This window comes from Nocardia sp. JMUB6875, from assembly GCF_041154655.1.
Lineage (GTDB): Bacteria > Actinomycetota > Actinomycetes > Mycobacteriales > Mycobacteriaceae > Nocardia.
Genome location: NZ_BAAFGR010000019.1, coordinates 1 through 57,671 on the forward strand (window position 1 = coordinate 1; position 57,671 = coordinate 57,671).

41 protein-coding genes and 1 pseudogene (1 of these 42 running past the window's edge) are annotated in these 57,671 nt (G+C 64.1%); 23 read left to right on the top strand and 19 right to left on the bottom strand.

The annotated features are described in order from the left end of the window. Window positions 1–153 precede the first annotated feature (153 nt). Window positions 154–2,007 (bottom strand): nicotinate-nucleotide--dimethylbenzimidazole phosphoribosyltransferase, encoded by a 1,854-nt coding sequence (cobT, locus tag ACAM49_RS07435; protein WP_369634703.1) that lies wholly within the window; start codon window positions 2,005–2,007, stop codon window positions 154–156. A 75-nt stretch (window positions 2,008–2,082) separates the two neighbouring features. Beyond that, window positions 2,083–3,048 (bottom strand): helix-turn-helix domain-containing protein, encoded by a 966-nt coding sequence (locus tag ACAM49_RS07440; RefSeq protein ID WP_369634704.1) that lies wholly within the window; start codon window positions 3,046–3,048, stop codon window positions 2,083–2,085. Between the two features lie 86 nt (window positions 3,049–3,134). Here ACAM49_RS07440 and ACAM49_RS07445 point away from each other — a divergent pair, with 86 nt between their 5' ends. Together ACAM49_RS07445 and ACAM49_RS07450 are read left to right on the top strand one after the other, a co-directional pair. Then, complete coding sequence (locus ACAM49_RS07445) at window positions 3,135–3,257, top strand: hypothetical protein (RefSeq protein WP_369634705.1); 123 nt, start codon at window positions 3,135–3,137, stop codon at window positions 3,255–3,257. Beyond that, a complete protein-coding gene (locus tag ACAM49_RS07450; RefSeq protein ID WP_369634706.1) occupies window positions 3,254–3,484 on the top strand; it encodes a hypothetical protein in 231 nt (76 codons plus the stop codon). The genes ACAM49_RS07445 and ACAM49_RS07450 overlap by 4 nt, the downstream gene beginning before the upstream one ends. Before the next feature lie 77 nt (window positions 3,485–3,561). Here ACAM49_RS07450 and ACAM49_RS07455 read toward each other — a convergent pair whose 3' ends face one another. After that, window positions 3,562–4,209 carry a DUF3043 domain-containing protein gene (locus tag ACAM49_RS07455; RefSeq protein ID WP_369634707.1) on the bottom strand — a complete coding sequence of 216 codons (648 nt, stop codon included), beginning with the start codon at window positions 4,207–4,209 and terminating at the stop codon, window positions 3,562–3,564. Between the two features lie 218 nt (window positions 4,210–4,427). On the opposite strand from ACAM49_RS07455, the gene ACAM49_RS07460 reads away from it, so the two are divergent. The 3 genes from ACAM49_RS07460 (at window position 4,428) to ACAM49_RS07470 (ending at window position 6,916) form a co-directional block, all read left to right on the top strand. After that, the gene (locus ACAM49_RS07460; RefSeq protein WP_040815950.1) at window positions 4,428–4,778 is read left to right on the top strand and encodes an iron-sulfur cluster assembly accessory protein; all 351 of its coding nucleotides are present in this window, start codon (window positions 4,428–4,430) and stop codon (window positions 4,776–4,778) included. Window positions 4,779–5,023: 245 nt separating this feature from the next. After that, entirely contained in the window at window positions 5,024–5,995 is a 972-nt protein-coding gene (locus tag ACAM49_RS07465; protein ID WP_369634708.1) for a carbohydrate kinase family protein, read from the top strand. Between the two features lie 204 nt (window positions 5,996–6,199). Beyond that, entirely contained in the window at window positions 6,200–6,916 is a 717-nt protein-coding gene (locus ACAM49_RS07470; RefSeq protein ID WP_369634709.1) for an MBL fold metallo-hydrolase, read from the top strand. 173 nt (window positions 6,917–7,089) lie between these two features. Here the strand turns inward: ACAM49_RS07470 and ACAM49_RS07475 are convergent, their stop codons facing one another. Next, window positions 7,090–8,190 (bottom strand): branched-chain amino acid aminotransferase, encoded by a 1,101-nt coding sequence (locus ACAM49_RS07475; protein ID WP_369634710.1) that lies wholly within the window; start codon window positions 8,188–8,190, stop codon window positions 7,090–7,092. A 113-nt stretch (window positions 8,191–8,303) separates the two neighbouring features. Here ACAM49_RS07475 and ACAM49_RS07480 point away from each other — a divergent pair, with 113 nt between their 5' ends. Further along, window positions 8,304–9,140, top strand: coding sequence for a hypothetical protein (locus tag ACAM49_RS07480; protein ID WP_369634711.1), 837 nt, complete (start codon window positions 8,304–8,306; stop codon window positions 9,138–9,140). A 107-nt stretch (window positions 9,141–9,247) separates the two neighbouring features. Here ACAM49_RS07480 and gcvT read toward each other — a convergent pair whose 3' ends face one another. Next, window positions 9,248–10,348: a glycine cleavage system aminomethyltransferase GcvT gene (gcvT, locus tag ACAM49_RS07485; RefSeq protein WP_369634712.1), complete on the bottom strand. Its 1,101-nt coding sequence runs from the start codon at window positions 10,346–10,348 to the stop codon at window positions 9,248–9,250. Window positions 10,349–10,549: 201 nt separating this feature from the next. Between gcvT and ACAM49_RS07490 the strand changes: the two genes are divergently transcribed. Continuing rightward, the gene (locus tag ACAM49_RS07490; protein WP_369634713.1) at window positions 10,550–10,807 is read left to right on the top strand and encodes a hypothetical protein; all 258 of its coding nucleotides are present in this window, start codon (window positions 10,550–10,552) and stop codon (window positions 10,805–10,807) included. Continuing rightward, window positions 10,801–11,100, top strand: coding sequence for a hypothetical protein (locus tag ACAM49_RS07495; protein ID WP_369634714.1), 300 nt, complete (start codon window positions 10,801–10,803; stop codon window positions 11,098–11,100). The genes ACAM49_RS07490 and ACAM49_RS07495 overlap by 7 nt, the downstream gene beginning before the upstream one ends. Before the next feature lie 45 nt (window positions 11,101–11,145). On the opposite strand, the gene ACAM49_RS07500 is transcribed toward ACAM49_RS07495, so the two are convergent. Together ACAM49_RS07500 and ACAM49_RS07505 are read right to left on the bottom strand one after the other, a co-directional pair. Then, window positions 11,146–12,135, bottom strand: a complete 990-nt coding sequence (locus ACAM49_RS07500) for an exonuclease domain-containing protein (protein ID WP_369634715.1) — start codon at window positions 12,133–12,135, stop codon at window positions 11,146–11,148. Window positions 12,136–12,137: 2 nt separating this feature from the next. Beyond that, window positions 12,138–12,566, bottom strand: a complete 429-nt coding sequence (locus tag ACAM49_RS07505; RefSeq protein WP_369634716.1) for a hypothetical protein — start codon at window positions 12,564–12,566, stop codon at window positions 12,138–12,140. A gap of 428 nt (window positions 12,567–12,994) precedes the next feature. Here ACAM49_RS07505 and ACAM49_RS07510 point away from each other — a divergent pair, with 428 nt between their 5' ends. From ACAM49_RS07510 to ACAM49_RS07530, 5 genes are all read left to right on the top strand, one after another. After that, window positions 12,995–13,303, top strand: coding sequence for a DUF3311 domain-containing protein (locus tag ACAM49_RS07510; protein ID WP_369634717.1), 309 nt, complete (start codon window positions 12,995–12,997; stop codon window positions 13,301–13,303). Beyond that, entirely contained in the window at window positions 13,300–14,772 is a 1,473-nt protein-coding gene (locus tag ACAM49_RS07515) for a sodium:solute symporter (protein ID WP_040815968.1), read from the top strand. Before ACAM49_RS07510 ends, ACAM49_RS07515 begins: the two co-directional genes overlap by 4 nt. Before the next feature lie 122 nt (window positions 14,773–14,894). Next, window positions 14,895–15,206: a hypothetical protein gene (locus ACAM49_RS07520; protein WP_051180049.1), complete on the top strand. Its 312-nt coding sequence runs from the start codon at window positions 14,895–14,897 to the stop codon at window positions 15,204–15,206. After that, entirely contained in the window at window positions 15,206–17,740 is a 2,535-nt protein-coding gene (locus tag ACAM49_RS07525; RefSeq protein WP_369634718.1) for a hypothetical protein, read from the top strand. The genes ACAM49_RS07520 and ACAM49_RS07525 overlap by 1 nt, the downstream gene beginning before the upstream one ends. A 2-nt stretch (window positions 17,741–17,742) precedes the next feature. After that, window positions 17,743–18,429: a hypothetical protein gene (locus ACAM49_RS07530; RefSeq protein WP_369634719.1), complete on the top strand. Its 687-nt coding sequence runs from the start codon at window positions 17,743–17,745 to the stop codon at window positions 18,427–18,429. A gap of 589 nt (window positions 18,430–19,018) precedes the next feature. Here ACAM49_RS07530 and ACAM49_RS07535 read toward each other — a convergent pair. Continuing rightward, a complete protein-coding gene (locus ACAM49_RS07535) occupies window positions 19,019–22,570 on the bottom strand; it encodes an AAA domain-containing protein (protein WP_369634720.1) in 3,552 nt (1,183 codons plus the stop codon). A gap of 426 nt (window positions 22,571–22,996) precedes the next feature. Between ACAM49_RS07535 and ACAM49_RS07540 the strand changes: the two genes are divergently transcribed. From ACAM49_RS07540 to ACAM49_RS07550, 3 genes and pseudogenes are all read left to right on the top strand, one after another. Continuing rightward, a complete protein-coding gene (locus ACAM49_RS07540; protein WP_369634721.1) occupies window positions 22,997–23,257 on the top strand; it encodes a hypothetical protein in 261 nt (86 codons plus the stop codon). A 226-nt stretch (window positions 23,258–23,483) separates the two neighbouring features. Continuing rightward, window positions 23,484–23,600: pseudogene (locus ACAM49_RS07545) on the top strand (DivIVA domain-containing protein); the annotation flags it as partial. 430 nt (window positions 23,601–24,030) lie between these two features. After that, the gene (locus ACAM49_RS07550; RefSeq protein ID WP_369634722.1) at window positions 24,031–24,363 is read left to right on the top strand and encodes a hypothetical protein; all 333 of its coding nucleotides are present in this window, start codon (window positions 24,031–24,033) and stop codon (window positions 24,361–24,363) included. Window positions 24,364–24,413: 50 nt separating this feature from the next. Here ACAM49_RS07550 and ACAM49_RS07555 read toward each other — a convergent pair whose 3' ends face one another. The 3 genes from ACAM49_RS07555 to ACAM49_RS07565 form a co-directional block, all read right to left on the bottom strand. Continuing rightward, complete coding sequence (locus tag ACAM49_RS07555) at window positions 24,414–24,740, bottom strand: hypothetical protein (protein WP_369634723.1); 327 nt, start codon at window positions 24,738–24,740, stop codon at window positions 24,414–24,416. 145 nt (window positions 24,741–24,885) lie between these two features. Further along, entirely contained in the window at window positions 24,886–25,092 is a 207-nt protein-coding gene (locus ACAM49_RS07560; protein WP_369634724.1) for a DUF397 domain-containing protein, read from the bottom strand. Then, the gene (locus ACAM49_RS07565) at window positions 25,089–25,994 is read right to left on the bottom strand and encodes a helix-turn-helix domain-containing protein (protein WP_369634725.1); all 906 of its coding nucleotides are present in this window, start codon (window positions 25,992–25,994) and stop codon (window positions 25,089–25,091) included. The genes ACAM49_RS07560 and ACAM49_RS07565 overlap by 4 nt, the downstream gene beginning before the upstream one ends. 676 nt (window positions 25,995–26,670) lie before the next feature. On the opposite strand from ACAM49_RS07565, the gene ACAM49_RS07570 reads away from it, so the two are divergent. Next, window positions 26,671–27,252, top strand: a complete 582-nt coding sequence (locus tag ACAM49_RS07570; protein ID WP_369634726.1) for a hypothetical protein — start codon at window positions 26,671–26,673, stop codon at window positions 27,250–27,252. Between the two features lie 334 nt (window positions 27,253–27,586). Here the strand turns inward: ACAM49_RS07570 and ACAM49_RS07575 are convergent, their stop codons facing one another. From ACAM49_RS07575 to ACAM49_RS07610, 8 genes are all read right to left on the bottom strand, one after another. Continuing rightward, window positions 27,587–29,131, bottom strand: a complete 1,545-nt coding sequence (locus ACAM49_RS07575) for a CBS domain-containing protein (protein ID WP_369634727.1) — start codon at window positions 29,129–29,131, stop codon at window positions 27,587–27,589. A 143-nt stretch (window positions 29,132–29,274) separates the two neighbouring features. After that, complete coding sequence (locus ACAM49_RS07580; protein ID WP_369634728.1) at window positions 29,275–30,192, bottom strand: serine/threonine-protein kinase; 918 nt, start codon at window positions 30,190–30,192, stop codon at window positions 29,275–29,277. Then, entirely contained in the window at window positions 30,189–32,315 is a 2,127-nt protein-coding gene (locus ACAM49_RS07585) for a UvrD-helicase domain-containing protein (protein WP_369634729.1), read from the bottom strand. Before ACAM49_RS07585 ends, ACAM49_RS07580 begins: the two co-directional genes overlap by 4 nt. Then, on the bottom strand, window positions 32,312–38,734 hold the full coding sequence (locus ACAM49_RS07590) for a DEAD/DEAH box helicase (RefSeq protein ID WP_369634730.1): 6,423 nt from the start codon (window positions 38,732–38,734) through the stop codon (window positions 32,312–32,314). Before ACAM49_RS07590 ends, ACAM49_RS07585 begins: the two co-directional genes overlap by 4 nt. Next, window positions 38,731–43,851 (bottom strand): hypothetical protein, encoded by a 5,121-nt coding sequence (locus tag ACAM49_RS07595; protein WP_369634731.1) that lies wholly within the window; start codon window positions 43,849–43,851, stop codon window positions 38,731–38,733. Before ACAM49_RS07595 ends, ACAM49_RS07590 begins: the two co-directional genes overlap by 4 nt. After that, window positions 43,848–46,469, bottom strand: a complete 2,622-nt coding sequence (locus tag ACAM49_RS07600; protein ID WP_369634732.1) for a DEAD/DEAH box helicase — start codon at window positions 46,467–46,469, stop codon at window positions 43,848–43,850. The genes ACAM49_RS07595 and ACAM49_RS07600 overlap by 4 nt, the downstream gene beginning before the upstream one ends. A 171-nt stretch (window positions 46,470–46,640) precedes the next feature. Beyond that, a complete protein-coding gene (locus tag ACAM49_RS07605) occupies window positions 46,641–47,651 on the bottom strand; it encodes a serine/threonine-protein kinase (protein ID WP_369634733.1) in 1,011 nt (336 codons plus the stop codon). After that, on the bottom strand, window positions 47,639–49,633 hold the full coding sequence (locus ACAM49_RS07610) for an N-6 DNA methylase (RefSeq protein WP_369634734.1): 1,995 nt from the start codon (window positions 49,631–49,633) through the stop codon (window positions 47,639–47,641). Before ACAM49_RS07610 ends, ACAM49_RS07605 begins: the two co-directional genes overlap by 13 nt. Window positions 49,634–49,937: 304 nt before the next feature. Here ACAM49_RS07610 and ACAM49_RS07615 point away from each other — a divergent pair, with 304 nt between their 5' ends. The 6 genes from ACAM49_RS07615 to ACAM49_RS07640 all read left to right on the top strand — a co-directional run. After that, complete coding sequence (locus ACAM49_RS07615; RefSeq protein ID WP_369634735.1) at window positions 49,938–50,375, top strand: hypothetical protein; 438 nt, start codon at window positions 49,938–49,940, stop codon at window positions 50,373–50,375. A gap of 78 nt (window positions 50,376–50,453) precedes the next feature. After that, window positions 50,454–51,137: a DUF4352 domain-containing protein gene (locus ACAM49_RS07620; RefSeq protein WP_369634736.1), complete on the top strand. Its 684-nt coding sequence runs from the start codon at window positions 50,454–50,456 to the stop codon at window positions 51,135–51,137. A gap of 95 nt (window positions 51,138–51,232) precedes the next feature. Beyond that, entirely contained in the window at window positions 51,233–52,498 is a 1,266-nt protein-coding gene (locus ACAM49_RS07625) for a DNA sulfur modification protein DndB (RefSeq protein ID WP_369634737.1), read from the top strand. A 93-nt stretch (window positions 52,499–52,591) separates the two neighbouring features. Further along, window positions 52,592–54,235 (top strand): DUF6119 family protein, encoded by a 1,644-nt coding sequence (locus ACAM49_RS07630; protein WP_369634738.1) that lies wholly within the window; start codon window positions 52,592–52,594, stop codon window positions 54,233–54,235. 95 nt (window positions 54,236–54,330) lie between these two features. Beyond that, the gene (locus ACAM49_RS07635; protein ID WP_369634739.1) at window positions 54,331–55,965 is read left to right on the top strand and encodes an AAA family ATPase; all 1,635 of its coding nucleotides are present in this window, start codon (window positions 54,331–54,333) and stop codon (window positions 55,963–55,965) included. 160 nt (window positions 55,966–56,125) lie between these two features. Next, window positions 56,126–57,671, top strand: partial view of a UvrD-helicase domain-containing protein gene (locus tag ACAM49_RS07640; protein ID WP_369634740.1) — the 5' portion only. The gene runs 554 nt beyond the window's last position; only the first 1,546 of its 2,100 coding nucleotides appear in the window; its start codon is at window positions 56,126–56,128; its stop codon lies off the right edge, out of view.

The following is a 57,671-nucleotide window of genomic DNA, read 5'->3' on the forward strand; positions in this document are numbered from 1 at the left end:
CACCTCATCCGGACCCCGCACCGGCAACACGGTCAACCACGAGACCGCCAACCGTATCCCGTTCACGCCACCACCCGGCCGCGCCGGACCCGAACGAAGCTGCCCGCCGCCGCATCTCGCTGGGCGAGGCGCGGCGGCACGGAGCTGGCTGTGCTAGGCACCGGCCGATTCGGCGGGGGCGTCGGCGGTGCTGACGCCCGCTTCGGCGAAGGTGGCCATTTCGGCGAGGGTGGCGACGGCCGCGCGGAGCAGCGGCAGGGCCGCGAGCGCGCCGGAGCCCTCGCCCAGGCGCATGCCCATGTCGACGAGCGGCTCGAGGTCGAGGCGCTGCAGGGCGATGGCGTGGGAGGGCTCGCTGGAGCGGTGGCCCGAGACCCACCAGGCGCGGGCGCCGGGGGCGAGCTGATCGGCGACCAGGGCGGCGGCGGTGACCACGACGCCGTCGAGGATGACCGGGGTGCGGCGGGCCGCGGCGCGGGCCAGGAAGCCCGCCATGGCGGCGAAGTCCGCGCCGGAAGCGGTGCGCAGCAAGGCAACCGGGTCCTTGACGACCGGGCGCGCCCGCCACATGGCGTCGCGGATGGCGGCGGTCTTGCGGATCCAACCGGCATCGTCGACACCGGTGCCGCGGCCCACGGCGATCACCGGTTCGGTGTCGGTGATGGACGCGATCAGCACGGTGGCGGGCGTGGTGTTGCCGATGCCCATGTCACCGGCGATGAGAAGGTCCGCGCCGGAATCGATTTCCTCGTCGGCGATGGCCGCCCCGGCCGCCAGCGCCGCCTGAACCTCGGCCTCGCTCATGGCGTCCTCGCGGTCGATGGACCCGCTGGACCGCCGCACCTTGTGCCGCGAGATCTCCGGCGCGGTATCCCCTTCCACCGCAATGTCTTCCACCCGCACACTGGCATCGGCCAACCGCGCCAGCACATTCACCGCAGCCCCACCATTGCGGAAATTGGCAACCATCTGCCCGGTCACCTCACTGGGATACGCCGACACCCCGTGCCGAGCCACCCCGTGATCCCCCGCGAACACCACAACCCGAGCCCGCTCGAACTGCTTGGGCGGACAAACCCCCTGACAAGCCGCCACCCAATTAGCCAGCTTCTCCAACCGCCCCAACGCCCCACCGGGCTTGGTCAACTGCAACTGCCGCTCCTCAGCAGCCGCCCGCACCCCAGCATCCGGCCCGGGCACCGGCCCGAACGAAATCCGCACCGGCTTGGTGAGCCGCGGTGACTCACTCACGGCCGACTCGGCTTCCAGCGCAGCGGCCGTCATCGCCCCGGCGGCGGTCATGCCCAGCCCGGCGGCGGCGTCCACTACGGCCGCCGAGGCCGGAACCGGCTGCACCGCAGCCTGATCCGTCGCGGCGTCGACCGGAGCGGCCGAAGTCGCCACCGCGGCCGCGGAACTCGTGGCCGCATCGGTAAGCGCGGCGGCCGAGGCGGCGGCGCGGTCGGGCTTGATCTGGAGGGCGTGCCCGGCGACGACGAGGAAGACCTCGTCGCAGACGTCGGCGAGGCGCTGGTTCAGGGTGCCGATCTCGTCACGGAAGAGGCGGCCGGACGCGGTGCCGGGGATGACGCCCAGTCCGACCTCGGGGCTGACGATTATCAGCCGCTCGCGGTAGTGGTCGACAGCCGTGACGAGGGTGTCCATCTCCGGGCTCAATGTCCCGCGCGGCGACTCCCACGCCCCGCGAGCATCGAGCCGCGCGGTCAGCCACGTACCGAGGTCATCGACCAGGGTGACGGGCGCTGCCTCACGCAGCGCAGCGACCAGATCCCCCTCCACGATCGTCCAGCTAGCGGGCCGCCGGGCCCGGTGCGCCGCAATGCGTTCGGCGAAGTCGGCGTCGGCGGGATCGGCCACCGCGGTCGCCACGTACCGCACCGCCTCCGACCCGGCCAGCTGTTCCGCGAAGGCCGACTTCCCGGACCGGGCGCCACCGAGCACCAGGGTCCGCAACGGCCGATCGGTTGTCTGAGCACTGTGCGACACGTCAGCACGGTATCAATTGCCCCATTACTCCGGCGGAGTCGGCACGGGCATTCCCGTCCCCAGCGAAGCGCCGCCTCAGGACGCGCGCACGCCGAAGCGGCGGCGGTATTCGACCGGGGCGATGCCGACGACGCGCTGGAAGTGGTGGCGTAGGAGTGCGCCGGAGCCGAAGCCGCAACGGTGGGCGAGGGATTCGAGGTCCAGGTCGGTGTCTTCGAGGAGTTGTTTGGCGAGCAGGACGCGCTGGCCGGTCAGCCATTTCACCGGTGTCGTGCCGGTCTCGGCGGCGAAGCGGCGCGCGAAGGTGCGGGTGGACATCGAGGTGCGCGCGGCCAGCGCCTCGACGGTGTGCGGCAGTTCGAGGTTCTCGCCCATCCAGTGCAAGGTCTCGCTGAGGCTGTCGGAGTCGCAGTCCACGACGGGCCGTTCGATGAACTGCCGCTGCCCGCCGTCGCGCTGCGGCGGCACCACCATGCGCCGCGCGATGGCATTGGCGACGCTGCTGCCGAGTTCGCGCCGCACCAGATGCAGCGCGGCGTCGATGCCCGCGGCCGTGCCGGCGCTGGTGATGAGGTTGCCCTCGTCCACGAACAGCACGTCCGGATCCACGGTGGCCTGCGGGAACTTCTCCGCCAGCAGGTCGACATATCGCCAGTGCGTGGTGCATTTGCGCCCGTCGAGCAGTCCGGCCGCACCGGCGAGGAACGCGCCCGAGCACACCGTCAACACCGTGGCCCCGCGCTCGGCGGCATCGCGCACCGCGTCGATCATGCGCTGGTCGAAGGGATTGTCGGCGTAGATCGGAAACGCCGGAATGGCAACCAGATCCGCGTCGCGCAGCTCCTCGAGCCCGTATTCGGGCGTCACGTGAATGCCCGGTGAGCTGGAGATGAGCGGTTTCCCGGGCTCGATCCCGCAGACCCGGAAGTCGAAGGCGGGCAGCCCGTCGGCGGTCCGGTCGAGACCGAAAACCTCACAGACGACGCCGAATTCGAACATGGCGAGGTGGTCGTTGAGGACCACGGCGACCTTCGAGAGCATGTTCCGATCCCATCTGGCCGAATATTTGCGAACTATGTCAGAACTGCCACTGTTGACGGTATGTTCTCTATAGAAAACTTACTGCCATGCAAGCACTGTCCGCAATCGTCGCAGCCGGAACCGTCATGACGGCGCTCGGCACCATGACCTTCGGCCTCATGGCCGGAGACACCACCGATCCCACCGATGAGGGCGAGGCCCACGCATGACCACCATCACCTCCGGGCACGGCCACTTCCAGACCGCGACCGGCACCTCCGAAGCAGTCACCATGTTCCGTCGATTCGTCGCCCTGCTCGCCGCGGCCGGCCGGGCGGTTCCGTTCCACCGTGAAAACAGCTGGGGATTCGCCGGATCCAGCGATGTCCTCGATCGCGACCGCGACCGCGTGGCACTCGAGATCCGCGCCATGTCCACCTACCGCGAACACGGCTGACGGGCGGCCCGAACCCGCAGTGGTTCGAATCCGCCCGTCAGGGCACAGCTTCCGGCCGTCTTGGACGGCCCGTGGTTCTAGACCGCGTCGCCCGCGTTCACCCGCGGCTTCGGCGCACGCATCCGGCGCACCTGCGAGGCGCGCACGAAGGCGTACCAGCCCAGCGAGAACGAGGAATCGGTGGTGTCCGGGAAGCGCTCCCGGACCCGCTTGTTCACGATGCGCCCGAGCACGATGCCCTCGATGATCATGAACAGCATCATCACCAGCATGGCCAGCGTCACGATCGCCTGCAGCGCGGGCGAGAGGATCATGCTGAGAATCAGCACCAGCGCCAGCGGCATGAACAGCCCGAGCAGATTGCGGCGCGCGTCCACGATGTCCCGGACATACCCCTTGACCTTGCCCTTGTCGCGCGGCAGCAGGTACTGCTCCTCACCGGCGAGCATGCGGGCGCGGCGATCCTGCGCGGCGGCGCGGCGCTCGGCCGAATCCGACTTGCGCTCCGCCTTGGTCCCGCGCAGCTCCTTGCGGCGCGCCCGAGCCTCCTTGGCGGTCTTCGGGGCGGGCGCGACCGGGCCGCGCTTGCGACCCTCGGCCTCGCGTCGCTTGGGGGTGGGACGACCCTTACCGAGGGTGACGGTCTTTTCCGCCACCGCGGCATCGGTTTCGACGCTGGAGCTGTCGGAGGTGGGAGTGGGCTCGCCACGGCGCAGGAACTTCACGCCGACCAGGCTATTCGATGGCACGTTTCCCGGAAAATCCCGGTCCGCCCGTTTGTTGTGTCGCACACCTCGCCGGCAATCTGTCAGCGACTGCGCAACCTGGCCGTTCCGGCGAATAAGTGCCGCGTAGGATGGGGAATAGTCGCCCGCCGACTGGTGTTGACAGGCATCGAGCCGTGCGCCTTCACGGGTTGAAAACAGGTCCCTTAGGAGAGTTCATGACTGTTGAGAACGAGACCACCACTCACGGTGCGACTCTGACCGAAGCCGCCGCCCTCAAGGCCAAGGCGCTGCTGGATCAGGAAGGCCGCGACGATCTGGCGCTGCGCATCGCCGTCCAGCCCGGTGGCTGCGCGGGCCTGCGCTACCAGCTCTTCTTCGACGACCGCACCCTCGACGGCGACCTGGTCGTGGAGTTCAACGGCGTCAAGCTCGCGGTCGACCGCATGAGCGCCCCCTACATCCAGGGCGCCTCGATCGACTTCGTCGACACCATCGAGAAGCAGGGTTTCACCATCGACAACCCCAACGCCACCGGCTCCTGCGCCTGCGGCGACAGCTTCAACTGAGCTAGCCCGCACAGCGCGGAACATCCGCTGACCGGATGTTCCGCGCTGCTGTGTGTCCGGACCCGACCCCGCGGAGAGTTTTCGGAACTGAACCGCCAAAAGCGCCCGCGAGTGGGGTTAATGCGTCTCGGACAGTGTTATTTTCTTAAATGCGAGCCCTTTTCGGTTCGCCTCCCCCATCCACCGGCCCCCGCGTTGGCGTCCCGCATGCAGGTGTGCGCAGCGCTCGTCACTGAAGGAATCTCGTGACCATCGCCGTGTCCGCGTCCATCGCGACCGACCACCTCATGCGTTTTCCGGGCAAGTTCTCCGATGTGCTGCTGGCCGACCAGCTCCACCACGTGTCGCTCAGCTTCCTCGTCGACGACCTCGTGATCCGCAAGGGCGGCGTCGCGGGCAACATCAGCTACGCGATGGGCCTGCTCGGCCAGACCCCCCTGCTCGTCGGCGCGGTCGGCCAGGACTGGGGCGACTACCGGAAGTGGTTGGAGGACAACGGCGTCGACTGCTCGGCCGTGCGCGTCTCCGCCGACCTGCACACCGCGCGCTTCGTCTGCACCACCGACGAGACCATGGCGCAGATCGCCTCCTTCTACCCCGGCGCCATGGCCGAGGCCCGCGACATCGACATCACCCAGCTCGGCCGCGAGCTGGAGCTGGTCCTGATCGGCGCCGATGACCCCGAAGCCATGCTCCGCCACACCGACCAGTGCCGCACCGCGGGCATCCCCTTCGCCGCCGACCCCTCCCAGCAGCTGGCCTTCATCGACGGCGAAACCGCGCTGCGCCTCATCGACGGCGCCGACTACCTGTTCTCCAACGAATACGAGTGGGGCATCCTCCTCCAGAAGACCGGCCTGTCCGAGGCGGAAATCGGTGAGCGCGTAGGCATCCGCGTCACCACCCTCGGCTCCAAGGGCGCCAAGATCGTCGACCGCGACGGCACCGAACTCCACGTCGACGTGGTCCCCGACATCGCCAAGGTCGACCCCACCGGCGTAGGCGACGCCTTCCGCGCCGGCTTCCTCACCGGCCAGTCCGCCGGCCTGTCGTTGGAGCGCTCCGCCCAGCTCGGCTCCCTGATCGCCGTCCTCGTCCTGGAAACCGTTGGCCCCCAAGACTGGACCCTCGACCACGACGTAGCCATGAAGCGTCTCCGCGACGCCTACGGCCCCGAGGTAGCCGCCGAAATCGAGCCCATCCTCACCAACCGCTGACCCTCAGCGAGCCCAACCCGAATCGGCCTGCCGCTCATTCGAGCGGCGGGCCGATTCGCTCTTACGGCCTGGCAATAACCACTGGCCAGGGAGCGTTTTCGGACATTTGATTCGGATGCGGATGCTTGGTTTCGTCGGGTGGGGTTCGGTTTTCGTTGCCGGTCGGGTGTAGGGAGATACATCGCGCGCAATACGCTGTGGGGCATGGCCTCCGACGACCGTTTGTACTTTCGCCAGCTGCTCTCCGGCCGTGACTGGGCCGTGGGCGATCCGATCGCGACGCAGATGCGTAACTTCGCCTACCTGATCGGGGATCGGGACAGTGGGGAATGCGTGGTCGTGGATCCGGCCTATGAGGCGGGGCAGTTGGTCGAGATCGCCGAGGGCGATGGGATGCGGTTGACCGGGGTGCTGGCTACGCATCACCATCCCGATCATGTGGGCGGGTCGATGATGGGGTTCACGCTGCGGGGCGTGAAAGAGCTGCTCGAGAAGACCGATGTGGCGGTGCACGTCAACAACGAGGAGTTGCCGTGGGTCGCGAATGTCACCGGGATCGCGCCCAGTGAGCTGACCGGGCATGCGCATGGGGACAAGGTGGCGGTCGGCGGGTTCGAGATCGAGCTGCTGCACACGCCGGGGCACACGCCGGGTAGTCAGTGCTTCCTGTTCGAGGATCGGCTGATCGCGGGCGACACGCTGTTCGTCGACGGCTGCGGCCGCACCGACTTCCCCGGCGGCGACTCCGACGCGATGTTCCGCAGCCTGCGCTACCTCTCGGACTTGAAGTCGAACCCGACCGTCTTCCCCGGCCACTGGTACTCGGAAGAGCCCAGCGCCAGCCTCTCCCACATCCGCGACCACAACTACGTCATGCGCCCCCAAACGCTGGAGCAGTGGCACATGTTCATGCCGAGCTGACAGCGGCCACTCCGTTGAGTGGCACACCAGCGAGGGGATTTGCCCGTTTCCCCCACCCTGGTGTGCCACTCAGCGATTCGGAGCGCGGCCGAGGCTACGGCGGCGACGTGGCAGCCCCGACAGCAAGACGCCCGCCCCGAATCCGTTCGGTGCGGGCGTTTTTGGTGCATTGGTCAGACCATTGTGCGGAGCCAGCCGTGGTTGTCGGCGAAGGTGCCGCGCTGGATGCCCGTGAGGGTGTCGCGCAGGGCCATGGTGACCTCGCCGGGTTCGCCATTGCCGATGGTGAATTCGCCCTCGGCGGAGCGGACCGAGCCGACCGGGATGACGACGGCCGCGGTGCCGCAGCCGAAAACCTCGGTGATCTCACCGGTTTCGACGCCCTTGCGCCATTCGGCGACCGAGATCTTGCGCTCCTCGACCTTGTAGCCGGAGTCGGCGGCCAGGGTGATGAGCGAGTCGCGGGTGATGCCCGGGAGCAGGGAGCCGGAGAGCTCCGGCGTCACCAGGCGGGCGTCGGAGCCGCTGCCGAAGACGAAGAACAGGTTGTTGGTGCCCATCTCCTCGACGTAGCGGTGCTCGCAGGCGTCGAGCCAGACCACCTGGTCGCAGCCCTTCTCGGCGGCCTGCTGCTGAGCCAGCAGCGAGGCGGCGTAGTTGCCCGCGACCTTGGCCTCGCCGGTACCGCCGGGCGCCGCGCGCACGTATTCGGTGGACAGCCACACCTTGACCGGCTTCAGCCCGCGCGGGAAGTACGCGCCGGCCGGACCGCCGAGCAGCAGGTACTTGTAGCTGGCGGCGGGCTTAACACCCAGGCCGACCTCGGTGGAGAACATGAACGGGCGCAGGTAGAGCGCGTCTTCACCGCCCGCCGCGGGCACCCAGTCGGCGTCGACCTCGAGCAGCTGGCGGATGGATTCGATGAACAGCTCGTCGGGCAGCTGCGCCATCGCCATGCGCGCCGCCGAGCGGCGGAAACGCGCGGCGTTCGCGTCCACGCGGAAGGTGGCGATGCTGCCGTCGGCCTGACGGTAGGCCTTCAGGCCCTCGAAGATGGCCTGACCGTAGTGGAACACCATGGTGGCCGGGTCCATGGCCAGCGGCCCGTAGGGTTCGACGCGGCCGTTGGTCCACTGCCCGTCCACGTAATCCAGCGACACCATGTGGTCGGTGAAGAAACGCCCGAATCCGGGCTCCGCGAGAATCTCCTGCCGCCGCTGCGCCGATAGCGGCGCGGGATGCGGGACACGGGTGAACTGCGCGGCAAGTGTCATGACCTGGAGTCTAATTCGCCGCCCTCGACACGCCGGTGCGGGATACCCTTCTCGCCCGGCGAGTGCTGCTCGGTAACCGGCCGCGGTCTACGGGCCTGGATAGGGTGGACGGCGTGTACCCGGAGTATCCGACGTCCAAGCCGCCCCGTTCCTCCCGGCCGCTGGTGATCGCGCTGATCGCGGTGAGCGTGCTCGGACTGGTCGCCATTCTGGTGGTCGCGGCGCTGGCACCGGCGCACACGGTGACCGGAACCGCGCTTCCCGCAGACCAATACGGGTTCCAGGACACAGCGACCCGGACCAAGCCGCTCCCGACGACCACAACCTCCGCGCCGAAGCCGGCCATCGCGGCGGTGACGCCGGGCTGGCAGAGCGCGTACTCGATCTCCCGCAACGCCGTGTACGACGTCCCGCAGGACTGGACGGTCCCGACCCCCACGACCGTCGTCGGCTTCGAGAGCGGCAGTAACCGCGTGGTCATGAGCGGCGCGGCCGAACTCCAGCCCAAGGCCTGCGACGGCCACCATTCCCGAGCCATCGCGGGCGTGACGGGTTCGAAGCTCGGCGATCTCTCCGTCGCGGCCACCGACGTCGCCAAGAACTGGGCGACGGTCGTCGCGATGAACGACGACCGCCCCAACTACACCTACACGGTCAGCGGCGCCGAAACCCTCACCGTCCAAGGCAAACCCGCCGCCCACGTCACCGCAACCCTCACCAACCCCGGCGACGCCGACTGCTCCCACCCGGCTTCAGGTGTCGTCCACGCCCTCGCGATAGCGGGCAACAAGGGCCAGTCCGTCGTCATGGTCATCTACGCCGACCAGGCCGTCGACGGCGCGGCCACCGACGACACCCTCCGCCAGATCCTCACCACCCTCCGCCCCGCGGGCCTCAAACTCGACGACTGCAAGCAGGACAACGACGTCGTCGGCACCTGGTGCGGCTGAGTCTGCCCGACGACGAACGCCGCCGACGGGGTCGCCCCGTCGGCGGCGTTCAGGTTCATAGCGGATTCCGGTCAGGCCCGGCTTCCCGTTAGGCCATCTAATTCCGGTTAGGCCGTGCGGGTTTCGACGAAGGGCGGGCGGATGACCTCGCAGCGGAGGCGACGGCCGCGCACGTCGACCTCGACCTGGTCGCCGGGCTCGATGCCCGCGGCGGTGTCGAGGAGCGCCAGGGCGATGCCGACCTTGAGGCTGGGCGAGAAAGTGCCGGAGGTGGTTTCGCCGACCCGGTCGTCACCGCGCATCACGGTCTGGCCCTGACGCAGGACGCCCTTGTCGATCGCCTTGAGCCCCAGCAGGATACGGCGCGGACCGGCGGCCTTCTCGGCTTCGAGGGCTGACTTGCCCCAGAACTCAGGCTTCTTCCAGCCGACGGCCCATCCGGTGCGCGCCTGCAGCGGCGAAATGTCCAGGGACAGTTCGTGTCCGTGCAGCGGGTAGCCCATCTCGGTGCGGAGGGTGTCGCGCGCGCCAAGCCCGGCGGGCTGGCCATCGGCCGCCTGCACCTCGGCGACCAGCGCGCGGAACACAGCCTCGGCATCCTCCCAGCGAGGCAGTAATTCGTAGCCGTGCTCACCGGTGTATCCGGTGCGGCACACGCGAACCGGCCGCCCGTCCCACTCGGCATCCTCGTAAGCCATGTATTCCATGTCGGTCGGCAGGCCGAGCTTGGCCAGCACCTCCGCCGACCGCGGCCCCTGCACAGCGAAGACCGCGTAGCCGCGGTGCTCGTCGGTGATGGTGATGCCCTCGGGCGCGACCTTCTGCAGCTCCGCCACCACGGTCGCGGTGTTCGCGGCATTCGGCACGAGGAAGATCTCGTCATCGCTGACGTAGTAGGCGATGAGGTCATCGATCACGCCACCCTCCGGCGTGCAGCACAGCGTGTACTGCGCCTTGCCGGGGCGAATCCGGTTCAGATCATTGGTGAGCGCCGAGTTCACAAAGGCGGCCGCCCCCGGCCCCTTGACGGTCGCCTTCCCTAGGTGGCTGACGTCGAACAGCCCCACAGTGGTGCGCACCGCCGTGTGCTCACCGACGGTCCCCGCATACGAAACCGGCATCTCCCACCCCCCGAACGGTGCGAAGCTGGCTCCCAGCTCGACATGAACAGCGTGGATAGGTCCCTGCAGCAGTTTCTCGTCGGTCACCCGAAGCAGCTTATCGGTCCGCCGCCATTCGGTTGACTCCGGAACCGGATCCGCTCCCGCGATCCGCGTGAGCGGCTCCGCGCGCTTCACCATGACTCCGGTAGCGTCTGCTCAAAGTTTGCGGCACTCGCGGGGAGAAGTGATCCGTTGTCTGAACCACCATCGACAAGCGAACCTCTCTGGGTCGCCGCGACCTGGAGCGTGGCAGCACTGCTGGTACTTCAAGCGCTGCTCTTCGTCACGAGCGTCGCTGTCATCGACCTCGATCGCCCCGATTTTCCCCTGCGCGCATTTCTGATCACCACTGCGGTCAGCGCGGTGACCGCGGCTTTGCTGTATCCCCGGTCCAGCGGTCTCCGGCACGCGGTCGCGAAGGCCGCACTGGTGACCACCGGAGCATGGTGCGCCGCAACGGTTTTCGACATGTTGCTCTACAGCGAGGCGGGAATCGTATGGTGACTCCACCCGTCGACGACACCGAGCGCCGCGGCGGCTGGTTCGGCGAGATGTCGTTCCTCTTCGCGGGCGTCGGCGGATTCGTCAACGTGACAACGTTGTTCACGATGGCCTTCGGATACTTCCTGCTGTTGCTCTGGTACCTAGCGGAGCTCGTGCTGATCGCCATTCTGTGGGCCATCGGCGGCCGAGCCCGTCAGGCCGGTACGGGATTGGCCGTCACCTTCGTCAGCGTTCTGGCGATTGCGCTCGCTCTGATGGCAGCAACGTGGTTCAGGGACCATCTGCTCCGATAGCACGGTCGATCCTCTTACCGAGCAGGCCGGGACCTCGCAATATGTTCAGAGGCTGTGAGCCTGGGCGGTCGCCTCGATTGGGCCGAGACAAGCGAGGAATCCGGCTTCGTCCATCACCTCGATTCGCTGCCCGCGTGCCCGCAGCTCGACCACGCGGCGGGCCTTCGATGTTGTGAATTTGGCGGGATCGGCGCCCTGGAAGCCGTCGCCGATGACCAGGCCGGTGGTTCGCCGGGTGACGTTCCGGGCCGGGGTCGCGCCGTGGGCGGCTATCGCGTTCCAGGCATCCTGGCGTTTCATGGCCGTGAGATCGCCTGTGAACACGATGATTTCGCCGTGCAGCGGGTGCGTGGGGTCGGTGCCGGTCACGGTGGGGATGATCAATTCCTCGTGTCCGAACCAGGATCGGCGCGGCCGCTCCCTTGGCTCGGGCTGGGCGCGAGCCATTCCGGATGCGGCGCGGACCGGTTCCGTCCGCAGTGGCCGATCGACCACCAGGCGTTCGAGTGCCGCCAGTGAATCGACACCGGACCGTTCGGCCAGGGCGATCACGATGTCGGCGGCCGCCGCGGCATCGGCGGCCGCGTCGTGGTGGTTGGTGAAGTCGATTCCTAGGGCGGCCGCGACGTGCGGCAGACGGTAGCTGTCGAGATTCAGGTGGCGGCGGGCCAGGGACAGGCTGCAACTGAAATCCCATGCGGGTGCTTGGATTCCGCTGCGGGCGCAGGCTTCCCGGATCGCGCCGCTGTCGAACCCGGCGTTGTGGGCGATGAGCGGCAAATCGCCGACCGTCGCGACCACCTCCGGAAAGCGTTCGGCGAAGCAGGGTTGGTCGGCGACCATCGCTGCCGAGATCCCGTGCACGCGAATGTTGTGCCAGTTGAAGAAGTCCAGCCCCGCAGGCGGGCGGCACAGCCACGATGCAGTCTCCTCGCGCCTCCCGTCGCGCACGACGGTGACGCCGACCGCGCAGATACTGCCCCTGGCGGAATTGGCGGTCTCGACATCGATTGCGGCGAACGACAGTCCCGCCATGCTCACCGCACCGCAAGCGGCAACGGCCGCGCGACGGGACCACCGAGCTCGACCAGGAAGCCTCGAGCCAGCCGCAGGGATTCGAAGGCCGCCCAGGCATCGGCCAGATCCGCGAGCCCCCGGGCGAGGGTGAGCACCGGGCGGATGTGATCGTCGACCACATCGACCTGCGAATCGGTCAGCGACACCTCGGTCGGCGACACAACCACCGGCCACCGTGGGCGAATGAACTTCCCACCGGCGGCATCCTGCTCATCGAACTTCCGATCCGCGGATTCGACCGCGCCACGCACTGTTTCGACCGTGGCCTCGAGTTCGACGACCCCCTTCGCCTCGACCAGGACCTCATCGGTCGACGCACCTTCGACCTCATCGGTTCGCGAGACCTGGACCTCGCCCGAGGACGAGACCTGGACGCCGTCGGTCGGCACGACAGGGAATCGCCCTGTGAGACTCTCAATCTCCATGCCTCGCGACCGCTCCAGTACCCAAGCGCCCGATAGCCGCGACTCCCCCAGCGCCACCCCCACATTCACGTGCCAGATAACCAGCCGATCCCCGGCCGAGCCGAGCACCGCAACGGAATGAAGACCGGACGAGGCAGCCATAACGCTCCACAGTCGAGGCGAACAGATACCCGGCCACGTTAGAGCATCCCACCGACAAACTCCCCGCGAACCCCACCCCAATTCCCAACGCGCCCAAACAATTCCAACCGCCGGGTTTGCCCGATCCTTCACCACGCTCTTTGATCCACCCCACCGCCTGCCGGATCCACCCCACCGCGCGCCGGACCAACGATCTTGCTCGCGCCCGTGGAATAGTTCGCAAAGACAGCGACCGCCCACCCGGAGGATCCATGTCCAACTCGGAATCGACGGCCCCGGTCGCCGCGCCGCTACATCGGCGCGGCCCAGCCCTGCTGCTCCTCGCGATCCCCGGCATCCTCTTCTGCCTCGCTCCGTTCGTCGCGAACCGCATCGAACCGCGCATCCTCGGCATCCCATTCCTGATCGCGTACCTCATCGCTGCGACGGTTCTGACCGGACCATTGATCTGGCTCGCGGCTCATTTCGATCCCGCATATCGTTCCGGCGCTGTGGAATTCGTCCCCGCCGATGATTCCCCTGGCGGAGCATCCGTGGATCTCCCCGAGGACCTTCGATGACGGGCCGTGCGACGGTCGCCGTCAGCCTCTTCGCGATCGCCATGGTTGCTACCGTCGCGATCGGCATACTCTCGGCACGTGGCCGGGCCCGATCCATGTCCGAGTGGTCGATCACCGAACGCGGACTGGGCACGCTGTTCGTCTTGGTGTTGATGGCGGGCGAGAGCTACACGAGCTTCTCGTTTCTCGGCGCGGCCGGTTGGTCCTACCGCTACGGCGTTCCGATCTTCTATCTGATCGCGTACCTCAGCACCGGATTGGCCGTCGCTTATCTGGTGGCGCCCGCGCTCTGGACCTATTGCGCGCGACACCATCTGGTGTCGATCGCGGATATCGCCGAACACCGTTTCCGCTCAAGGCCTTTGGGCATAGCCGTCGCCCTGATCTGCACGATCTTCCTGGTTCCCTATGTGCAGCTGCAGATCCAGGGCATGGGCGTGGTCGTCAACGCCATGTCCTATGGCGCCATCAACCTGAAAACCGCCGCGGTCATCTCATTCCTCGTCGCCGAGACCTTCATCCTGACCTCCGGCCTCCGCGGCTCAGCCTGGGTAAGCGTCCTCAAGGACAGCCTCGCCGTCCTCTCGATAGCCATCCTCGCCATCTACCTCCCCTGGCACTACTTCCACGGCCCCGCCGAACTCCTGAACCGCCTCGTCACCGAAAAGCCGCAATGGCTGACCTTCCCCGGCGCAGGCGGCGGCACCTTCGGCGCCTCCTGGTTCATCTCCACGATCATCCTGAACGCCATCACCATCTGTGTCTTCCCCACCACAGTCGCCGGCTACCTCTCCGCCAAATCCCCAAACGCCCTCCGCCGCAACTCAATCCTCCTCCCCTGGTACCAGGTCCTCCTCCTGGTCCCCATCCTCATCGGCGCCGCCGCCCTCTTCGCCGCCCCAACCCTCCACAACCCTGACCTAGCCCTCTTTACCCTCGTAACCGACTCCCTCCCGCCCCCGGTCGTAGCCCTGATCGGAATCGCAGGAGCCCTGTCAGCGATCGTCCCCATGAGCGTCTTCCTGGTTGCCATCGGCACACTCTGTGGCCGAACCATCCTCGGCGGCGGCCTCCGCGGGGGCGGCGCCTCCGATTCCCGCCAACGCCAAGCCTCCCAGCTCATCGGCCTCCTCGTCGGCGCAATCGCCCTAGCCGGAGCCCTCCTCTACCCCAAACTCCTGGTCAACCTCTCCGTCCTCTCCTACGAGGGCATTGCCCAACTGGTTCCGGCGGTCCTCCTCGGCCTGTACTGGCGACGTCTGACCGCGCTCGGCGTGGGTGCCGGGCTCCTGACCGGCGGAGCGGCGGTCCTCCTTCTCCACGCCACCGGCAACGACCCGCTTTTCGGAGTCAATGGCGGCATCTTCGCGCTGGCGGCAAACCTGATCGTCGCAGGCGCAATCTCCACGGCACGTCCCAGTGCCGACCATTCGCCCACAGCGATCATTTCTTCAATAGAGCAGGTGTAAGCACCACCCAAGCCCTCTCTCAAGCCCTCCTATCTGACAAGATGCAGATCTCGGGCAATTCCTGAACCCAACTAGGCTCATGACCAGAAGGTTGCTGGAGACCCAAAGGGGAGGGTGAACACATGTTCCAGGCCGATATCGACCAACTGAAGACACTCGCCACCACAGTGACCTCTGTCGGCGATGAGATCGACAACCTGGACGTGCGCACCACCGCCGACACGATCGGCGACGCACTTCCCGGGATTCCCATCGGCGCGGCATGCTCGCAGGCTGGCGGATACACAGAAGGCGCATGGCTGCGCATCGCGGAACGCATGCGCAAGCTGGCCAGCATCGTGAACCAGTGCGCTGACGACATCAAGGTCACCGACACCGAGTTCAAGAACCGGCTCGAGCAGATGCACTTCTTCCATACCGGAGAGGGCGTCTGATGCCGAGCCGAAAGGAAGTCGAGGGCTGGAAGCCCGAGAAGCTCAGTCAATGGGCTGGCGAGCTCGACGCCAAGACCACCAGTTACGAGGACCAGCTGGATCGCAGCCTGACCCAGTTCCAGGGGACCGACTGGCAGGGCAAGGCCTATCTCGCCGCCTACGACCGATTCGCCGAAGAACGCGCCGAGGGCCGCAAACTCTCCCAGGAAATCCGTGACATCTCCGCCGCGCTGCGCACGGCGGACAGCCGGCTCTCGGACGAACGCCGCATCCTGCTCGGACGGGTGTCCGACGCCGAGCACGACGGCGAATGTCCTGTCGGGCTCACCGTCGATGACGGCTGGAAGGTGCACGCCAATCCATACACCGCCAGCGACTACACCGATCAGGACAAGAAGAAGATCAAGGAGCGGATCGACCATCATCAAGGCCTGATCGACACCGCGAAGTCGGCCTTGATGACAGCGGTCGGCGAGGTGATCGCGGGAATCACCAACGCCGCGAACGAAGTCCAGATCCGCGGTGATCAACTCGGCAAGGGAATCGATACACCGGCGTTGACCTCGGTCGACCCGGCCGAGCTCGGACGCAAGGACGGGGCAGACGTCGCCGATGGGAAGCTCGCCGACGACAAGATCGTGCAGCTCGCGGATCGACTAGCCGGAATGGGCCTTCCCTCTGACCAATTGGAGGTCCTGGCCAAGGGCGGGCAGATCACCGTCCCGCAGTCGACGATGGACTGCCTATCGGGCTTCTACGACAAAGCCGGTCGCGACGGCCTATGGAAGCTCTCGGAATCGTTGCAGGCCAACGGATCCCCGCAAGCCCTGCAACTGCGGCAGGAGCTCGTCAACAACATGATGACCCTGTCCAACGAGAACGTCGTCACGCGTGGCCCCGACGGACAGGTGGCCGACCGCGGCGGCTGGAACAAGCTCAACTCCGAAGTCCGCGAAATGATCGGCACCCGACCGAATTTCGCCGGCGCACCGAACTCCAACACACGTGACCTCCCCGACGACTACCGCGCGGTCCTTTTCGGTAAAGGCCCCATCGACGACCGCCACGCCCTGTTCGACTACACCGAGGACATGGCCAAGTTCGGCCGCTTCCTCAATAGCGGCGACCCGAGCTACATCCCAGGCCAACGCATGGGTGTCGAGCTGGAACGCCAAGCCGCACACCAGGCGTGGATCGCCGACCACGGCGGCTACGCGCCGTACGGTGACGTCAATCTGGAAGAGTCGGACTGGGTCAGGAACGCCAACCGCAGCGCCCAGGACTTTCTGAGTGTCGGAGCCCGCAATCACGAAGCCTCCTACGCCATGATCACCGGCCACGGCAGCGACGAACTGTTCGGCAAAGGCGTTCCGGGCCAGAGCTTCTCACAGTACGACCCCCAAATGGCGACAACGCTGCTCCAGCACAAATGGGCTGACGGCGGCACGGCCGCCGGCCAGATGATCGACTGGATCGGTTCCGATTCCCACGATGTCGGCCCTGACGGCAAGCCCACCCTGCAAGCACTGCACGCGCGTGAATCGCTCACACGACTACCCGGGATTCTCGCACCGCTGGAAGACCCTGCCCATCACGGCGACCAACCACCAGTGAACCGTAGCGGCGGCGGTCTCGACCCGGAGAAGTTCGGAAAGACTGCCCAGAGTTTCACCGCGAACCCCGAACTATCCCGTGCTCTGGCGAATGTAATGGGCTCGAATATCGACGCTTACGTCGACGCGACGAACATCCCGAAGACTGCCTACCTGCCTGAGGTCGGCGAAGCCCAACTCCAGGTGACCGACGCCAACCGTCTGCTGTTCCTGGCGAGCCAATCAGATCAGGGCCGGTTGACGTTGGAAGTCGCCAGGCAAAGCTACGAATCCCACATCCTGAATGAGGCTTTCGCTCAGCACGACATGCCTCCCGGCGAATACGCAAAGTCCTCGCTGCAACAACTGGCAAGCCTGGACGGCCGGTTCACCAATGCCGAACAAAATGCGCTGACTTACCAGGACACCAACAACATTCACGAATACAACAGCAAGATGCAGGAGATATACGAAAAGAAGAAGGCCGCTGCCGAGATCGTGGCCAAGCTGGGACAGAGCTCACTGGAGTTCACCCCAGGTGGCGACGTCAGCTCGAAGGTCTCCGACGTGCTGGCCGATAAGGTCACGGAAAGCTTGATCAGCAAGTTCGTCCCCGAGCCCCAGAAGATGGAAGTCCAATATCCGGATGCCACGGAGATCAACGATGCGGGTATCCGGCATTTTCGGCACGAACTGCTCGATGCCAGCCACGACTCAGGACGACTACCTCCTGCGTTGGTCGATCCCGATACAGGACGCCCCCTCGACGTTGGCCAATCGTTGACCCAACCCCAGCGCGATGCTGTGCAGGCGTATCTCGACTCAGAGGGATTCGCGCAATTCCTGACCGATTACAACCAGACCCATGGGATCGAGGTCCTCCAGGGCATTGGCCGAAGCGGTACCAGCCTGTCCGTCATCCTGTACGGCAAGGAGAAGTGAGCTTGAAGAAGACCGTTACGACACTGGCGTGCGCAGCTCTGGCCTTGCTTTCCGTCGCATCATGTTCGAGCACAACATCTTCCGACGATCGGTCCGAGAGGACGACAACAGCCGCCTCCGCGTTTCCGTATCCCCCTCTCATGTTCCGACACGACAATGCGGTCCCTTTGACGGGTAAGGAATCGGCTGCGGCGGACCTTGCTCTCGAAACGAAGGTCCTGAAGTCCGAGATGCAGGTACATCCGGACGACTCCCTGATTTCCCAGATCGACTCCAGGGTCAGTCACGATCAAAGATGGACATCGGACGGTATTCGACCTCGCCAAGAAACCGGCCAGGTAATCTACCGAACCGTCGCAGTCAGCGATCAACCCGACAATCGGTGGGTCGTCACCTACTGCATGTACAACACCCCTGGTGCGTATTCCGCGGCCAGCGACGGCGATCTGGAATTGAGCGATCCCAACCTGCACTACGTGCCTTACCGCTCGATAGTCGCCCTCACCGATGAACCATCCGCAACCGGCGAGAAATCTCAAACCCCCCGCCTCCTGGTAGTCGGCAACGCCGACGCAGATTTCGTCCAACACCCCGACCAGTCCGATGATCTCGCACGCCAGACTTGCGAGCCCTTCATGCCCAACCCCTTCATCCAGCAACCCCCTGCGCCTCTACCCGCAGGCAAGTAAACCCTCCACGCGACCGAATGAACAGCACTCCGGATCGCGAACGGCGCCGCTCAGGCTGTCTCCAGCGTCCTCGCGATACTGGACGCCGAAAATCGAACCAACGAAATTCTGCTCTGGCGCAACAGATTTCTCGATATCGCCGACCTGCTCGCAAGCCCCGACCTAACCGATACGCTGGTGGTCTCTATTGCTCGCCGGCATCCATAGCCGCAAGTCGAGTTCGTCGCGCCGTCACCCCTGGACGCGTTCAACGCAGTGTGGGAGTTACAGTTGTTGACCGGCCGCGACGTGCCCGGGACGCCGGTCGCCCGGGTGATCAGCTGGATGGGCGGCCACAACCAGAACGCTGTAGATCTGAATATCATCCGGTGTCCGATCCTTGGTGGCGAGAGATCTGTTCTTCGGTGAGCGGGGTGGAGCAGCCGTTGATCATGATGGCGGTGTAGCGATCCACAGCGGAACTTCATGCCAGTCGTCACCACCCGCTACCAGGATTCACGATGAAATCTGCTGTCGCCCTGATTGTTTCAGGACCATCCGTTACGTCACCTCGGTCGCGGGCGAACACGCCTACAGCTGCCATGTTCCCTCAGCCGTCGTATCGCCGCCAGTCGACGGTGTGAGCTCCCTGGGTCGACCAGTTTGACGAGTCTTTAACCGTCAACATGCCGGTGCCGTCGGGGGTGCCGTGTCTGGCGAGGACGGAGAAGTTGCGGTGGCGCGACCAGGTGGAGTAGTCGCCCACGATCACCAGTCGCCGTCGGGCCCTGGTTATGGCGACGTTCAACAGGTTCGGGGTCTGTGCGGCCCAGTCGCGGGATCCGGACTGATTGACCGCGGTGCCCGGCACGAGGATGACGATGTCGGCTTCCTTGCCCTGCGTGGTGTGCACGGTTCCGAGCAGGGCGGGCACACGGGGATTCAGCAGGGTGCGCAGTCCGGCGACGACGTCTCGGAAGGGGCTGACGATGAAGACGGCTCGCGCGACCCGCCGCTTCAATTCGTCGGCCTTGTCTCGGTCGGTCCGCGCCCACGGCGGCGGCTCGTCGTCTGGTGTCAGGGCGGAGAGCTCTTCCTCCATACGCTTTTTGACCCGGTCACGGATCAAGTTGAGAGTGGCCAGCACATACTGGCCGTCTGTGGGATTCCATTTGTTGCCGGAATCCGGTGCGGGAACATCCAGCCAGGTGTGGGCCGCCAGCAACTCCTCACCCTGGGGTGCCGCCGTGCCGTACACCATCAGATTGTCATAGGCGATCTCGTTGCTGACTTCGAACATGAGTCGGTCGCAGCGGCGATGCACCCGAAGCGGCGCACCAACCCAGAGTTGGCCGCGCCCTTCGAGATCGGGCAGCCAGGTCCCGAACCTGTTGAGCCGGTCGGCGGTCGACTGGACCGACGAGCCCTGCGGCGTCCACTGCGCATCGACGCCGAACTGACCGCATAGCCGACGCTGGCCCGACCACGGCAGCACGATGACCGGTTCCAGCTGTCGAGGGTCCCCGACGATCACGGCCCGCTGGGTCCGCCACAGCGCGCCGACTGCCTCGTGGGGTGCGGCCTGACCGGCCTCGTCGATGAACAGCCAGCCCAATGATTCCCGGCCGAGTTGCCCCAACATCCGTCCCAGGGACGCGAAGGTCGTGGAGATCACCGGCACCACGAAGAACAACAGCTGCCAGGCGGCGAGCACGGCCTCGTCGATCAGATCGGGGGCACGGCCGCGCACGATGTCCATGACGCCGAACAGGCTCTCCCGCACCAGCATCGGCTCGGAGGTCAGCACCGCGAAGTGCAGGTCGAGTGCGGCCACGAAGACCTCGGAGCGGGCGGTCGCGAACTCCTCGTCCATCCAAGGCGCGGAGCGCTCGCGGATCTCCATGGCTGCTCGATCATCGACGGCAGCTTCCCATTCCGGGCCGGGAACGGAGTCGGGCCACTTGCGCCGCGCCCCGGCGAGCAGGCGCTGTTCCCGCTCGAGTGCGCGACGACGCTCTTCGATGCCCTGGTCGGCGCGCTCCACAGCGGTACGTGCCGCGGCGATTTCGCGTCGGCACTCGGCGAGCCGCTCAGCGCACTCGGATTCCGCCTGGGCGGCATCGTCCGCCGCGCGCTGACACCGACCGACCTCGGCTACCCACGCCGCGCGGGCCCGTTCGGCGGCAACGAGGTCGGCGTCCGCGCATTCGCACTGCAGCAGAAACGGCAACCGTTCGCTCTCCCAGACCGCACCGGAACCCCACGACAGCAGACGTTTGAGGAGACCGGGACGGCCCCGATCATGTTCACGCAGAGCGGTTTCCGCGTCCTCCACCCGGCCCGCCGCCTGATCGACCACAAGGTCAGCACGACCGAGTTCGATGCGCGCCGCGCCCAGCGTCTGCACGGCTCCTGCCCGCACCGCGCGGGCCCGCTCCAGTTCCGCGGTAATCGAATCACTGTGTCGGCGAACACGTTTGAGATACTCCTCGGCGTCGAGCGCCTGCCCGCGCAGCCGGTTGAGTTCGGCGTCGGGTCCCGCGCTGCGCTCGAGGATGTCGGCGACCAACTGGCGCACGGCGGCGAGTTGACGCACCCGCGCCTTCGCCTCGTCGAATCGGGCGACCGCCTGCTCCCAGGTGAGCGCGCCCTCGATTTCCCGGCCCGCCGCGAGCGCGTCGCCGAATGATTTCAGCAGGTGCATGAGACCCCCGGAGTCGGGGTTGTTCGAGCCCCACCAGAACCTTTCGACGAAATCGCCCCGAAATTTGAGCCGCCCCAGCCGCGCGGCGATTGCCGCCCACGCGGGCGCGCCGGTGAGCTGGGTGGCCAGCTCGGCGAGGTATTTCGCGTCGGGGAAGGTTTCCCGGTCGATCGAGCCCAGGTCGGGGACTTCCAGGGTGATGTTCTCGACCGCGCCGTTGTTGGACGAGGCCACCACCATTTCGTACCCGCACAGCTCGGCGATGAGCGGACGGACGGTACGGGGATGCGATACTCCCCCAGTCTCGGCGGTACGCCAGACGTACGCCTCCGCGGTGAACACCTGCGCCGGCTCGTCGAGCCGGGCGAGCACCTCGGCGCGTTCGACGACGATCGCCGCGATCAGATCCCGCAGCAGGGTGGTTTTACCGGTGCCGGGCGGGCCGTTGACCGCGAACATCCCGCGCGACTGCGGATCTCGCAGCTGGTTGAGGATGGTGTTGACCGCGAATTGCTGGCTCAACGCCAGGGGCCGGGTGGGCTCAGCCGGCCAGCGCCCAGCCGGCATGGCGTGGGGTGCGAGGGACCGCAGCACTGTGTGCGGGGCAGTCCGCACATCCGTGCGTCCGGCGGTGACGCTCGCGCTGTCACGCAGGTACTCCGTCAGGGCGGCTCCGACGTCGTCCGCTTCAGCCGCGTCGGCGATCCGCGCGAGGTCGTCGACATGGAAGCTGTTGAGGATGTCCCCGCCACCGGATTCGTCGGCGAGGCGCGAGTTGACCTGGAAGCTCTCGATGCGAATAGCGTTGGGCAACAGCACCTCCGCGATGCCGAGAGTTTCCGCCACCCATCGGGTGAGCGCCACCAGGTCGTCCAGGTCGAGCACTTTGACGCCGAGTAGCGGTGGCTCTTCGTCCGCGTCGTCGCCCCCCTCATCCTCGTCTGTTTCGTCCTGCTCGTCGACCAGCAGATCGGTGACGGCGTCCTCGGCGCGGTCGGCGAGCTGCTCCCCCACCGTGGAGAACACCTGCGCGGCAACCGAACCCGCGAGATCCCCGACCGGCCCGGTGAGCGCCGCCACCGCCGACTGCACCGCCACCCGGGCCGTGACGCCGGCGATGGCTCCCAGCGCCGACCGCGCGCCGTCCGTCGACGCCGTGGTGATCGGCAGCAGACCGTCACCGATGCCGAAGGCGACAGCGAGGATCTCGTCCTGGGCGGCGTCGAAACCCTCCAGCCACTGCTCGTGATTAGGTCCCGGCTCCAGGGTGCGCCCGAGCGCCCACGCACACGACGACAGCGTCACCGAGTCCCGGATCAGGAATCCGGCCTGGTTCACCCGGAAGCTGAGAACGGCACTGTGGCCGCTGGTGCGAGTGTCGGTGTCGGTGTCGATGTCGTCGTCGGGTGCGCGCAGCAGCGCGCCGAGCACCTCACGGACTTTGGTCAGTTCGAACACTCCGGCATACACGGTGTGCTGCCATGCACAGTTTGCAGCCAATGCTTTGTGTGGCTCGTACCCGGGTTGCCATGGCAGCAGACGGCCACGCGTGGCCGCGAACATGCCCTTGCTCGGTTCGACGGGATCGACCTTGGGGGGACTGAAGTATTCGACGGCCCGCCAATACCGCAGGACACCAGCCCGCCGGTTCCGCTCCGCCTTGGCGCTACGCCGCCCACCCATGCACCTGCCCCCAACCACCTGTCACCCGAACACGTCACCCGGCACGCGGTTCTACCGATCCGACGGTACGTGATCTTCGGGTGCCGTCACAGTGGTTCGCCGGGAATCGCTCTGCCGCCCCGCGCGATTCGCCGCGTCGAAGGATCGCGCGGTCGCGGCGACCGATTCACCGACCGATTGAGGCGCTCGGTCGCGGCTCGGATGACGCGTCCGCTGTCGGTGCGACGCGCGGCTGCCGATCACGAGCTTTGGTACGCGTGGTCAAACTTCACCCTCACGGCCAACACCGGGCATGTGCGCGAAGTCGATCTGCTGGTGATCGCCCCAACGGAATCGCTGGAGTGCATCACCCCGGAGGTCCTCATCATCGGAACCGAGTACCACCAGCCCAACCTCTTCGTCTTCGAGGAGATCAACTGGTACCTGACCCGTCAGTTCGGCTACGGCAAAGGTCCGAAGTAGACCAACCCGGCTGCGAAAAGTACAACAGCAACACCCATAACTGCGTTTCCGGTGCGAAAAGTATAATAAGAGCATCGCTCACAGATGAGTGCGGTGGACTCCGGCAGCATCGTCAGCTGGCTACGGCAGGGCCGAACCCGGGCGTGCCGGTCGGCAACCTGGATAGCATCACGGCATGGTCGATGGTGAGCACGAGGAGAACTTCGAGCCGAGTCGAGGAATGAGCTACAACAAGGACGAAGTGGACGCCTTCGTCGACTTGGTGGAACAAGAGATGTCGCGGGTGATCGAGGAGAACTCCGATCTGAAGACAGTCGTCGCCGACCAAGCAGCGGTGATCGCCCAACTCCGCGATCAACTGGGCAAAGCGTAACCGCCACTGGGGAAGCCACGGCAGAGGGTCTAGATGAGTCAGGCTGGCGGTGACGCGCGGCAGAAGGCCGCGACCGCCCACCCGGGACAATGACCGAGATATTCGCAGGAAATGACGCCTGCGCAATTGCGCCGGTTTGAGGCCGGTGTTGTCATTCGGTCCAAGCAGTCGACGCCGATGCTCTTGCTATTGCTCGGTGGAGTTGCCGAATACGGCATTTCGGCATGGATCGCATGGAAACGCGGCTTCGGCGATGTGCTACTGCCGTCGTAGAAAGACAGTTCAGTGGAGCGACCGTGGCGCTGGTCCTCGCCATCGTCGCCGCGGTGATGTTCTTCTTCCTTGCCGTCATCTACACGCGATGGACCGTCGCGCTGTATCCGGACGAGATCCGCCGGGAATGAGCGCCCCGACCATGGGCATCCACAAGGAGATCGCCATCCGTTGGGACGACATCGCAGCGATTTCCCCGGAGACCACCCGAACCTCCGCGGTTGGCCATCCGCTGATCGCGATCCACCTACGGCTCCCTCATCCCGGCATCCAGCACCTGCACCTGCCCCTGCAATGGGATACCCCCGACTGGATCGCTATCCCAGCCTATTTGCTTGCCGCCGAACCGAATACGCTTCAGGCGATCCTACGATTCCTAAAGGAACACCCGGACCAGCGCAGCCTCCTAGACCGCCCCGACTCGCCGACCTGGTTCACACCGCCCAGTCAGACCGTATAGCAAGCTCGCTGACCTCGAACCTGATCTGGTCGAGGCCTGCCGAACAGTGCCTACGGCTTGCCAGCCGAGAGTTTCCGGCTCTCCCGAACGGCAACGCGACCGTTGGCCTGATACTCAACCCGTTCGAAGGTGTCAAACCCCAACTCGCTCAGTGCCTTCAGCGCCGTGTGCGAGTTGTAGTTGTTGACCGAATCCGCAGATCCTGGGATGCCGGTAGCCAAGGTAATCAGCTGAATCGGAGGCCACAGCGCGTCGTTAACCAGCACCGCGTAGGTCTGAATCTTCTCGGGCGTTCGACCGCGGGTCGCGAGGAAAACCTGGTCCTCGGTGAGCCGCACCGAGTTGCCATTGATCGTGATATTGGTGGAGCGGGCCATGACGGGCAATCCTGCCAGAGGACGGCACCGGCCGCCATCGTAGGCAGTGAAATCCTTTGCCCAGCAGCATGATCGGAGCGGGAAGCGACCCACTCAGAATCCAGCACTTGACTGAGGGCATCGGATGGGACGACCGAACCAGCGGCTACGGCTGGTCGAAGCTACCGGCTTTCACTGCGCTCGTGAAGCAGTCCCACGCTGCTCCGTTGAAGCACAGGATCGGACTGGACTCCCCCAGCTTCGAGTCCCGTACGGCCACCTGCCCGGCACGTAGATGCGCAGCCTCAACACACGCCTCGCCGCCCTGACTTCTGCTGCTCTTGAACCACCGCGCTCCGATCAGATCACTCACGCCTCATACTCCTTCGCAGCCACCCTCAGCAGATGCTTACTATCCGCCTCGCTCAACGCTACTCGGCCGATCTTGCGATAGGCGTCTTGGTAACGGGAGACATCGGTTTCGCTGTCGAAGTACAACCGTGTCCCGTACGACTCGACATAGATCGTGGTGGGCTCCACCGGCTCAGCAGTCGCGGGATCAATCGGGAACTCCAGCATCACAAAGGGTCCGACGTGGCCACCCACCGGAAACCCAGCGTTGAATGGGATTACCCTCACCCGGACGTTCGGAGGCGTGTCCGCCAGGCGGCGAAGCTGTGCCGCCATGATTCTGCGCGAGCCCGCGACCCTCCTCAGCACAGCCTCGTCCAGGAGTAGATCGACCTCGATCGGTGACAGTCGGCGAGTGATCGCAGCTTGTCGCTGCATCCGCACCTGGCCCCGTTGTTCCAGTTCCGCGCCACTGTCCGAACTGAAGAAAACCCGGTCCAGTGCCCGTGCGTAATCCGCAGTCTGGATGATGCCCGGAACCGTATCGGGCTGGTACATGGTGATTCGCTCCGCCGCAGCCTCTAGAGACATGTACGTCTCGAAGTTAGCCGGGATCAGGTCCTCGTACCTGGTCCACCAGTACGAATCATCCGGTGGGCGAGTCTTCCGATCTGCCTGCAGCGCCAGAGCCTTCATCTGCAACGTCTGCTCCTCCGCCACACCGTACAACCTGCACAATGCCTCGATATCAAGCTGCCGAATCCGCGGATTCTCCCCCTTCTCCAACCGCTGCAACGTCCCCGCACCCCGCTCGATCAACCTCGCCGCATCGGCCAGCGAAAGCCCCACCGCCTGCCGCAACTCCCGCAGCTGCCTCCCCAACTGCCGCCGCGGAATCGTCGTCGGATTCTTGCGCATCAGCATCGCTCCAAAATCTTTGGATGGCACGCACGCCCGATCATGGGTGACTGCTTGCTGAACTACGGATTCATTGTGCGCGCCCGATGGAATCCGGACTGGCCAAACGGACGAATTCCTTTGGCTCATCCAAATTTCACCACGCACCCGAACTCTGCAGCCTCTACTGGCAGACATCGGAAGCAAGCACCGATCACCAATGGTCCGTACTCGTCTTAGGAGGCCCGTAATGCCCTGGGACGCATGGGCAATGCTGTCCATCATCACCATCTGCACCACCGTCATCCTCTGGTCCTGTTGGGGCTTCTACTCCGATAGCCACTCGAAAACCCGCACCTCCCTCCGCCTCTCACTCACCGGAGGCGGCCACCTCGACATCCCCCGTCCGAGCGACGCCTCACCTGGAAGACATCGAACCCACCCACCGAAGGCTGCCGCACAATGACCCCCGCCGAGGTAGCCGTCCTGACGGCCCTCCATCTCGACAAAACACTCACCGCAGTGCAGATCCAACAGTCATCCACCCTGACCACCTGGCGAACCCGAAACGCCCTCGCTCAACTCGAGTCCCGCGGCCTGATCATCCCCAGCTACCACCCGGGCCGCTGGCGGATCAGCACCCGCGGCCGAATCACACTGCTGACGAAAGGAAGCCGATTCGCGTAACCACCCTCCGTCGCAGATGCCCAAGGCCGACGGCGACATCACCCCCGGCCACCAGACGCTGCCCTATATCGGTCACCGAATCGGTAAAGCTACTGTGCACCAGCCTATTTCGCGCTACGTCTTAATCGTTGACCGATGGGCTGATGTATCAGGACCAGGCTGGCGACCTCCGGATGATTACGCTCCGCGTTCACCGGCCACTGTGCCAGCCGAGGAGATGGTCTGGACGCTCGTTGATCCAGGCTATCCTGCTACCGCCATCCACCATACGACTCCAGAATGCGATGTTCTCGCAGTCGACCTGGCACTGGCCCGTAAATGCGATGGCAATCGCAACATCGTTCAGCGCAAGTACAAGAACATCCGCGCTCGTGCAACGCCTCTCGCGTGTCCCGTTTGCGATCGACTCCGAACCGACGAGTCATTACTGCGAAACTGCCAGGTAAGCACGCACGAAGGCATCAGGCACGGCAGCGTGCTGCGTTGGCGGGAGACATCGGACAAACGATGGTTCGCAATCGTTCGGTACCGCGATGCGTACGGCGATCTGATCGTGGGCGTCCTGCCCAGCGAAAGACTCGAACCCGATCCCGAATGAGCGTTTCGCCGAGCACCCGAACTTCTTGCAGCATCCGGTGTTCGACCTCGTGGTGACGGTGAGTTATGGCGGCACCGAACAAAACGCAACCCACATACGCGGCTTCGGCTGGCGGGTTCGACGGAGCGATCGATTAGGAAGCTCTCTCGGCCTGGATCGAATCTATGTGCAGCCCAAGCGATACAACCAGGACACCAGCGTGCAACGCCCGGCCGTCGAGGCATTCTTCGGCGCTTCACGGTGTCCAGATCGGCAGCCTGAGGCTCTCCGAAATGTCCTCACAAAGCGCCAGCTCAGCATGAGTACTGTTGGGAAGCAGACTTTCTGCCCGACGTTAGAGGTTCGGCTCGGCTGTCCGCAGCAGCTCGAGCAGCCCGTTGACCGCGGCGAACTTCTCGTCGGACAGAGGGTCAGACGCGAAGTGCATTAGCTCGTTTCGGATCTTGCGTACAGTCTCAAGCAAGGCAAGAAACTGTCCCTGGTCGAGCTTCCAGCCGATTCTCGCCCAGCGGCCAGGGTCGGCGAGAATGTGCTTGTAGCATCCGAAGGTCAGATCGGCGGGTCCAGTGGCTCGGTTTCGGAGATTGCCTGGAAGTGCAGGTCTGAGCTCCTCGAATTCGAAAATGTTTATCGCACAGCGCAATCGGTTCTCTGCTTCTTCAATCAGGACGAAAGGACGGGCGAGCGTACCAAACTGTGCGGTAAGATCGGCCGCGGTGAGGATACCGGTGACACGAACTCGATCCGCGTCGCGTACGAAGACAAAGCCGTTGTCATAGATCACCGCGATCTGGTCTAGCAGCAGCGCATCGTGATCGACCACCGGCGCACGAACTAGCGCGTTCTGCAACGACGGATTCTCGAATGCCATGTGTGCTCGCCCGATCGATTCCCAGGTCACTGCGCCGTGATAGGTGCCGTCGGCGTCGATCACAGCCAGCTGAGAGAACTTTCGCTGTACCATCATTGTCTTGGCATAGGTGAGATCGACGTCCGAGGAGACCGACACAAGCCGAGCGGGCAGGCCGCCCAGTCGCAGTGACATCGGTTCGAGTTCACTGACGTCTTCCACCGCGGTCGTGCCATAGCCCAAGGTTGACTCGGTGTCAGGTTCCGTTCCGAGCGGTACAAGCGCGACAACCGCGCTCAGGTCGCCCTCGGTGAACGGAGGCTGCGTTGTCAGCCCCTTGCTCGCGAGATCGGACTTGATCGTGGAAATGACGGCAGCAGTACGACGTTCGGCTCCCCAGTGCTCGAGAAGATTTCGGATCGTGAGGGTCCTCGGTGTGCCGGGGTCGCGGGCGGCGGCATCGCCCAACAGTTCGGACGCACTGGTTACTTCGGCATCACCGGTGAACCCGGGGTCGACACCGTGCTCGGCCAGATGTGCAATACGACCGGCAGCGTCGTGTCGAACCAAACCGCACACCGTCAGCAACGAGCCGAGACTTGCACGAAGGTCAGGCCGGATCGAATCCCACGCGATATCGTTCCGAATCCAGTCGACCTTCCGTACATGGCGCAGCTCCGCAGGCTCCTCGGCGCGATATTCGTACGGCCCGCTTACACGCCCGATCGCCACCTGCCCTGGCAAGGTTTTCAGTGGCATGACGATGTAGTCGCCGTGCTTGATATCCGTATCGAACTTCCAGAGCTGCCCGGCCCAGTTGCCGATAACCGCCCGGCCGACCTCAGGATAGGCCAGCTGGAGAGCCGCAATCAGCTCGGGCCATGTCGAGTAGGCCTTCAGATCGCCCATTTCCTCCCAGCCCACGATTGCCAGACCATCGGCCAGAGCCTGGGCTTCGCGTTCTCCATGGCTACCGCCGCGGATCAGCCAAGCACGCGGTTCACGTCCCTGATGGGCGCCGTCAGTCATGGGCAGCACTTCCCTTCCCCCTACATGCCTGCCTAGATGCATTCGCATGCGCCAGTACAGATTACGCGGCGGTGTGCAGTGGAGGGACCTGTTTCGATCTTGTTGGGCGGCGTTCTGCACCATCCAGAACCACAGTCGTGCCCTCAGCCCGGTGGTATGACACGACCGGACCTGCTCGTGGTTGCTCTCGCGTCACTCCTCTGCGATGCGGCGTCCACGTACATCTGAGCGGGGTCGCCGGAAATATCGCGGCCAATCCAGCCCGGAATCGGCTGGCGATCACCGATCCATGGCCTCATAAGGCTGTGCACTGTTCGCGCATCGGACAGGCGACGGGCAGGATCAGGATCCAGCAGCTGGAAGGTCAACTCCTTCAGCTCGGCAGGCATGTCACGCCCACACGGCGGCGACACAGTCCGATCCACGCCGGTTTCGAATGCTCGCGTACCGGTTAGGAGTTCGTAGAGAAGGCAGCCGACCGAGTACAGGTCGCTGGCACGTCCGGCCGATCCTCCTTCCAGCAGTTCAGGAGCCATGTAGCCGAGTGATGCTGGGATATCACCCCACGCAGTAATGACCGAGTAGTCCCCGGCACGCAATGAGGTGGCCGCGCCGAAATCGATGAGTTTGACCAGGCCGTTCGGGCTGAGGACGAGGTTTCCCGGTTTGACGTCCCGATGGATCAGATCCACGTCGTGAGCCGCGGCCAGCACCGCGCAGACCTGGGCTGTGATGCACGTGGCCCAGTTCACCGGCAGCCCTCCGCGCTCGTCGACGAGCATGCCGATAGTGTCACCGGACACGAGCTCCATCACCAAGAAGAGCTCGCCATCCGCGCCGAAGTCATACACCGCCGGCACGCCAGGATGGCTCAGTCGAGCCGTAATTCTCGCCTCCCGGTTGAACCGCCGCCGCGTTTCGATGTCGGTCGCGAATTCCGACGCCACCAATTTGATGGCTACTTTCCGGTTGAGGCGCAGATCCTTACCACTCCACACCTCACCCATGCCACCGCGCCCGATCGCGGAGGTGATCTGGTACCGGTCGGCGAGCGTCCTCATGGCAAGAACCGGCTCTTCTTCCCATGCCAGCTGATCAGGATGCTGTCTCGGGCACGGGTCGCGGCGACGAACAGCAACGACCGGGCCCGTTTGATCTCCGCACGATAGCGTGCAGGGTCGGTCTGCTTCAGTTCCACCACGCGACTACCAGGCAGGGCACCGTCTGCGACTCCGGCGAGGATCATCCGCTTATATTCCAAGCCTTTGAAGCGGTACATGGTGCCGATATGAACCGGAGCGGGGTTCTCCCCGGGTCCGTCCGGCCCGATCACGCTGGAGTCAATCTCGGCTTTGTTCAAGCGTTTCGCCACGGCCTCGGCCATCCACCGTTCCGGTACCGCAATCGCGACAGACTCGTGCGGCCAGGCCGCAATCTGCTCGGCGATCCCGTCCAATTCGGCTTCCCAAGTCGGATAGGCCTGGAACGTGGGCTGTGGCCCACGCAGTACCGAGCGATAGCCGGTGAGATCGTCGTTGCCATCGTCCAGGTCATCCCACTCCTCCTCGCCGAGCAGAGCCGCTGCCATGCCGAGGATTTCGTGGGTGGTGCGGTAGCTCAGAGTCAGTCGTGCCGACCTGCCTCGAATATTGATGCCGAGCTGGCCGAGTGACGCGTACTGGCCGTAGATGCGCTGATGAGTGTCACCAGCTATGAACATGTCGTTCGGCCCCTCGGCGACCATGGCGCGCAGCATCCGCCAGTGCGTCGGACTGAGGTCCTGCGCTTCGTCCACAACGATGTGCTGGTAGCGATGCCTCAGCTCACTACCGCCTTGTGGCGCAGTGCTATTCGCGTGCGCAATATTCTCGGCGCGCTCGGTCTCCAACAGGGCCGCCCGCTCGGCGACCTGCCGCAGCGTCCACATGTTTTGTTCGTCCAGCCGCTTCACGTACCGTTCAACCAGCCGCCAGATCGCAGCCCGTGTTTCGCGGCCGATACGCTGACCACGGCCCGCCCGGCGCGCCTTGAAGTACTCCGCGCGCGTGGCCAGACCCTGTCCGAGGATGACCTGGGTCCACTCGTCGTGAAGGAAGTGCGGATCCCATTGCCGCTCATCCTGTTCCGCGAGAAGGTGCTCCCATTCCTCGACAGCTTTGGCGTCGTTGATCCACCGTCGCCCAGCACCGCCATTGCCCTCGGTGGCGACCTTCACCGCGAGTTTGTCGATATTGAAGATATCGACTCGATCCAACACCTCCGGCCCGGATAGATCGAGCAGGCGCTGCCTCAGATCAGCGGCAAGGTTAGTGTTGAAGGTCGTGAGCAGAACGTCCTTGCCGGTGCCGGGGCCCAGCTGCTCCACCAGTTTGCTGACGCGGTGGAGAGCGACAATCGTCTTGCCTGTGCCCGGCCCGCCGCTGACCCGAGCGGGCCCGCTGTAATTGCGTTCAACGATCTTGCGCTGAGTGGGGTGCAGGAATACCTTCCAGCGCCCGAAGTCGCCCTCTTCCAAAATCGCTTGCAGCGCACCATCTTCGGTGGTGACAGTCGCGGGGCGATCGAGCGCCGCCTGATAGTCATCCGCATCAACATCCTCCGCGGCTGCTACGGGCGCGGTGATCTGCTCCATCACCTCCTCGGGAGTCTTGCCGGCGGACAACTCCAACAAGACTTCCGAGGTGAGCTGCGGGGCGTATGACATCAGCCCGTGCAACTCGTCCTCATTGGTGATCTTCGCGACCAGCGCCAGCAGCGGTTCCGCGACACCCAGATCCAGCAGCGTCTGGTCGGAGTACTGCACGAAAAGCGGCGCGGGCCCGGCGGGTTCCTCGGGCACCGCGGCTTCCGCCGTCACCAGGTCGACGAATTCGATGCCGCCGCTGACCGGGTTGATCTGGTAGGCGTACCGATCAAGGTTGTCGTACACCTCCTGACGCGGCTTGATCGCGACGATCACATAGTCCTGATTGCCCGCGTGCAACATGAGCGCTCGATAGTCCAGGTTCACTCGCGCCGAGTACAGGCGTGAGTTGCCTTTCAGCTGTTTGAGTTGCAGGCCAGGCGATTCCGGGTTTTCCCGGAACTTGTGCTGGAAGTCGTAGATCGCGCCTTTGACGGCCCGCGGGAGCTTCAGCACTTCGTCGTAAGCCTTGTCGAGCATGCGCAGTGTCGCGTCACTCATGGTTGTCCTCCGATCCGTGCGGCGAGCTCGTTCGCCGTCCAGGCCGCCGCGGGCCGAGCCTGCCAGCTCTCGTCCGCATATGCGGCATCGCGCTTGCGCGCCTCGTCATCGTCTCCGGCCAGCACTACCGCCACTTTCGCCGCGGGCCAACCCAATTCCGCCTGCCAGGCGTGTTCGCCGAGCTCGTAACCGACCTCGGGCGCGGTGACACCGAGTACGGCCAGCTCATGAGCCAGCTCGGCGAGTCCGGGTTCGTCGGGGTCGAGCAGGTCCAGCACCTCGAGCCACTGCGGCGACACGGTGTGGTCGTCGGACTTCGGTATCGGCTCCGGCTTGGGTTCACGCCGTGCCGGCGGGGGCAGGCTGTCGTCGTTCAGGTCCTCGTCCAACGGCAACAGGCTCAACATGGTGAGGAAGCCGCCGCCACCCGCAGCGGCGAGCTCAGTGGCGTCGAACTCGTCCACTGCCGACAGGGTCAGCTGGGCGCTGTCACCGGCGCCGAAATCGAGGAACTGCAACAGATTTCCCCAGTACAACCAGTTCGCCCAGCGCTTCTTGTGTGCGTCTTGATCGGTTTCGATCGCTTCGTCGCGATCGTCGATGATCGTGAACGCACTCCACGCCGCACCATCGCGTTGGTCGAGAACGATCGACAGTTGTGGGGCGGCGATTGTGGCGATCGGACCGTTCTCGGGGGCAGGCAACGGGTCACCGCGCAGTGCCGCCGTGACCCGCTTCGCGACACCGCTGGCATCCGACGTACTCGGGCGGACCTTCGCGGTCTTAGTCGCACCGGCCACCACAGCTTCGGCTCTGGCCCGCCACACCTTCTGATCCGGGTCGGCCAGGTAGGCGAGCAGGGTGTACACCGGGTTGGTCCACATGGTCCGCACCAACTCATCGGAGTCACGGCCGGTGCCCTGATAGATTTTGCGCGCGGCCCCCTGCGCATTGCCCTGATACGGCTCGACTAGGGGTTCCTTCGAGGTGTTCGGGCCGAAACCGCGCAGCTCCCAAGCGTCAATGTCGTTCCAGGTGAGCTGGAAGACCAGACCGCGGTGTGCCCGCAGGCTCGCACGTTTACGGGCGTCATCGGCCAACCTGTTGTGGTTAGGCGAGGCGTGGAACTCGTAACCGTCCAGATAGACGGAGATCTCCTGCGGCTGATCACTAACCAAACGGAACACTACATCGGGCCGCGTGCCTCGAATAGTGTTCTGCAACAGCATCTTCCAATGTCGCACCTGCCCGTCGGGGCCTTCGATGCGCAGGTCTGCCGTCCGTTTGCCAGCGACAATTTCACCCCGGGCCAGGACAGCCTCGACATCGGGACGTCTCCACCACTTGTCGAGCCCATCGAGGAATCGGGCCTCCAATTCGCTCTCGACCTGGTCCCACAGCGAAATCTGGTCGGTACCGGTCACTTCCGTGACGGACCAGTCCTCGAGCAGTTCGTCCAGCATCTCCAGGGCATCGAGGCGGCTGACCATGCCGTACCAGTCGGGCTTGTCGTTGGGGATGTGCGAAAGCAGGCAACGGTGACAAGCCGCCTTGGGAGGATTGTCGTCCTTGCATGGGCAGTTGGCGACGATATCGCGTGCCGCGATTAGCACATCGCGGAAGTTGTCCGAACTGGCGAGCCGGTGCAGATACCCCGTTCCGCCCGGTAACGTGTCGTGCAGGACAAGGAAACGGCGGCGGCGGCCGGTGTCCTGATCCGGCATTGTGGCGGTCGCGATCTGCAAATGGTCGGGGTCACCGCCATAGTTGCGCGCCACGCCCGCCATAAGCGCGGTGTGGAAGCTCGCGGACCGCTCCTCGGCACGCAGGGTGGCGACGGGCAGCAGGATGCGCACCGCTTCGGTCTCGAGCTCGTGTGCCAGGATCAGCTGGAGATATTCCGAGTCCTGAACCGAGCGCCGATACGGGCACCAGGGCCGGTGATGCTGCCGCGACTTGTCCCAGATCGACGGGGCGACAAGACCATTCGATTGTCCGGTCGGCAAGCCGTCCACGGTCGTGCCACCGCAAGAGGGGCAGGTGTAGAAGGGATTGAGCCGCACGTCCTCCCCAGCGAAACGATCGCCAGCCGGGCGATCGTAGCGGGTGGGGCCCAGGTTGAAGCGGCGAACCACCGCGTGCCGGGTGAAGTCCACGCCGAACACGGCTTTCGCATGCCGCCACGAGCCCTCTACGATGTCCGCGCGATCGATGTCGACGGCTGTGACGGTCTCGTAGTACCGGCGTTTGCGATCGTCTTGATCGTCGCGTATGCGAACGTCATCGCGGCGGTCGTGGGCAGTGACTCGGGTGGGGCGCAGCACCTTGTGCAGTGCGTCGGCGTCACCGATTTCGCCGGCGTTGCAGCGCGGGCACGGCGAGGTATTCTCCACCGCCTGCGACGTTCGGACGTAACCGCATTCCGGGCAGACGCGCCAGTACTCCCAAGCCTGCCGATTCGGTGTGCCGACATCCATGCCGGTGATCTCGTGCTGGTAGCCGCGCATGTAGAAGGTGTTGCCGGGCGCGAGTTCGGTGAGCGCGGCGCGCGCCGGGCGGCGGTATTCGCGTACCTCACTGTGGTATTCGCGATCACCCTTGGGTGTGTCCTCGTCCCAGGTGATCGTGGCTTCCAGTGTCGTCGCGGTATCGATCAGCGAATAGTTGGGCAGCAGGCCGAGCTCCACCAGCGCGCTCTGAGCGTTCTGACTACCGATCTCGTTGAGGCGCTTGGTGATTGCCTTCCGTTCAGCTTTCATGGATCGCTTCACGACCCGGTTGTCCTCGTCGTCCTGTGAGGTCTCCATCGCGGTGTCGATGAGGTGCAGCCGCTCGCGCAGGTCGGCCAGGCGTTCCTCCCAGGATTCTTCGGCCTCCCGCACGGCATCGGCCAGACCGAATGCCGCGAAGGCACGCAGATCATTCGCCGCTCCGGCGGAAACGGTGTCACCGAACAGGTCCAGGAACGGCTCGACCGCACCGCTGGATAGGGCGGCGGGCACAAAGACCGCCAGCCAACCGGTTTCGCCGAACAGCGCCGAGGCGCGGCGCGGTAGCGGCAGCACACCCGGCAGCCGGTCGCGAGCGGCCAGGTCGACCAGGTGCGCGAAATACTGCCGGCGCAGGATCTCCACGGCCGACAGGTAGCTGCCGGGCGGAATGATCTCGCCGTCGATCATGGCCAGCGGCTGGTCGATGAAGTACAGATCTCGCGGGGTCCGACCCACCAGCGTCACCAGGAACGCGTTGCCGGTCTTGCGGCCCGCACGGCCTACGCGCTGAATGTAGTTGGCGGGCCCGGGTGGCAGCGAGGCGAGCACCACCGCCGACAGATCGCCGATATCGATGCCCAATTCCAGTGTGGGAGTGCAGGACAGGACATTCGGGTCGTTGTAGCGCTTACCGTCCTTGAACTGCTGCTCGACCTGTTCACGTTGGGCGCGGGTGAGCGCGCCGGTGTGCTCGGCGGTGACCACCCGGAACGGGCTTCCGCCCAGGTACAGGTGGCGGTAGTAGTCGTTGTGGTCCAGTAGACCTCGCACGGAAAGCGTTCCACCGCACCGGTATCGAGGGCACGGCTGACCGAACCAGTCGGAGATCTGCTCGGGGTGCAGGGTCTGCTGCCAAGAGCAACGGTCGCACCCGATGCCTGCGTCGGCCACCTCATGCTTCTCAAGAAGCCGAACTTGGATATGGCCGGGTTGCAAGCCGTACACCTGCGTCGAACTGTCCGCGGCAATGCGTTTGGCGATCACACCCTCGGCCGCCAGCATCGGCAGGAACTTCGACAGGTACTCACCGGCCTGCCCTCGCGCCAGGCCCAGGCATCGTGACGCCCAATCCTGCATCCACCCCTGGTCGGATTCGATGCCGTCGAATTCGGAACCCTTCTTAGCGCGGTCACGAACGAAGGTCGGCGCGGACAGTCCGCGGGGGAAGGCTGGCATACCGTCCGGTCGACGACCCCAGATGGTGCCGAAACGTTTCGTGCCCGCATTCGCGATCCAGCCGTCCAGCCATTGGTGTTTGATCGCACCGCGATAGCGCATACGTTCCAGCAGACCTCGAACGAAGACGAGGTAGCGCTCCTCGCTCTGCAACTCGATATGCCCGGACTGCACCTTCATGTGCGCATCGCGTGCGAGATCCGCTGCCAGTTCTGGTTTTTCGAGAATAACCTCAGCGGCCGCCGTACCAGTCAACTCGAGAGTGCGGCCCTGCCGGGAGCGCAGACCGAACTCCAGAATGGTCTGAAACGCCAGCCGCTCTCCGATGAGGCTCCACGCCCGCGGGCTTCCGGATGTCGTCTCGGCCAGAATGTCGTCGATCTCAGGCAGGTCGTGCAGGTCGGGTGGCACCACGGCGGGCAGCGCACCGTCCTCGGTCGCCGCTGCCGCCAGATCAGCGATCAAGTCATGCAGCAGTATAGGCTCATTACCGATTCGGTTCGCGATCAGACGACGCAGTGAGAACGCATAGGAACGGTTGGCAACGAATCCGGCCCGATGCGCGGCATCCTGCACGGAATCGTTGAATAGCAAGGTCTTTTGCTGATTGAGCTCTAGCTGGCCGCGAGCGAACAACTGGGTGATGGCCACCGACGCCAAACTGGCCAGACCGGCGCCGAGGAAGCGGATGCCCTCATCGGTATCGCAGGCCGGGCACCGATCGCTGGCGGCGCGACTGTTCGCCTCCGGGGTGGTCGCCACATCGCCCAGGACATATACCCGCTCGGCGTCCAAGGTTTCCTGCGGGTCGAACGGCCGCACCCGATCGTCCTCCAAGACAAGCAGGTTGCGCACACCCGCCTCGACCTCTTTATCGGTCGCCTTTATGAGCGCGCGCACCCGCTTGTTCTCCGAACCCACATTGGCCCGATAAATCTTGTCCGGGTTGACGTTCAGCTCCCGTGGGTCTCGCTCCGGCGAGTACACCGCCCACCCGGAACGCCCGCAGTGGCGGCAGTAGATAGCGGGCAGCATGCGCTTGCCCCGCGTGGCCATCAACGAGTCGTCATCCATGACCGGCGGCTCGCCCTCCCAGCCGAACGCCGCCGTCGTGCTCACCATCCGCAGCAGTCGCGATACCGCGCGCGCCCAGACATGTGTTTCGATCAGCAGCAGCGGCTGTTTCGGATTCTCCGGATCGCGCGCCTCCGACAGCAGCGCGATGAACCGCGCCAGCGCCGCGGCCGCCTTACGCGGATTATCGCGAATAGTCGCGCCCCAGGTGTAAGCCCCGCGTTTGGGCAGCGACTCGAGAATCTCCGCCATGGTGCGCGGACGGCCGCGGTCCTGGTTTCCGTTGAGGATCTCCAGCACCGCGTGGGTGAGGATATGCTTGCGCAGATACTGCCCCAACTCGGCCTGGTTGAGCGTGGTGAATCCGGTAACGGCTCCAGCAATGTCCTCCATCGCGGTCGGAAACCGTAACGGGTCAGGACAATTCAGCAGATCATCCGGGCTCGGCAGCGGCAGGCTCATATCCAGCTCATCCATGAAATCGTCCACGGTGAGCCGGTTCTCGCCGATCACGGACGCCGCCGGGAACGACACCCCGAACACCTTCTCAGCCACCCGCCGAATTTCTGTACCGTCGCCGCCCTCTCCCAGGGTGGCGGAGGTGGCCACCGGGCAGATGTCACCCAGCGGTGCCCCAGGCCGTGAATGCTCGGTGGCGGCGGCCAAGCGGCGCAACAGCATTGCCACATCGGTGGCCTGCGCGCCATCATAGGTGTGGAATTCGTCGACCACGATGTAGGCGATGCGGGCGTCCTCCCACAACGGGAGATCGTCGGCCCGCTGCAACAGCAGGTCGAGCATCTTGTAATTGGTGATGAGAATGTCCGGTGGGTTGCGACGGATCTCCGACCGTATGGTCATCACCTTCGGATAGCCGACCTCCGGGGTGTCGCCGATGTAGAGAGCGGCCGTAACCTCCTCCATACCGGTTTGTGTAAGGAGTTCGTTGATGCGCTGAGCCTGGTCGGTGGCCAGGGCGTTCATGGGGTAGAGGAATATGGCCTTTACCCCGTGATTCCCAGCCGCGCGCTCCCGCTGACAGTGATCGAGAACCGGAATCAGGAATGACTCGGTCTTACCCGAGCCGGTTCCTGTGGTGATCAGCGACGGCTCGGCCCTCTTCCCCCGAGTGCTCAGGCGCTGCCACGCCTGAGCCTGATGCAGGTGCGGGACGAAACCAGCGGGCTTCCACTGCAAGGGATTTCGCCACGTCTTCTCGTCCACCTTGCGAAACTTGGTGCGGATTCGCAAGTAAGGGCCGCGGAAGATGCCTTGCTCGGCATGTTCAAGGAAGCGTTCGAGGGCTTCCCGGACAGCCGGCTCGGCCAGAGCGAAAGTGGTTGTCAGGTACTGAGTCAGACTCTTGCGCAGCTCCTCGGCCGCCAGGGTCGGTTTCATGCGGCACCGCCCTCATGCTGTGATTCGCCCGGAACAGGCCAGCCTGCCAGAGCAAGCCGCTCGGCGAAAACGGCGTGTGCAGAGCGGTATTCGGCTTCTCGATCGACTTTACGGAACGGGGCTTCGTAGCCGTGTGGAACCGGGCCTTCAATCTCAGGATCTAAGTGATCCATGAGTTGCTTGAAATCTTCCTTAGTCTGCCCGTAGCCGAATGCATTGTGATCTCCCGCGATCTTTCGACCGTTGTTATCGTGCCAAATCTGAGCCTCATAGTCAGACAAGACTGGAAAGCGCGCACGGTATATTGCTACGAGCTGATCAGATGTCATCCCAATCCACACCGCGACCAAGGCATCCAGCTCGACAAGCGCAGCCCGGCGCTCACGCTGGGACCGCAGGGGAGTTCGGAAACACCATTCTGGCGTTACCGCTTCAAGCGGACTCAATCCCGGCCAGTTTACCGCCCACCGGTCTTTCACCCATTCATGATCGTAGAGCTTATTCCACAGCTCCGAGTAAGCGCCTGTCAGACAATTGAGACGCAGGGTCCGCAGAAGAAGCTGCGACGCAAGCGGATGCGCCGAATCAGGAGATGGAAGCATTCTCACTTCCGTCTTACGAAGATGTTTTCTCCCAGCAATGCGCAGCCTATAATCGAGCGGTAAACTCGCCCAGAATCCAGCTAAAAGCGCAGTGTCCCGATCATTCGAGAGCGCCAATGAGTTAACCAAATCGACATGCGCAGGACCCGGCGGAATTATCGCAGCAAAGAGCGACCTCTCGTTTGACAAACGCATCATAACACGCCAAGCCAGGCGGAAGTATTCAGTAAATTTCCGGCCGTTCCAACGATCCAGAGCGCGATCATACTCGGCGCGATCCACAGCTCGAACGTAATTCGTAACAGGAACAGCATCCTCCGCAAGGCTAACCAGATTCCATTGCGACCAATCACGGTTGGATCGACAAGGAATATTAGGCTGCTTACTATATGGCGTAGCCTGAACGAAGTGAGGGCCCTGCAGAATTACCTCATCAAGTCGATCGACTTTGTGCGTATTCCAGCGAATGAGACCCTCTTTCTTTGCTTTTGCTTCGTCAAACCCATAGCTTATTTTCAGATCGTCGCCAGTAATGCGACCATCAAATGCTATCAGCGCGTTGATCGCACCCGCCTCGGCAGAGCTCACAGGATACAAGAGTTGCGTCTGATCAACCGGGGAGCCATTGGCATCCAAAAGAGATTGCCACTCGGCCAAAACGTTCTCGTTTACGTTAATTATTCGCTCAGAGTGTGGCCGGATATCCCATGTGCCATTGTGTTTAATGCCAGGCATATCCCCACCACCAGAATGATTCAATGACCCAACGAGAGTCTCCGGCGCAAAAATCCAACTCAGATGCGCGAAATCAATGCCCCCAGGCCGGCCATATATATGGATGCCGAATTCATTCCGATTTAGGATATCGAAAAGGATTCTTTCATTGACAAAGTGTGCATGCAAGCGGAGATGACGGTATGCCCGCGCACGAATCATCCCTTCCTTGGTTCCGGTAAAGTGCGTATCCGGATGAATCAAACCCGCCGCACCCTGAGGCCCCAAAGCATCCCAAACACGACACATGAACCCCCGATACAGATCGAGTTGAGTTCCAGCCAGAGTCGGATAGTTTGTGCCGCCTCCAATGAATTCCGAAACGCCCCAATTGTCCGAAAGCTCATCCACGAAATACTTTACCATGGCATCGGTTCCGAGAAGCATGCCCTTTCGTTCGTCCCAGTCTGGAGCGGACGGGTTCTCGGACAACATAAACCATGGATCCAATTCGGCCAGTACGGAATTCTCTTTCCAAGTCGGTCGAACCCACGGGGGATTCCCAACCAACAGATCGAAGCCACCTCGCTTGAAGACCTGTGCGAACTGTACTTCCCAGTGGAAAAAGCCCCGACTACCTGAGATAGCCTCGGCTGCTTCGAACCAAGGAAACCGCTCGCCCAGCTTGAATTCCGAGTCCATGCCCATCCAGAGCGGCAATTGGTCCTCGTATTCCTCCAGATCCTTCAGGCCCGTGAAGCTGGTGACGAGCGAATCTTCCGGTACATCCGCTCGGCCGAGCACCGCCTCCGCGAAATCGATCCAGTCGTCGAGGTTCCGCAGCGGAATTACCTCACGCACTGGGTCGAGCTTCGGTCGACGAGCGGGCTTAGAACTGCGAGGGGCTGTAACCTGTGCTTGGGCGTACTTTGCCAGGTCGAGTTGTTCGTTGCCGATGCTGAATAACGACTCGGTGACGTAAACCTGCTCGAAGCTAGATGTTTCTATGGCGGTCTCGGGCGGGCTGACCGATACTGCCGAGACCAGGGAGTTTACAAGGGAATTGGTAGCCTGCTCGCGCACGTAGCGTGGGTCGCTGCCGGTCAGCAACCCAACCTCGTCCGGCGACCAGAACCACAGGGCGCACCAGGTGTCCATGACCTTCTTCAGACGCCAGTAGGGCGTGCCGGGTGCGGTGAGGTCGTGGTACACCTTCTCCTTGGGCACAGCGTGCTCGGGCTGCGTGAGCCAGTCCACACCCCAGACGTCGATCTTTCGACTGATCTCGCGCTCGGAGATAGTGAGCCGCTGGATGACCAGGTCCCACAGATATTCGACCCGGCCCGCGAGTGCTTGAAGCCGCTGGAGCTGGGAAACACGGCGGCCATTGGTCTTCTTGTCGGAGACTTTCTTCTTCATCCCCTTACGCCACCCGGCCAACTGCTTGGCCTGTTCGGGTGCGAGAGCCTTGGCTTCCTTGGCTCCAGCCACAGCGCCCCAGCCGTCGGCGGGGAGCAAGAAATGGTGCACCCTGCCCGTGGGCAACGGACCTGCGGAGAATGGCAGATCCTCGGGGGCCTGGCCGAGCCAGTCCCCTTTGGTTAGCTGGGCGGCGCTGTACACCTTGCGCCCCGCACCAATGAGTGAGTTGCCGCGTCGCAGGTGCAAGCCGAACCAGGGAGCCTGCAAACCGGGATGCATGACGTTGAGCCAGAGGGAGACTTCAGCCAGTTCGACGGCGGTTTCATTGAGGTCGACGCCGTACGAGTTGTGCAGGGCGATATAGGCTTTCGCCTTCTGCAACTCTTCCTCGTATTTTTCCGGGTCGACGTCGATGCCGAGTTCGCGCTGACGCCGCTTCAGGTATTCCGCGGCCACCTGGTTGATAGCCTCGTTGAGGAATGCCCCGGACCCGAGGGCGGGCTCGCAGATCTTCCAGTCGAGGATCTCCCGCGCCGTGGTAGTCGTGTCGTCCTGATCAAGTCGGTATTTCAGCGCAAGTTGGACGGTGACGCTGGTCAGGGATTCGGGTGTGTAGTAGGAGGCGCTGGTTTCCCGGTCACGACCCGCGAGACGGTAGACGAACCGACCTACCGGATATCGCATCTTCTCGCTGGTCTTCTTTCCGTCCTCATCCATGAGCATGACGAAAACGTCGTCCGGGTATTCACGCTCTTTGGAGGCCGGGATCATCCAGGACCCGTCCTTGGGATCGCCGTTCTTGGCCACCTCGTACAGGTCCTCGGTGGCGATGAATCCTGTGTAGGACATCAGGCCCTCGTACACCGCGCCGAGCTGGTTGATGCCGAGCTGGGCGTAGGAGATGAAGCCGCCGCGTTCCTTGCGTCGGCCCTTGGCGAGCATGAGCTTGCGCAGCACCTGGTAGAGGCAGGCGTTGCGGAGCCGGGTGTCGATGGTGCGGCCTTCGTCGTCATCGATGAGGAGATCCGCGCGGATGAGGCTGATTGCGGTGGGCTCGAACAGGTCCGAGCGCATGGGCTCGAAGCGCAGTCCCACCTCCTCGGAGAGTTTGTTGTTCTTGGACAGCTTGCCGTCCTTTGCTAGCTCCGCTTCGGCGGCTTTCTTCGCGGCGAGCTCCTCGGCCGTGCGCGGCCGGTGTCCCTCGTTGACCAACTTGAACAACAGATCCAGGGACTCATACAGGTGCAGGTTGTCCTCATCGCAGAGGTCGCGGACCACTAGATCGCCGAGGCGAGCCAAGCTGTAGCCGCGGCCGTAGTCCTGGTCGTCGGTGGGCAGGATGCCCAGTTCCGGCCGCGCTTCGGCGTAGAGCAGGAACAGGATTCGGTACAGGTAGCGAAGGGATTCCCGGCCCAGTTCCTTGGCGAGGGCAGCGGGTTCCATGATGTCCTCAGGCCGTGCGCCCTGGGAGCGGATGCGGTCGAGCACTTCGTTGGCGATCAGCTCGACCGATTCCTTGAGGCCGTCGCGCAGTTCCTTGGAGACGCCGACCGCGTGATTGCGGGAGCTGCTGAGGAGTTCGGCGAGCGGTTCGGAGCCGCCTTCCGCGGGCGGGAGCAGTGAGTCCGCGCCGAACAGGGCGGCGATGACAGACAGTTCGTCGATATCGTTGCGGCCCAGGGCAATATCGAGGCTGACGCCGAGGTAGCGGCCTTCGCCCCAGGTGGCACGGTCGGCCAGGATCACCACGCCGCCGGCGAGGATGAGGACATAGCGCGGCGGGTTGTCGCCCGCGAAAAGCCATTTGGCGAGTTTCGTGCCGGAGGTGATCTCCGTGTGGTTGTCCAGCGTCACCGGAGACAGCAAGCGTCCTGCTTGACTGTCGTCGAGGGCGGCGTCCACGTCGACGGCCCAACCGCATTCGATGGCTACGAGGTGGTCGTCTGCGAAGGCGACGGGGACGGTGTGCTCACGGCCTGTCCGTTCGACGGTCAGCTCCCTCGGTTGGGCGTCGAAACCCAAGGCACGCAGCACATCACCGTGCAGTTCGTGCAGCTTCTTGTGTTGTTCAGCCGTTTCGCGCGCGGTGAGCGGGTCGTCGTCGCGGCGACGGGCGTCTAGGTCGGCAAAATAGGGGCGATCGGCCCAATACGGTTTGCCCAGGGCGCGCAGGCCCTGCCGTGGGGTCACCCAGGTGCGGTCGGTCGCACCCTCCGCGGCCGTTTCGGCGGTGGCCGACTTTTCCTGTCGGTGCTGCTTCTCGCGCTCGGTCCAGGCGGCCAGCAGGCCGTCTTTCTTCTTCAGGTCCTTCGGCAGCACTTCGGCGAGGTAGTGCGCCGAGAAGTAGTCGCCACGATTGACGAGCGAGTCGAGCCTCACTGCGCTGCCTCCTGCTCCGGAACGAGTACGGCCAGCACCCGCAGCAGGGGCTCGCCGGAAGTCTGCATGGCGTCGAGCAGCCGCTGCTGGCGGTCGACGGTTTCGTTGACGGCGTCGCGGCGGCTCTTGCGGGCCTCGGGGAGTCCGTCGAGGGTGAGCTGCTCCCAGGTCTGGAGCTTGTGACGGTATTCATTGAGCGGTGCAACGACTTTGGCGTCGTACTCGCTGCGGCGCGCGTTCAGGTGGGCACGCGCGGCCGTCACGACCTCCGGTACACGGGCCTGCAACGGGCCGAGGTCCATGGTTCGCCTGGTGTTGGTCATGCCCGGTCCGACCTTGGCGTCGGCGAGGACTTCGGTCATCGGCCGCGGCAGCACGCCGTCGGTGGTCACGGCCATCCACTCCACCACGGTGGGCTGCCCCAGCGAGTTGGAGTAGATACCTTGGATGAGGAACACCGGTTCATCGACGGCGGCCACGATCGCGGGGGCCTTTTGCCGCCCCAACCGGACCAGGACCTTGTCGGTGACCCAGTCGACCAGCGGATGCAGATCCGACAGGTAGGCGATCTCCGGCCACATCATCTTGGTGTCACGTGCCTCAGTCAGCTTGCGTTGCGCCAGTTTCCGATTGAATGTGACCTTCATGCGCTGGTCCACCCGATGCATGCGCATGTAGTCGGAAGGCAGCGCGGACAACCGGTGTACCAGATCCTTCGGCGGTGTGAACGCCAGCATCTCCCCGTCGTCTTCGAGATCGTCGAGTAGACGCAAGGAGTCGATCGACTCCTTGACGAACGCCTCCGTGCTGTCGAACAGGTGCGGCGCGTCGGCACGCGCGGGGTCCCCGTCGAGCTCGTCGGTGCCGATCGAGCCGAGAAGGTCGGCGAGCACGTCATCAAGGGGTTGCACGTCCAGCGACTCGTCAACGGTCTTGCCCGCCAACAGATCCTGAATCAGCCGACGCTCTTCCCGCTCGGCCCGGTATTCGCCGGTGACCGCCTCCGCTGTGCCGAGACTGCGGTGTGCCGCTTCCTCTTTCGCGAGCAGCTTCTCCGCCACCGCCCGGTCGTCCTTGGCTCCCTCCAGCTCCGAAGTGAGGATAAGAGCGTCGAACTGGGGCTGTTCCTTCTGCCCGTAGCGGTCGATGCGGCCGTTGCGCTGTTCGATGCGGATCAGGCTCCACGGCACGTCGTAATGGATCAGATGGTTGCACTGGTGGTGCAGGTTGACTCCTTCGGAGGTGACGTCGGTGGTGACGAGCACTCGAACCGCGCTGTCGGACAAGCCGAATCCCTCGATAATGTCCTGCTGCGCCTGATCGGACATGCCGTTTCCGAGCAGCTTCTCGACCCCGTCCGCCCGGAGCCCCAGGGCACGTGGCAGCAGGCCGTGCAGCCAGTTGACCGTTTCGACGCTTTCGGAGAAGACCACTACGCGGGTGCGGCTCTTAGGACCGACGCCGATCTCCTTCAGCCGGGCGACGAGGGCGGCAAGTTTGGCCGAATCGTCGTCGGTCATTCGAGAAGTCAACTGCTGCAACGTCTTCAGGGCGTCGATCTCGCGTTGTTCCTCGGCGGACCGCAACCGGTTGGCCACAGTCTTGGCGAGCGCCTTGTGCGAGGACAGGAAGGATTTGAGCAACGTGTAGGGGAACAGCCGGTTCTTGGTGCCGACCACAGGGCCGCCGAGCCGCTGTTCACCGGCCAGCCAGACCTCGGTCAACTCCGCGAAAATCTTCTCCTCCGCCGGGGTAGCCGCGCAGCGAAGCGGCACCGACGGCCCTCGATCCGGCCACTTCGTGCCGATCTGATTGCGCACCTCGGAGTCGGTCTTGGTGCGCCGAATGTACAGGTGCGCAATGTCTTTCGCCTGATACTTCGACGTGTCGGCGATCGCCGCCGGATCGAGCATGCGGATCAGCTCGGCAAAGGACTCGCTGTTTCCGTTGTGCGGGGTTGCGCTGGCCAGCAGCAGCGCATCGGTCTGGCGCGCCAGCAGCTGGGCCAGCTTGTTGCGCAGGCTGGTTTCACCGATCAGATTGTGTGACTCGTCGATGACGACCGCGTCCCAGTTCATCTTCTCCAGGTGATGACCATACTTCCCCTCGTTCTTGAGGGTGTCGATCGAGACGATGACCCGCTTGTAGTAGGTGAAAGGGTTGCGGCCGGCCGGGATGTACTTCTGAATGCGTTCGATGCCAACCGAATCCAGCCGGATCAAGGGAATCGCGAACCTGGTCCAGAGCTCACGTTGGAACTGCTCGAGCACCTGCTGCGGGGTGACGACCAGGATGCGTTCGCCACGACCGCGCCGGATCAGCTCCCCCAGGATCAAGCCGATCTCCAGCGTCTTACCCAAGCCGACCACATCTGCCAGCAAGATGCGTGGGCGCAGGGCTTCGAGGGCCTTAACGGCCGGGCGTTGTTGGTAGGCAAGCGGGTCCAGCAGGAACCGGTCGGCCAGCGCCAACCCCTTCTCGGTCTGCGGCAGCGGCGTGCGGCGCAGCACCGCTTCCAGAAACAGCCGGCTCTTCGCGAAGCGCGGTGTCTCGTCCTGCTCGAGGATGGTGTCCTCGGGCCGTAGCAAGCTGATCTCGTCCAGTTCGGTGAAGAACACCGCTTCCTCGTCGCGGACGAACTCCGAGGCGCCGACCGCGGTGATGCGGTAACTGTCACCGTCGGCATGTCGGATTTTCGCGCAGGTGCGGACGATCCACTCGGCGTCGCGGACTTCGATCCGGGCACCAGGCGGGTAGGCAGTCTCGCTCACTGTGCTCCTTTGAGCTGGTCAGAATCGGGCAGTGGAGGCGTAATTGGTGCGCAGCCGCTCGGCGAGCTGGTAGATCACCGACCCTGGTGGCGCGAACGTGGACAGGTCTTTGCGCTGCGGCCGCTGCGGCGGAGTCGGTTCCGGCGGATCGGACTCCCGCTCAACGTAAGTCGAAACAGCAAGGTTCCGGATCGCTGCCGGTAATCGGTTGCCGATCCGCTGCGTGAACCATGCGTGCAGTTCGGAGACGGGTGGCCGGGCGGCCGGGTCGAAGGCAAGCATCCGGTGCAGGATTTGCTTGAACGATTCGGGCACACCACTGAAATCGGGCAGCGTTTTCGGATCGGAGATCCTGTATAGGAGCGTGGGCGCAGCTTTGTCCTGAAACGGAAAATGCCTGGTCAGAACGTACATCAGCGTGGCACCCAAGGCATAGATGTCCGCGGCAGCGGTCAGGTGCCGTGGCGTCGTGATCTGCTCGGGCGACATGCACACCGGCGTACCGAGATGGGCTTGACTGCCGGTGAGATCGGTGGGCCCCTCCATGAACGCCGCCAATCCCAGATCGATAACCTTCGGGCCCTCCCGACCCATCAGGATGTTGCCGGGCTTGAAATCCCGGTGCAACAACCCGGCCGCGTGGATGTCGTCGAGCGCCTTCGTCAGCAGCAGGCCAAGAACCGCGGTCTGATCTGCATCGAGCGGACCACGCGTTTCGATCAACTCTTTGAGGCTCAGACCGCGAATGTATTCGATGGCGAGCCAGGGCCTTTCCTCGTCTTCGTCAGAGGCGGTCAGCAGAGTCGCGACATGCGGACTCTGCACAGACCGAAGGGCGTCAAGTTCGCGTGCGAAGCGGGCGCGTACCTCTTCCCGCCCCAGAAGGTCCTCGCGAATCAGCTTGAGAGCCACCGGATCCCCATCGTCGGTGACGCCGAAGTAGACCCGGCCCATTCCACCGTTGCCGAGCCGACCGCGGACCGCGACATCGCCGATCCGCTTGGGATCGGTGTCTTTCAGTCGCTCCACCGGCTCCTCCCCTCAGAACTGTCGAGCGGGTTCAGCGCGCCGGTCGTCAGACCGGAGACGACAAGCCCTGCATATGTATCGGCGGATTCGGCAACCTGCCGAGCTATCGCACGTAGTTCGGTCATGTGCCTGAAAGCCATGCCGTACCCCCCTTGTTCGGACAACGGCAGCAACGGTATTCGAACTCGGTTCGTTTCGGTACGGATCGTCGTAGCTCCCCCCGAAGTAGCACCGTTGTCAGCATTGGCCGCGAAACCCGCCAGGAACCATGGATCGATGTGTTTCGGATCCGGACGCAACACGATCACACCAGTACCGGCGATAACGCCGGCGTCGGTTTCGTCGGCCACTCGAATAGGTGCGCCGTCCTGGCGATTGCCGCGAACCACCGGTAGCAGTACATCGCCGACCTCGATCACCACGAGATTCGACGATACGGCCAGCTCACCAACGGTTTCTGAGGCACGCCCACCTGTGACGAGATCGCGACCGGACAGCACTGAGCGTGAGGCATCCACCGCGGCTGCGGCTGTCTGCTCTGCGGGCACCTGAGAAGTGCGCAGAATTTGCAGCATGCCACGTTGAGCCAGATCGGAGATAGTGGCTGTGCGCAACGACTTTTGCTGTGCGACGCACCATTTCCCGGCAGCTGCGACATCCGTCTGTAGGCGGTCCGTTTGCACTGACAGATCCGCGGCAACCTGCCCGATACGTTCGACCAATGCCGCGGGATCGAGAGGAGCACGACTGTATCGCCCTGGTGTCAGATCAACCAGATCATCCAGTAACGCGATAACCGGAACCGATGCCGCGAGGTCCGGAACCGCAGTGAATCCCTCCGGATCAGCGTCGAAGGCTCGCCAGATCGAAAGGGCTTGATCGGTGTAGGTCTCGAAAGGTTCTCGCGCCGCCGAAACATCGACGAACAGCACTTTTCCGCGTCCCGCCCCGTCGGCATCGGGACGGCGCAGAATCCACAGTTGGATCGCGATCGTCGTCCACGGCAGGAGCCCGCTCGGTAGAGCTATGACGGCCTGCACCGCGCCCGCCCGAAGCAGAGCCGCCCGGATCCGGCGACCGGATGTCCGAAATGCAACTCCGGGCGGCAGCGCGAACACGGCAGTGCCCCCGGGCTGAAGGTGCGCAAGCCCGTGTTGCACCCACGCCAACTCGGACTCGAGGCGCACCGGCTCGCCGTATTCCCAGCGCGAATCGAACCTCAGCTCGTCCGCACCCCAATCACGTTGTCCGAAAGGCGGAATACACAGCACGGCATCGACCTGAAGATCGGGGAATGCGTCGGCGCGCAGACTGTCTCCTGTGCGGACGTCGGGATCTATCCCTGTTTCCAGCGCTACCGATAGCCGGGCAAGTTCCGTCTGAACCGACGCGGAGTCCTGCCCGTAGAGCTTCAGCGCGCCAAGTCGAGCCGCTTCGATCAATAGGCCGCCGCGGCCGCATGCCGGATCGAGCACACTGAGCGGACAACTATCAGACAGCCGCGCAACGAACTGCGCCATAAATCTGGCCAGTGATTCAGGAGTCCAGTAGACCCCCGACTCCAGCGTTCCTTGGAGGGCCCGCTCAGCCAGCGCCTCAAGTACGGTCCGGGCACCTTCGTGTTCGGCGACATTACGTACTGCAGCCCACAGCTCTGGGGAGAATTGCCCCGGCATACCGGTCACCACTAATCGGCCCTGCTCGACTACCACAGTCTTCAGCAGTGGCACAACATCGTCCGGACGAACATGCGCCTGGACCAGGGTGCGTAGCTCAGAAACCGGGGATTGCGTTGCACCGTAACCGTGAGCAGCAAGCCACGCTTTGACCTCGTCGAGGTCGAACATCGGTCGTGCCTCGGTGCCGCCAGCTGATGCTGGAAAGTCGGAGTGGCGCCGCCGCCAATTGCTGACCGTCGCACGGGTGACACCGGCGTAACGGGAGATATCCGCCGCTGTGACCAGTGGTGGAGCGTCTGCCATGGCTCTCCTCTCGATGAAGCGATCCTAACCACATGAGAGCCGAAGTCAAAGTTCGAGATTTCGTTTGACATTGTTTTCACGCATGCATAGTGTCTACAACGGAAACCAATCGAACATCGTCAAGTGCTACAACCGGGGAGGGGACTTCGCAATGGCACAGATGAGGGGAGAACTTCGGCAGCGCCGAGGAAGTCGACGGGCGCAGAGGACCCACAGAACATTGGGGCTCGGTAACGGATCAGATCTCATGAGGCGGCACACCCGCGTGCCCACTACGCGGTGCGCAATCGGCAAGCGGCGCTTCATGACTCGCAGCGACGCTGAGATCGTGCTGGCCTGCCTAGACCGCACGAATCCGGCGCGCCGGGAGCAGCGGGTGTACTGCTGCCCCACCTGTGACGGTTGGCACCTCACGAGTTGGTCGCTCGAGGACTACAACAGAAGCTCGGCGAAGGTGGGCGAGCCTGAGGTCGCGCGCAATGAGCCGGTCCGCGAGGAGACAACCGACCATCGGCCACTGATCCTTGAGCCGACGCAGGCCCGCCCTTCGACGATTCCGACCCCGCTCGAAGTCGCCATACGAACCGAACCGATCACCAAGGCAGAAGCGGCCCGCCGCCTCACGCAGGCAGCACCTCCGCCTTGCGTCAAGGCCAGGACGACCGGCCTCGGCGCAGCCTTGCGTGCCCGCGTACTGGCAGTAGCACGCTGGGCAGTCCGTCGCGCTCACGGCATCCGCTGATCAGTCCACCCAAAGAACCGCGAAACGCTCAGACGACGTATCGAGCTGTGTCTCTGTCAACGAATTACTAGGAATCCCATGAACTTTCAGCCCGAACAGCAGCCTTATCACCAGGGCCCCATCCAGCCGACAGGTTCGGTCCCGCCGCAGGGTCCTTACGGCCACCCGGTACCGCCGCAGCCTCCAAAGAAGTCGAATGCCCTCAAGATCATCTTGATTGTTCTGGCCGCGATCGTCGTTGCCTGCGGCGCCGGAGGGGCCCTGAGCGGCAAGGGCGAGAAGACGGCACGGCCGACCACTCCGGCAACCGTGGCCAGCGGTACGCCGGACACGTCGAGTGGCGGTGCGCCGGTCAAGCCGCCGGCTCCGGGCTTGAATACTCCGGTTCGGGACGGCAAGTTCGAGTTCGTTATCACTGAAATCCAGAGTGGTGTAAAGGAACTCGGTGACAACCAGTTTCTCCGCAAGACCGCGCAGGGCGCATACACGATCGTGTCGATCACCGTGCGCAACATCTCGAATGTGCCCTATGGGTTCTCCCCCGGCAACCAGTACGTCTTCGACACGAAGAACCGCAAGTTCGGCAACGATGCCGCGGCTGCGATCAACTTGCAGGCCGACACCAGCCTGTACGCCGACATCAACCCCGGCAACAGCATTACCGCGCAGGTCGTCTTCGATCTGCCCGCCGACTCCGAGCCCGATCACATCGTCCTGCACGACTCGATGTTCTCCGGCGGCACCACGGTGTCGTTGCGGTAGTCGGACTCTGTCTGGCGGCTGGGATCGCCGCCGCCAGGCCCCACAACCGCACTCGAGCCTCTATTCCGTAGTACTGAAACACCTTTGGAGTTGATATGACCATCGCCATCGATCCCCGTTTCCTGTCCAAGCCCCAGGACTCGAGCACCTACCTCGCCCTCAAGACCGTTCAGGGCGGCCGCTCGGTCTACTCGACCCGCGTGCCCCTCCTCGATCTACCCACAGTCCTCCCGGTCCCCGACCCGAACAACGTCGACAAGGACAACCGCAAGGTGGATCGCCTGCACGCCAAGCACTTCGGCGAGTACCTCGACGCCAAGCAGGATTGGGTCGCACCCGCCCTGCTGGCGCGCGATGGTGGCGGTTGCGTCTTTGAACCTGCGGATGACGAGGGGCGGGTCGGCTATCTGACCGTGCCTTGGGCGATCGGAGGTATCGCCACGCTGCGCACCATCGACGGCCAGCACCGTGTGCTCGGGGTGTCGATCGAGAAGCAGCGGATCACCGACGCCATCTCCGCGATCGATCGGGAGTTGGCCCGCAAGGTCAGCGTGGAGAAGGCCGCGAAGCTGCAGGCCGATCGCGACAAGCTGGTGACGCAGATGAATCGGCTCAAGCAGGAGTATGTCGGCCTCGACATCTACGTCGAACCGGATCCGATCAAGGCGCAGCAGATGTTCGTCGACGTCGCCGACAACGCGAAGGGCATCAGCAGCGCGGTGCGGGCTCGCTTCGACAACTACAAGGTCGCAAACCGGACCCTCTCCGATGTCATCGATCATCCGCTGTTGAAGGGTCGCGTCGATGCCGAGCAGGACCGGATGACGTTGAAGAACCCGAATCCGTTGGGCGCCAAGCATGTTGCCGACGTCACTCGGGCGGTCATCGCCGGTGCCGGCGGCCGGATCAGTAAGAAGGCCGAGCAGACGCTGACCGACGGCGAAGTCATCGAGCAGGTCAAGGACTTCCTCGACGTCATCTCCACCGCTTTCACCGACCTCGCGGCCATCACAGAGGAGGACACCGACGCGGCGCGCAAGGCCGACGATTTGACCATGTCCCAGCGCGTTCGCCGGACCTCGTTGCTCGGCTCGGTCGGCATGTTGCGTGTCCTCGGCGGCGTCTTCCGCGAACTCCGTACCGGTGACAACCCCGCCGAGCTGGACGACATTACCGAGTTCTTTAAGCGGCTCGACCCGCACATGGCGGCCCCGGTCGCAGAGACCAGCATCTGGCGCACCAGCGACGCCCATACGGACTTCGAGCCCAACGCGGCGGCGCCGATCATGCGTACCCAGAACATCGTCCACCTGGTGGGCGTGATCACCCGCTGGTACAGCAAGGCACCGAACGGGCTGTAACCCGCAGGGCAGCAGCGGAGTTCAAGACGGTGCTGCCGATCCACCCTCACCACCAAAAGGAAGACGGCATTGCCGAATCGAAGGAGATGAACCATGGCCGCTAGCGTTCGTAAGGTCTCGATCTACCGTCTGAAACACGTGCAGCCCAACACCAACGCAATCTTCGACGCGATGGCGACGGGCAAATTGCTCGACGAAGGCTTCGATGTCAACGAGTTCCGTATCGGCGACGCAGCGGCCGTCCTGTTCACAAAACAGTTGCCGGAGAAGCCCACCGGATGGTGCGAGAGCCTGTCGACGCTGACCGGCCGTCACATCGAACTCAGCTGCACCGATGCGGCTGCCGTTCTCGTCATCGCGGTTGACAGCACCGTCTTCGCGATCGGGTACGGCACGGGCTACCTGTATCTCCCCCACGATCTGAAGGTCAACAACTTCGGGTTGCAGATCGCGCTGCGAGTGGTCGATCCGCGCAAGGTGCGTGAGGTGAGTCGGAGAAGTATGGCCGCTGTCGGTCGGCAGGACGATACCTACACGGCAAGCGGTATTCCGATCAGCGGCATCGGAATTCGGGAGTGGACCGATCTGGTTAAGCGTCTCGGCGGCGTCATCGATGCCGCCGAGCTCGGGCTCGATCACCGCCAGCAGGTCTCGATCCGGGGTGGTTCTACCCTGACGGTATCAATGCCCGTCGACCCGGATCGCTTCGTTCATGTCTTGCGCCGGATCGCGGAGATCGGACGGCGCGATGTTCCCAGCGACTTCGAGCTCCTCGAAGCCGTCCAGCCGGTAACCGATGACGGGGTCCTGACGGAACTCGAAGCACGGCTCGGGGACTGCCTTCGGGAGAAATCGGATGCGGTGATCGAGTTCACGATTCCGAACGACCTCGCCGACCTTCGGCACGAGATCACCGGGTACATCCTCGAGATCGGCGATGCCGTGCAGATCGTCGACGAGCTGGATCCGGATGCCGTACGCGCGCTGTGCGACCGGACCGACAATCCCGCCGCGGCACTCCGCAACGGCACCATCGGATTGATTCTCGGACAGCGGCCGGACGACAGCGGCCCGGATAGAGCGGCTGACCAGTGGCTCGAGCTCTCCATCTCGATCGGCTCCAGGGTCTACTGTCTGTCCGAAGGTGAATGGCTCGAATGTGGGATGGCCTTCCTGCAGTCGATCAACCACCACATCCGCGAACTCATGCCCGAATCACCGTCGATCGTGTTTCCCGTCTGGCATGTCGGAGAAGACGAGACGCCCTACAACAAGCGCGTTCAGAAGGAGCTCGGACCTGAGGCATTCCTTTGCCTCGACAGGCAGCTCATCAAGACGACCGTGCACAACGGAAATGGATTCGAATCCTGCGACGGCTTCACCAAAGCAGAGGAACTCGTGCATATCAAGGCCGCGGACCGCGCCGCGCCGCTGAGTCACCAGGTGAACCAGGCGTATTCGTCCGTCGAGGCACTGTTCGCTCAGGCCGAGGCCCGGAAGAAGTTCTGCGAGTTGGTGAGGGAGGCCAGCGAAGGCCGGATCGAACTCCCGGAGGACTTCCGCCCTACCAAGGTGATCTTGGGAATCAAGCTCAAGGGCAAGGACACCACGCCCGAGAACCTCTACCCGCTCGCCAAAGTCGCCATCGTCAACATGGCCAAGAACCTCGAGCAGCACTACGGCGTCACCGTCGAGGTCGTCGCGATTTCCGAGGGGCCTGCTACCGAGCAGCCGTAACCGCCGGAGGGATTTGGCTTTTCGCGGCGATCGGCACCGTATAACCCGAACTCCCAACCTAACTCGACAGGAGAAACATCATTCACACCTCAACCATGATCTTCATGATCGACGGCGCCCACCTGACGGTCGACGCGGAAGCTCTCACGCATCCCGGCCACCGTCGGCTGTCGTTCACGACCCCGATCGATCAGCGCAAGCTGCCCGAACTGTGGCGGCAGGCCCAAGAGTCCTATCGCCGTATCGGATTCGACTGGGCGCCTCTCGTGGACGGCGGAGGAGGCATGTGGAGTGTCCTCGAACTCTCTGAGGGTGAAGCCGACGAGCACTCCCAGCGTCGTCGGTGGACGGTCGAGGTCGAGAAGGTCGTGCGGTGGGATACGGAGGAGACGCCCCTCGCCTTCGGTGAGGCGGCCAGTTTCGGCGATGGGGTGGCGATCATGATCACCGATGTCCGGGCACGAGAACTCAGCTCACACTTCGATGACTCAATGGATGGCATCGAAGTCACCGTCGTCGTCGAAAACCGCTCGGACACACGGATTAAGCTCGACAGCATCGGGCTGACCGTTCGAACCGGCCCGAACGGCATGGCCGCGACGCCGGACCGGCTGGCCCGAAGCGCAGAATTCAAAGGGATCCTGCCACCAGGCAGAAGCGCCGGCGCCATTGCCGACTACCGGATCACCACCGGCACCAGCGGCCACATCGACGTCGACGTGTCGGTCGGCGACGCCCGCGAGGCGAGGGCGATGCGCTCATGGCACGGTGCGGCAGAACCGTTGCGGGGCAGTCGATCCGGCAGCGACCCCGTCGTCACCCAGCATTCGGGTGATTCCGACCTCACCGACGAGGCACGGGAGGCGCTGCTCCGCGAGGCGGTCGGCGAACTCGCGGGATTGATCGGTGTCGAGCCGGTGAAGCAGCAGGTCGAGATGCTCATCGCGCAGCTGCGCATGTCACAGTTGCGAGAGCGGCACGGGCTGCCGGGCGGGGCGGTGCCGCATCACCTGGTGTTCGCCGGGCCTCCGGGCACCGGGAAAACGACGGTGGCCCGGATCGTCGGCAAGGTGTTCGCGGGATTGCATCTGCTCGACAAGGGCCACCTGGTGGAAGCGCACCGAGCCGACTTGGTCGCAGGGTATGTCGGCCATACCGCGCCGAAGACCGATCGTGTCATCGACAAGGCGCTCGACGGTGTGCTCTTCATCGACGAGGCGTACTCGCTGTGCAATACCCGCGGGCAGGGAGATCGGGATTCGTTCGGGGACGAGGCTTTACAAGTGTTGCTGTCCAGAGCCGAGGATGACCGGCACCGGCTGGTGATCATCTTGGCGGGTTACGAGGACGAGATGGACCAGTTGCTCGCCACGAATCCAGGCCTCGGGTCGCGATTCAACACGCGCATCGACTTCCCCGGTTACGCAGGCACGGAACTCGCCGAGATTGCGATGACAATGTTGACCGCTGGACGGCAGACGCTTACCGCTGAAGCCGAAGCCGCCTTGCAAGCATCCTGTGCACTGGTGGGTGACCAAGAGTGGGCGGACGAGCTCGGCAATGGCCGGTTCATTCGGACACTGTGCGAAAAGGCGTCAGCTCTGCGAGATCTGCGGCTGGCACGCAATCTCGACGAGCACGAACCATCCGCGGCCGAATTGGTTGCGCTCGAAGCGCAAGATCTGACCCGCGCCTTCGCGTCTTTGACGGAGCGGCTCGAACCGCAGTGACGGTTCACCATGGACAGGGTTGAGTCCCGAGCTCACCCGAATCACACTGAATCTGCGATCCAGCAGGTTGTTTAAGGGACGAACCAGACATCTCGCGATAGTGTGCAGGCTCCGGCCCGCGCTGATCTGTATCGCGTCGTGGCCGACTTCAGGGGGAAGTATGCCGAAACTTGCTATCCATCAACAGTTTCTGCTCGAGTACGGGAAGCTGACCGGGCCGGTGCAGCAGCGCGTATGCGAGGTGTTCAAGAAGTTCGCCGACGCGACCTTTGCCGGGGTTCACCTCGAGAAGATCAACACCGCGCGGAACCCGCGTTTCAGGTCGATCCGCATCGACAACCACTGGCGTGGAATCGTGCTCGCTCCCGAAACCGGGGACACCTACCTGCTGCTCAAAGTGCTGCGGCACGATGACGCCTACGCCTGGGCGGCGCGACGGGACGTCACGGTGAACATGGCCAATGGCGGCATCGAGATCAGGAACGACAGTGGGCTCGATGCCGCACTGCCCGAACTCGCCGCGGCGGCGGAGTGCACGCCGGAGCGGCTGTTCGGCCATGTGAAGGACAGTGAGCTGCGGCGACTCGGCATCGATGATCGGACCTTGGCCGCGGCACGGGCCATGACCAGTCAGGCGCAGCTCGACGATGCCCATGGCAAGCTGCCTTCGACCCAGTGGGATGTCCTGTTCGGTCTGGCCGCCGGGCTGTCGGTGGAACAGGTGTGGTCGGAGATCGGAGCCGATGCGGTCAGTGAACCGATCGACGCCACCGATCTGGATACCGCGGTGCGGCGCAGTCCCGGACGCGTGCTGCTCGTGGACGGGCCCGAGGAATTGCTGAAGGTCTTCGCGGATCCGTTCGCGCTCTGGCGAATCTACCTGCACCCCACTCAGCAGGCGATCGTGGACGGACGGTTCCGCGGGCCCGCCCGGGTCACCGGTGGTCCCGGTACCGGCAAGACCGTCGTCGCCCTGCACCGGGCCCGCCGCCTGGCCGAACGCGGAGCCGGGCGGATCCTGCTGACCACCTTCACCTCCACGCTCGCGGATTCGCTGCAGGACGGGATCACGACCTTGGTCGACGATCCGGGCCTCGCCGCGGCGATCACCGTTCGCAATGTCGATCGCTTCGCGCAGAACACATTCCGCGAGAAGTATGGTCAGCCGCACATTCTCACGGCCGACGATGAGGCGGCGCTCTGGCGCCAGGCGCACGCCCGTTGCCCCACCGGGTTCACCGAGACATTCCTCGCCGAGGAGTGGAGGCACGTGATCGTGGCCCAACAGGTGACCACCCTGGAGCAGTACCGCACGGTATCCCGGGGTGGCCGCGGGCGGGCACTGGGGAGACAGCAGAAGGCGAGAATCTGGGAAGTGGCAACACTTTTCGAGAATCTGCTGGCCGAGTCGAACGTCTGGACATGGGAAACCCTGCGTCGCGAAGCCACTCGAATTCTCCAGGACAGCCCCGAGAAACCGTTCCGTCACATCATCGTGGACGAGGCCCAGGATCTGAGCCCCGATCAATGGCGGGTGCTGCGGGCCGCAACGGCCACGGGTCCAGACGACATCTTCCTCGCGGGGGACACCCATCAGCGCATCTACGACAATCGAGTTAGCCTGCGCGACACCGGAATCGATGTCACGGGACGATCGCGCCGACTGTCGATCAACTACCGCACCACCGCCGAGATCCTGGCGTGGA

Bases quoted from the DNA above. Each gene is read 5' to 3' on its own strand.
- ACAM49_RS07440 (WP_369634704.1), bottom strand. From the start codon at position 3,048: ATGCTCTCGAAGGTCGCCGTGGTCCTCAACGACCACCTCGCCATGTTC.
- ACAM49_RS07445 (WP_369634705.1), top strand. From the start codon at position 3,135: ATGCAAGCACTGTCCGCAATCGTCGCAGCCGGAACCGTCATGACGGCG.
- ACAM49_RS07450 (WP_369634706.1), top strand. From the start codon at position 3,254: ATGACCACCATCACCTCCGGGCACGGCCACTTCCAGACCGCGACCGGC.
- ACAM49_RS07460 (WP_040815950.1), top strand. From the start codon at position 4,428: ATGACTGTTGAGAACGAGACCACCACTCACGGTGCGACTCTGACCGAA.
- ACAM49_RS07470 (WP_369634709.1), top strand. From the start codon at position 6,200: ATGGCCTCCGACGACCGTTTGTACTTTCGCCAGCTGCTCTCCGGCCGT.
- ACAM49_RS07475 (WP_369634710.1), bottom strand. From the start codon at position 8,190: ATGACACTTGCCGCGCAGTTCACCCGTGTCCCGCATCCCGCGCCGCTA.
- ACAM49_RS07495 (WP_369634714.1), top strand. From the start codon at position 10,801: ATGGTGACTCCACCCGTCGACGACACCGAGCGCCGCGGCGGCTGGTTC.
- ACAM49_RS07500 (WP_369634715.1), bottom strand. From the start codon at position 12,135: ATGGCGGGACTGTCGTTCGCCGCAATCGATGTCGAGACCGCCAATTCC.
- ACAM49_RS07510 (WP_369634717.1), top strand. From the start codon at position 12,995: ATGTCCAACTCGGAATCGACGGCCCCGGTCGCCGCGCCGCTACATCGG.
- ACAM49_RS07515 (WP_040815968.1), top strand. From the start codon at position 13,300: ATGACGGGCCGTGCGACGGTCGCCGTCAGCCTCTTCGCGATCGCCATG.
- ACAM49_RS07520 (WP_051180049.1), top strand. From the start codon at position 14,895: ATGTTCCAGGCCGATATCGACCAACTGAAGACACTCGCCACCACAGTG.
- ACAM49_RS07525 (WP_369634718.1), top strand. From the start codon at position 15,206: ATGCCGAGCCGAAAGGAAGTCGAGGGCTGGAAGCCCGAGAAGCTCAGT.
- ACAM49_RS07540 (WP_369634721.1), top strand. From the start codon at position 22,997: ATGACGCGTCCGCTGTCGGTGCGACGCGCGGCTGCCGATCACGAGCTT.
- ACAM49_RS07550 (WP_369634722.1), top strand. From the start codon at position 24,031: ATGAGCGCCCCGACCATGGGCATCCACAAGGAGATCGCCATCCGTTGG.
- ACAM49_RS07555 (WP_369634723.1), bottom strand. From the start codon at position 24,740: ATGGCCCGCTCCACCAATATCACGATCAATGGCAACTCGGTGCGGCTC.
- ACAM49_RS07565 (WP_369634725.1), bottom strand. From the start codon at position 25,994: ATGCTGATGCGCAAGAATCCGACGACGATTCCGCGGCGGCAGTTGGGG.
- ACAM49_RS07570 (WP_369634726.1), top strand. From the start codon at position 26,671: ATGCCCAAGGCCGACGGCGACATCACCCCCGGCCACCAGACGCTGCCC.
- ACAM49_RS07575 (WP_369634727.1), bottom strand. From the start codon at position 29,131: ATGACTGACGGCGCCCATCAGGGACGTGAACCGCGTGCTTGGCTGATC.
- ACAM49_RS07580 (WP_369634728.1), bottom strand. From the start codon at position 30,192: ATGAGGACGCTCGCCGACCGGTACCAGATCACCTCCGCGATCGGGCGC.
- ACAM49_RS07585 (WP_369634729.1), bottom strand. From the start codon at position 32,315: ATGAGTGACGCGACACTGCGCATGCTCGACAAGGCTTACGACGAAGTG.
- ACAM49_RS07590 (WP_369634730.1), bottom strand. From the start codon at position 38,734: ATGAAACCGACCCTGGCGGCCGAGGAGCTGCGCAAGAGTCTGACTCAG.
- ACAM49_RS07610 (WP_369634734.1), bottom strand. From the start codon at position 49,633: ATGGCAGACGCTCCACCACTGGTCACAGCGGCGGATATCTCCCGTTAC.
- ACAM49_RS07615 (WP_369634735.1), top strand. From the start codon at position 49,938: ATGACTCGCAGCGACGCTGAGATCGTGCTGGCCTGCCTAGACCGCACG.
- ACAM49_RS07620 (WP_369634736.1), top strand. From the start codon at position 50,454: ATGAACTTTCAGCCCGAACAGCAGCCTTATCACCAGGGCCCCATCCAG.
- ACAM49_RS07625 (WP_369634737.1), top strand. From the start codon at position 51,233: ATGACCATCGCCATCGATCCCCGTTTCCTGTCCAAGCCCCAGGACTCG.
- ACAM49_RS07630 (WP_369634738.1), top strand. From the start codon at position 52,592: ATGGCCGCTAGCGTTCGTAAGGTCTCGATCTACCGTCTGAAACACGTG.
- ACAM49_RS07635 (WP_369634739.1), top strand. From the start codon at position 54,331: ATGATCTTCATGATCGACGGCGCCCACCTGACGGTCGACGCGGAAGCT.